Below are 57671 nucleotides of genomic sequence, written 5' to 3'. Positions count from 1 at the left end.
CTGAATAATTTGCAATTCCACAGGTTTTTCTGCTGGTTTTTGAATATTGTTTGCTAAACCTGACATCAGAATATAGGCAACAAGAAGATGCAGAAAAATAACTGCAGCAATACCAATTAGGCGTTTGGCAGATTTATTTTCTATGTCTGTAAAAGTCATGCCCATAGTTACTCCTGAAACTTGAGACAAACAATTCTTAAATTAATGTTTGACTAAGGGTGAGTATTCGGTCTGCAAACACGATGTCTAAAGTCGTGTTTGCAAAATAACCAATTAGAACTTGTATGTACCACGTAAATAGTATGTACGTCCTGTTGGGTCACTATACCGAGGGTCATATCCATATTGGAAATTATCTAAAACGTTTGAGGCAGATGGGTCTTCATCGAAAATATTTTTAATACCCGCTGTTAGCTCAAGATTTTTAAAGCCTTTATAGGTACCAGAAATATTGTAGAGGGTATAATCACTAACTTTGTGATAATCATATTGTTCTTCACCTATCTGATTTTGATCATCGTAACCACGTACAAACTGTTGTTCAAAAACTAGTCTCCAATTTTCATATGCCCAGTTAATATTAGCTGTGTGTTTCCATCGGACAACAGCAGGGTCTTCATATAGGCCAACCTGTCCTGTCCATGGCTCACTTTTTGAGTCGCGATAATCTAGTTTGGATACATAAGTCCCATCAATTCCAAAGCCAAAACGGCCAGTGGATGTCATTGGAGTTAAATAATTCAGACTAATATCAAAACCTTCTGTTTTCATACCACCAGAGTTGAATAAGTTGGTTTTTATATAGTCGATAGTACCATCAGCATTTCTTACAAAAAGAGCAGAGTATTTTTCAGGTTCTCCAAAGATTGTGGCTTCTCCCACCTGAGCAATCAGGTCGTTAATTTTAATATTGAAATAGTCAACCGTTAGTACAAGGTTTTTAATTGGCTCGAAAACAAAGCCGGCAGTAAATGATTTTGATTCTTCTGGTTGTAAATCTTTTGAGCCTCCCTGTAATTTCATAAATTGAGTATTACAAAAGTCATTTTTATTTTTCCCTTCTACGACCTCACCGCCTGGGCAGTAAAGTGGGTCATTATATTTTGCACCAGTATAAGTTTTGCTTTGAGCCGCATTAATCTCATATAGGCTTGGTGCACGGAAACCTGTGCTATATGAGGTACGGAACATGAGTTGTTTTAATGGCTCCCAACGGATCGCGAATTTAGGGTTAAAAGTATCCCCAAAGTCACTATAGTCATCGTAACGAGCTGCAAGTTGTGCTTCGATCGTTTTGGTTATAGGTATTTGTAATTCTGCAAATGCAGAGGTAATGTCTCGGTCGCCAGAATTATCAGGTTTACTAGGGTCTGTACCACTACTAGGAGCTTGACGGACTAAATCTGCATTAATATGTTGTTTCCAATCTTGATTAGTAAAGCTGCCTCCTAAAGCAAAACCAACCTCACCAGCAGGTAAAGTAAAAATAGGACGGCTAATACTGAAGTCAGCAGTAGTGGATTCTAAAGTTGCTTCATTATATTTTCCTTTAACTGATAAACTGTTCCAGATATTAGGATCACTACTTTCACCAAATGGGTTTAATGTTCCGTTATTTAAGGCATCTTGTAATTTAGTCTTATTTAATTGACCAGTAACGAAATTATCTGAGGCTTCACTTTTTGCATAGGTAATACCTGTGTTTAAATCCCATCCCCATACGTCACCTTCTAGACCAGCAAAAAGCCGATGTGATTCATTAATTGATTTAGCTATACGGTTCCCAGCATGTGATCGTAAATAGAGTTCAAGGGGAGCACCACTTAACCCTTTAACGCTAGGAACAATACCATTGCCTGGATAATATGGACTATCACTTGAAAGGGTGACGCGAGTTGACAGATTACTGCGGCTAAATGGGTCAGGGGCAACAGAAGTGATAACTTCACTACGTGAATAGATATATTCACCAATAGCATTTAAATTATCGTTAACTTTGAATGTACCACGTCCTAAAACAGAAACGTTTTCTACATCTGGTTTGATACCTATCAAAGCTTGAGTATTTGCATAACAGAATCCTTCTTCTGCTGACTCTGCGGGACCTAAACATTGACCATTTTGAGCATAGGGATTTCCTGAAACTCCAGATATAGGGTCATAAAAATTTGAGGTAAAGGCATTAGCAGAGCGTCCATCAAGACCGAGTTCTGGTAATACTCCTCCACGTTCAGAAATTCTTCGGTCTTTCGCCATAATGCCGTTAGTACGACGATAATCTACAACACCGAAAATATTAAAACCATCTTCATCTAAGTCGCCATAGCCACCAAAGATAGAAATATCTTGTTTGTCACCACCTTTGTGTTCTGGTTGTAACAAGCCTGCGCTAATACCCACACCTTGATATGTTTTTTTTGTAATGAAATTAATAACCCCTGCAACAGCATCGGCACCATAAACTGCTGAGGCACCATCACGTAAAACTTCAATACGATCAATCATTGCTAAAGGAATAATATTTAGGTTTACGGTGGAAGTACCAAAAGGGTTCGCTGCGAGGCGTCGTCCATTAAGTAAAACGAGTGTTTTATCGCTACCTAAACCCCGAAGGTTAGCGGTAGAACCATCGGTATTACTGGCACCCACATTCTGGTCAGTTGAAAAACCTGCCTGATTTGAACTTACACGGGTTAATGCTTCTTCAACTGTAGTAACGCCAGCATTTGCGAGATCTTCGCCTTTAATAATAGTAATGGGTGAGGCACTTTGAGCTGCAACCCCTTTAATTGATGAACCTGTTACAGCAACTTTTACGACTTTTGTTGGTTTTTCATCAGTACTTGATTGTTCAGTTTCTGCTGCCTGTGCCAGGGTAAGACACATCATACTTAAACTAAGGGTGCTTAATTTAAGAATTGTTTTGCCAATCTTGGGGGTTGCCTGAGATCGAACATTGTATTTTTTTTTCATTGTGGATTTGATCCCTTTTTGTTGTCGTTAGCGATATTGCTGGAAAGTTTTTAAGCAAAGCAAGTGCCAACTATATATTTTTCTTTTTTTAGTTTATGCAAAATATTGATATATATTGATTTTATTGTGGTTGAGCAGGAGGCTTTAGTATTTTTGAGATAAAAATAAATTTTCCATTTGGAAAAATTTTTGATAGTGGCGAAAAGTTTCAAATTTATTTGTATAAAAAATATACATTAATGGACTCTTCACATGCTTATTAAATAAAAATGTATCGTTTTAGAGCCTTTTAATATGTAATGTTATAATATCTATAGTTATGTGGCCTAACTATAATTTAATTATTAATCAATAAATTATTTAAAAATTATGTGTAAAGTAAGCTGGTTCTAATGTGGATCATAATTAATTTTTAATGTATTTTATTTGTGCATTTAAGGTGTGAGATGATTAACTTATATGAATATAATATTTGGCAAAAAGTTACTTTTATTTATATAGTTCAAACGTTTTTAAGTATCTAATAAAAATATGAATTTTTAATATTTTTAAATATTTTAAGATGGGTATTAATAAATGGCATGAAATTCGCTTTATATTCAATAGTTATAAAACTCTAGGTATTTGAGTTTATTTTTCCATTTGATCAAATAAAAAGATGATAAAGGAAAGTGAATTTTAAAACCTAAATAGGCCTATCTGTTGAAAAAGAACTTTTCTTATGCAGATTTAGATGTTACTCAAAAGAATAATATCTTTTAAAAAACTAATTACGTGGGTATGAACTTGAAATTAAAATTTTTTAAGCTCGCCATTTTAAGTCTGGCTATTACATCAATTCCTTGTGCTTACGCAATTACGCCAGCGCAACCAAATAAAATTTTGCATGTTGCCTATGAAGCTCCAGATGATGGCTTCGATATGGTTAAAACTACCAATTTCTATAGTGCTAATATTGCTGAGGCAATTTTTGAGCCTTTACTCAAATATGACTATCTGGCACGTCCATTACAGTTAGCTCCCTATACAGTAGAGAGTCTGCCTAAAGTGGAACAAGACGGTAAAGTTTATACTTTTAAAATTAAGCCAGGTATCTATTTTACCAATGATCCCGCTTTTAAAGGTAAACGCCGTGAGCTAGTAGCCGAAGACTACGTCTATACAATTAAACGTATTTTAGACCCGAAAAATAGAGCACCGTCTGTTTCATTCATTGATGGTAAGTTACTAGGTGCCGATGCGGTTGTAGCCCAAGCAAAGAAAACTGGAAAATTTGATTATGCTGCTCCAATTGCAGGAGTCAAAGCACTTGATCGATATACTTTACAATTTACCTTAACTCGCCAAGACTATAATTTCCCTTATATTCTTGCCTATATTACTTTTGGCGGAGTTGCTAAAGAGGTTGTCGATTATTACGGTGACCGTATTGGTATGCATCCCGTAGGTACAGGCCCTTACATGTTAAGTAAGTATGTACCAAGAAGTAAGGTCGAGTTAGTTGCCAATCCTGATTATCGTGGTTTTGTCTGGAACTTTAAGTCGACAGGAACACCTTGGGATAACCAGCTTGTTAAGGAAATGTCTGGAAAGAAAATGCCACAAATTGGAATGGTGGTAGTCAGTATTATTGAAGAAGAGCAGTCAAGATGGTTAGCTTTCCAGTCGGGTCAACTCGACTTTGACAAACTTACAGCGAGTGCAGTTCCTCAAGCTTTAGATGGAAATCAGCTTAAAGCTTCTTTTAAGAAGAGAGGAATTAAGCACTATACCAATAAAGAACCTGAGATTACCTATACCATGATGAACATGCGTGATCCAGTGATTGGTGGTTTTAGCCCAGAAAAGATCGCTCTTCGTAGAGCAATTACTTTGTCCTACAACCAAAAAGAAAGTATAAAACAGGCTTATAAAGGGCAAGCTGTTCGGGCTGAAATGTTTATACCTGAAGGTGTGAATGGCTATAATCCGAAATATAAAAGTAGCGTAGGATACAACCCGCTGCTAGCAAATAAATTACTTGATTATTATGGTTATAAAAAGGGGGCTGATGGTTATAGAACCCAGCCAAACGGTAAACCTTTAATTTTAAAAATCAATACAGAAAATAGCTCGGCATCAGTTATCCACTCAGAACTCTGGAAAAAGAATCTGGATGCGATTGGCATTCGAGCTGACTTTAAGGTGAGTAATTTTGCAGATAACTTAAAAGCCGCAACTCAATGTAAATATATGATTTGGAGTGGGGCATGGATTGCTGACTATCCTGAAGGAGATAATTTTGCACAGTTGCTTTATGGACCTAATGCTGGTCAGGGAAACCATGCTTGTTATCAGTCTAAAACATATGATGCTCTTTATACTCAGGCCATTCATTTACCACCGCAACAACGTCTACCATATTATGAAAAGCTCAATCGCCAGATTGAAGCTGATAACCCATGGATTGTTCATATAACTCGAATTCGTAACTGGTTAGTACGGCCACAAGTTCAGGGTTTTAAACCTCATCCTATGATGAATACAAACTGGCAATATCTTGATATTACTCCTATTAAAAAATAATTTTAGATAAAGATCATGATGACTGAAAATTTAAAACAAAAGCTCAAGCATTGTAGTATCAGCTTGCTATTCGCTAGTATGGCCTTAACGGGATCTACAAGTATTTTTGCGAAAAGCCCAGCCGATCCGAATAAAGTTTTACGTTATGTATTTCCAACAGCTGAGACAGGTTTCGACCCAGCTTATATCCATGATTTATATTCGGCGCATGTAACCACATCGATATTTGAAACTTTATATACCTATGATTATTTAGCAAGGCCGGCAAAGCTTATTCCGCAAATAGCAACCGCTATGCCAGAAGTCAGTGCCGATGGTCTGACCTATACCATTCGCATTAAAAAGGGAATTTATTTTACGCCAGACCCTGTTTTTAAAGGCAAACCTAGAGAATTAACAGCCAATGATTATGCGTATTCTTTTAAGCGTTTATTGGACCCGAATCTGCGCTCTCCAAATAGCTGGCTATTAGAAAACAAAATTGAAGGTATGGATGCGTTAGTCAAAGCAGCCAATAAGTCCGGAAAATTTAACTATGATCAAAAGGTAAGTGGTTTACAAACACCTGATAAATACACTTTGGTGATTCGTTTAGTTAAACCAGACTATAATTTTCCTTTATTACTGGCCCATGATCCGACAGGTGCTGTGGCACGCGAAGTTATCGAAAAGTATAAAGACAAAGCCGGTTATGTTATGGGCCATCCTGTAGGTACAGGTCCTTATGTGCTGAGCAAGTGGGTACCAGCATCGCGTATTGTTTTAAAAGCGAATCCTGATTATCGCGGCTTTACTTGGAACTTTACTGCCAGCAGCCCTGAAGATCAGGCAATTGTGAAGCGACTTAAAGGTAAAAAAATGCCTCAAATAGGCACAATTGATATTCAGGTGATGGAAGAAAACCAATCGCGGTGGCTAGCATTTCAGCGTGGTGAGGTTGATATATTTCAGCTTGAAGGCCAACTGGTCGCAAAAGCGGTTAAAGACGGTAAATTAAGACCTGAACTTGCTAAAGAAGGTGTGCAGTTATCTCGCATTGTTGACCCCGAAATTAGCTATATTTATTGGAATCTTAAAAATCCAGTTGTTGGGGGAATGAGTAAAGAAAAAATTGCTTTACGCCGTGCGATTGCGATGTCTCGTTCAATAGATCAAGAAATTAAACTAGTAAGAAATGATGATGCACAGCGTCTACATTTTCCAATTCCACCAGGTGTAGTGGGTAATGACCCTCAATACAGAACCAGTACCCCATATTCTGTGAAAGCAGCAAATTTACTATTAGATCGATATCACTATAAAAAGGATGCCTCAGGTTGGCGTACACAACCAGACGGAAAACCACTTGTCATTGAATATATGGCGCGTAGTGACAGTATTGGACAGCAAAGCGCTGAACTCTGGAAGAAAAATTTTGATAGTTTGAATATCCGTATGGTCTTTAAACCCATGCTCTTTGCAGATCTTATTCGTGCGCAAAAACAATGCGACGGTATGTTCGGGTCTTCTGCATGGATAGCCGATTATCCAGATGGGGATAATTTTATGCAGAATTTTTATGGACCTAATACACATATGACGAACTGGTCTTGTGGCTCTATTCCAGAGTTTGATCAGTTGTATCGCCAAACGCAACAAATGCAAGCAGGTGCTGAGAGAGATGCACTTTATCGAAAAATGACACGGTTGTTAGAAGTGTATATGCCTGTCCAAATCTCATATGCACGCTACCGGAATATGCTGGCTCAACCCAAAATCATTGGATATAAGAAGCATCCAATTTTACATGCAGAGTGGATGTATTTCGATATTGATACAAATACTAAATCTAATCATTAAATGAAAAAAATTGGAGATATGATGAAAAATAATACACTGAAAATGACAACCTTATGTATGTTGACCATGGGTATAAGTCAATTTGCAACGGCAGAGACAACACATCCTACTTTGCCATTAGTTAAAGCACAACAACTTCCAGCATGGTGTGATGCGAATTTAACAAAGATTCAGAAAGAGATTTTAAATTTTGAAAAAACGCCTGTTAAAGATAATGCAGCAGCGGCACCTATATTGGCAAAGTGGGATAAAATTTTTGCGCATTTTGAAGATTTCTCAGGTCCGATAAGTCTATACAGTAACGTAGACCCAGATGCAAAGTTACGTAAGGCAGCAGAAGACTGTGAAATCAAAATTAATCAGTTTCATACTGATATATTCCAAAATTCAAAATTATATAATGTCATTAAGAATACAAATGCTACTGATCCGATAGATCAAAAATACCGTCAAGATATTCTAGATCAGTTTGAAGACACAGGGGTTCAATTAGAACCAGCAAAACGTGCAAGAATGAAGGCCATTCTGGATGAGCTGACTAAACTAGAACAAGAATATGCCCGTAACGTCCGTGATAATCCAGAGAAACTTGAGTTTACTCCTGAAGAGATGAAAGGCTTACCTCAAAGTTATATTTCAGCATTAAAGAAAAATGCTAAAGGCAACTATTTATTAGGTTTTGAATATCCGGAATATCGTCCTTTTATGGAGTTGGCAGATAATGATGATGCCCGAAAAAGATATCAAATTGCCTTTACGCGACGGGGTACTGAACAAAATTTAAAACTACTTAAACAGGCAATTGATTTGCGTTATGAGCTTGCACAGTTATTTGGAAAAGCAAGTTATGCAGATTGGGTTTTAAAAGACCGTATGGCTAAAACGCCTGAGGCTGTAAATCAATTTTTAGCAGAAGTACAAAAAACCGTAGCACCACTAGAGCGTAAAGAAGTAGAAGAACTCCGAGCATTTAAAGCGCAAACATTAAAAACACCACTAGATAAAACCGAGATCACACGTTGGAGTGAAGCTTACTGGAGTGAAAAGCTTCGTAAGAATAAATATCAGATTGATCAGGAAAAACTTCGTGATTATTTCCCCACTTTAGCTGCTCAAAAATGGTTGTTTGCTATTTCATCTGATCTTTATGGTATTGATTTTAAACCTGTCAAAGTTAAAGCATGGCAGGATGAAGTTGAATATTACGATGTGGTTGACAAAAAAACAGGAAAGCTTCTTGGTGGCTTATATATGGATAAATTCCCTCGTGAAGGGAAGTATGGCCATGCCGCCGTTTGGGGAGTATATGGTGGAAGTACATTAACCAACCGCTTACCAGTTTCAGCCCTAGTCACTAACTTTAATCGTAAAGGGTTAAATAGTGATGAGCTTGAAACTTTTGTTCATGAGTTTGGTCACGCTTTACATGGCATTTTATCAAATACACGTTATGCCAGTCAGTCTGGAACTTCTGTAGAGCGTGATTTCGTAGAGGCACCATCTCAAATGTATGAAGAGTGGGCACGCCGTAAAGAAACTTTATCTAAAGTGGCTGATTACTGTGACCCAGCCTGCCCACGTGTTGATGACGAACTAATTGCTCGTTTAAAAGCAGTACATAATTATGGTCGTGGCTTACGTTATGCGCGTCAAACCCTTTATGCACAATATGACATGTCACTGCACACTTCTGATGCTTTAAAAGTGAAACCTTTAGAAAATTGGCAAAAAATGGAAGCTGCTACTGCTTTAGGTTATGTGCCAACAACAGAGTTTCCTGGGCAGTTTGGGCATTTGATGGGCGGTTACCAAGCAGGTTATTACGGCTATATGTGGTCTGAGGTTTTAGCTTTAGACATGCTTTCTGCCTATGGGGACAACCTTAATAACCCACAAGTAGGGCAACGTTACCGTCAAACCATTTTGTCACAAGGTAGCCAAAAACCGGCAGCTGAACTAGTTAAAGATTTCCTTGGCCGTGAACCTGATAACAAAGCGTTCTTTAATGAAATTACCGGACAACGGGTTAAATAAGGAATTATCACTATGCTGGCATATGTTATTCGGCGTTTATGGCAGATGATTCCAACTATGTTGGGGGTAGTCTTACTTATTTTTATTCTTTTTAACTGGGTAGGTGGCGATCCTGCTTATATTTTAGCGGGCAAGATGTCTAATCCTGAGCAGATTGAAAACATTCGTAAGCAGTTAGGTGTAGATCAGCCTTATTACGTTCAGCTCTGGATTTTTATTAAGCAGATTCTCACTTTTGACTATGGGGCGAGTTGGAGTACTGGCGAACCTGTTTCTCAAATTATTTTAACCCGATTGGGACCCTCGCTCACGCTTCTAATCCCACTAACTATTTTACAGACGGTTATTTCAATTATTTTGGCATTGGCTGTTGCAGCGGTACGTGGTTCTCTAACCGACCGTATGGTCATGATGCTATGTACTATTGGCATGTCGATCAGCATCTTAGTTTACATTATCGTTTTTCAATATGTTCTGGCTTATCAGCTAAGTTGGTTTCCTGTGCAAGGCTGGAGCGACACTTTTACTGATAACTTATTTAAGTTTGCCTTACTGCCAATTCTAATCATGCTGGTGGTGAGTATTGCACCGACTTTACGGTTATATCGTAGTTTCGTGCTTGATGAAATTAATCAAGACTATGTTCGAACAGCACGGGCTAAAGGTGTGGGTGAAAGCCGAATCTTAGGTGTACATGTACTACGTAATGCTTCAATTCCGATTATTACCGACGTGATGTCAACTTTACCTGCATTGCTCATAGGCGCATTTTTAATTGAACGTTTTTTTGGTATTCCCGGGATTGGTCGAGAGGTGATTATTGCAGTTGAGCGGAGTGATTTTCCTGTTATTAAAGCAATTACAGTTTACATCGCAGCTGCAACTATGATTTTTAACCTGATTGCCGATTTGGTCTACAAAGTGGTTGATCCACGTGTACAGTTGAAGTAGGTGGGCTATGCTGAGCGTTTTATCAAAAAGAAAACAACAAACAAAAGCCGAAGCTCATTCATCTGGCCTGTGGAAACTTGCCATGCGTCGTCTTCGGGCCGACAAGATCGCAATGTCATCGCTAGTGATTGTATTGCTTTATTTTATTATCTTGGTTCTATCAATGACGGGCGTGATTGCATCTGACTGGAATAAAGAAGTTGCTGTGAGTTATGCGCCACCCACATTTATAGGGGCAGACAAGACAACAGAAGCTGGACAAAATGCAGCAGCAATTGGGGAGGAATTACCAGAAAATCCAGTTGATCCTTTAAAAGATGTAATTAACAAGCTTAAGGCTGAAATTAAACAAGAAAAGAGCTCTGGAAGTGCAATTGATTATTATGGTGTAGTTGACCCATTAGCGGATGATATGAAAGCGATCGATCAGCAACTTGGAGGACATTTACTTGATCAACAAGCAGAACTGAAAAGTACCCTTGTGTTTGGAGCTGATAAATGGGGACAGGACGTTTTAAAGAAAACTATTAAAGGTGCTGAAACTTCAATTATTGTTGGGGTGATATCGGCTTTACTCGCAGTAGGGATTGGTACACTTTTAGGCGCAATTTCTGGATATTTCGGTGGTTGGGTTGATGATATTCTCAACTGGTTTTATAACATTTTTACCTCAATTCCATATTTATTATTAGTTCTCGCGATTGCTGCAGTACTTCAACAAAAAGGTATTTTGTCTATTGTTCTGATTTTAGGTTTAACGGGCTGGACGGGTGTTTATCGATTAATACGTGCTGAATATATGAAACACACGGCACGTGAATACGTTCTTGCTGCCAAAGCAATTGGTGTTGGTCACTTCCGCCGTATGTTCATTCATATTTTCCCAAATGTCAGCCATATCGCTTTAGTCCAAATGTCAATTTTGGTGGTTTCTTTTATTAAATCTGAAGTTATTTTGAGTTTCTTGGGCTTTGGTGTGCCAGTAGGCGTAGTGTCTTGGGGGAGCATGTTAAATGAAGCACAAAGTGAACTACTTTTAGGTAAGTGGTGGCAGCTTGTCGCAGCTTCTGTCGCAATGGCTGTTTTGGTAACGGCATTTTCAATGTTTACTGATGCGCTCCGTGATGCATTAGATCCAAAACTAAAATAAGAGGAAGATCAAAATGATCGAACAAGAAAATAAGAATGCGCCGTTATTGCACGTTAAAAATTTACGAGTAAGTTTTAAAGGTCAAGATAAGCAATATATTGAAACCGTAAAAGGAATTACTTTTGATATTCCTACAAATACTACGGTTGCTTTAGTAGGTGAGTCGGGTAGTGGTAAATCGGTTACTTCTTTGGCAACTATGGGATTGCTGCCTGTAGGTCAGAGTAAAATTGATGAGCAAAGTAAAATTATATTTGAAGGCAAAGATTTACTAAGCTTATCTCGTAAAGATATGCGCAAAATCTGTGGTAAAGACATAGCCATGATTTTTCAGGAGCCGATGTCATCATTAAATCCAGTTTTTACGGTTGGCAATCAAATTGCAGAAGTGTTGTGTTTGCATATGGGATTGAGCCGTAAACAGGCCCGACAACGCGTTTTAGAGTTGCTTAAAGAAGTAGGTATTCCGTCACCTGAAACTAAAATTGATGCCTATCCAAACCAACTTTCGGGTGGTCAACAACAACGTGTCATGATTGCTATGGCGATTGCATGTGAGCCTAAACTGCTCATTGCCGATGAACCGACTACGGCCCTTGATGTCACGATTCAAAAGCAAATTCTTGATTTACTCGAGTCATTGCGTAAGCGCCGTCAAATGTCGATGCTTTTTATTACCCACGATTTAGCATTGGTCGGTGAAATTGCAGATAGAGTCATTGTAATGCGTCATGGCGAGATTAGAGAGCAAGGTGCTGCTGAACAGGTTCTTGAACAGCCTAAAGATGTATATACGAGAGCTTTGTTATATTGCCGCCCGCAAATGTCACAAAGACCTTATCGTTTACCAGTGACCAGCGATTTTATGCGTCAAGAAGACGATGTATTGGTCGAGCAAAGTTTTGATGCTTCAGAAATTCCCGAGCGCAAACGTGGCTTAAATGGTGATGAACAAATCATTTTAGAAGTAAAAGACCTGAAAAAAAGCTTTTATAGCCGTAAAGGTCTATTTGGCAAAGAAGAGTTTCAGGCCGTAAAAGGTGTTTCTTTTAAGCTGGCTAAAGGAAAAACCTTAGGATTAGTTGGTGAGTCAGGTTCAGGTAAAACGACTGTTGGGCTATTACTCATGCGCTTACATCAGGCATCTGGTGGGCAGGCTTTCATCGAAGGTAAAGATATTCTTTCATTAACTGAAAAAGAGTTTGCTAAATATCAACGGAAAATCCAGATCATCTTTCAAAATCCGTATGCGTCTCTTAATCCGCGCTTTACCATCGGGCAGATTTTATTAGAGCCTATGCAAATTCATGGTATTGGTAAAGATGATGCTGAGCGCAAGCAAATTGCTCTCAGACTGCTTGAGCGAGTCAATTTACCTGAACAAGCTTACTACCGATATCCGCATGAGTTTTCAGGTGGACAACGTCAACGTATTGCCATTGCACGCTGTTTAACGCTAAAGCCTGAAATCTTAATTTGTGATGAATCTGTTTCTGCGCTCGATGTTTCAGTTCAGGCACAAGTACTTAATTTATTGCAAGACTTACAAGATGAGTTTGGACTAAGTTATATCTTTATTTCACATGATTTATCGGTCGTGAAATATATCTCTGATCAGGTCATGGTCATGAATCATGGCGAGGTTGTAGAAATAGCCAATTCAGATGAACTCTATGCACATCCTCAACATGATTATACTAAACGACTATTAAAGGCGATTCCTCAAGGGATTCAACACGTTTCATGAGCGTAAAGTTATGTCGTTAAGGGCACTTTCGAGTGCCTTTTTATTTGGTTTATGTGGTAAATGCTTATAAAATAAAAGAAGTAAATGTAGAGTATTTTATTCTTGTTATGTGCGCTAATTTTAAACCTTTAACGCTTGCCCAATTACAGCAACTTCAGTTGCCTGTGGTCGGCTTTAGCTATGCCGAAGAGGTTTATCCTGCAGGAACAATGCCACTATTATTTAAATCACCACAAGGGCTTGAGTGGCGTGAAGTGATGTTCGGATTGGTTCCAAAATGGGCTGAAGATACAAACATAGCAAAACATACCTACAATGCCCGCCATGAGACTATTTTCCAAAAACCGAGTTTTCAAGAAGCTGCACTTAAATGTAAATTTGGTGTGATTCCAGTGACCGAATTTTATGAAAGTAAGTATATAAATGATAAACCTGAGCGGTGGGGTGTTCGCCGTAAAGATGGGCAGGCTTTTTTCATCGCAGCAATCTACGAAATTTGCAAAATGAATGAAACGATTATTCGTTCTGCAAGTATGTTGACCATGGACGCTATAGACCATCCAATGATGAAAGACTTTCACGAGCCAGGCGATGTTAAACGATCAGTTATTGTGATTCCACACGACCGACTAGATGAATGGTTAAGTTTAGAAACACCAGATATTTCCAGCTTTATCGAAGGCTTTCCAGTTGAAGAGTTTGAATGTTCTCATGTCCCAAAAGAAAAAATTATAAAACCTACACCTCAGTTAAGTATGTTTGACTAATCTATCTAAGATTAAGATGAGGTTATTGATCTCAAATTTGAATCAATAACCTATATCACTTATTCAATATTTTTACTTAATGTTTGTACCTCAGAGTCTTCAGCTAAATAGCTCAATTCAATCGGTGAAATCACAAAAGTTGTATTATCTGAGGTCTGTTTAAATACAAAACCATATTCAAAAGATTGGCTATTTTTACTTGGTAACCAGAATAGATAAGGACAGCCTGTATAGCTACCATCCCAACCCATTTCTCTAGCGAGAGCCAACGCTGTATCAGATTTCGCTATGATTTCTTTGAGTGATTCTTTATCTCGTGTTGAGACATCACCATCATCATCTGCAAATGTTTGTAGAAACTCATTTAAGGGTTTAAGGTCTTCCCAGTTATGTTCTATTGTCGAGAAATGATATCCATATAGCATCATGTGCACTTTCTTCCATCTTGTTATTGTGTCCTTGAACATACCAAGAAATATATGAAAAGGAAATGGATAAATCTGATTTAAGTTGTTTATTTTTCATAACTTATAGATTGTTTTTTGTACGGAATAAAGGCTTTTATAAATAATATAATTATGCATATTAACTAAATAGTAGAGGCGGAAAGCAACGGCCTAATGATTAAGATAAATTACTATTTTAGTAAATCAAACTGTTGGCGAATATGGAATTGTTCATAATTCACCTATAATAGAAATGAAACTATGTAGAGCATATTTATGTTTATAACAACTACACGCCCACAAGATAATTTAATTAATCAACTTCTGCCGATTTTGGAACAGGCGAGCCAGATTTTACTAGAAGAATATCAAAACTATTCAGCGGGTTATGAGTTTACTATTCATGAAAAGAATGATGATTCACCTGTAACCCAAGCAGATCTAAAGGTAAATAGATTTTTATTAAAGCATCTTGCAGAGATTACTCCAGAGTTGCCTGTATTGTCTGAAGAAAGTGATTATAGTGCCCGTCATGAATGGTCTACTTGTTGGATGTTAGATCCACTCGATGGAACCAAAGAATTTATACATGAACGTGATGAATTTACGATCAATCTAAGCTTGATCAACGGCAAAGAAACAGTTTTCTCAGTTATTGCTGTGCCATGTGAACAAGTTGTGTACTTAGGATATCTACAAGATTTACCTTTTAAATATAGCTTTAGCCAACAACAATGGTATCAATATCAGGTTAGTTCAACTTCGCTAGATGTACCTATACAAATAGGACTTAGTCACGGTAGTAAAAATCCAAAATACCAAAAATTTATTCAACCTATAGAAAAAGAACATCGTATTATTCGACGAGAAGCTGGGAGTGCCTATAAGTTTTGCATGATGTTAGAAGGTGAAATAGATATTTACCCACGCTTTCATCCTACTTCTGAATGGGATACCAGTTCTGGTCAAGGTCTCTTAGAAAGTATAGGCGGTGGTTTACTTACTCTTGATGGAAAACCTTTTGAATATAACCAAAGAAGCACGGTTTTAAATAAGGGCTTTATCGCTTTTCGTGATCAGGAAAGCAAAAAAATAGCATTTGAAGCATTAACCCAATCAGGTGTTATAGATTGAGAGTTATGCCAGACATGTTATAGTGGCAAAGTATTGAAAAAAGATGACAAGATAAAAATGGCACTCGATTTATTGCCTAAAAGTATGTTTGAAGCAATTGATTTATTGCCCGATGCTTCAACTCCTGTAACCTTATTTACGCGCCATTCTTTAAGAGAACTTGTAGATGGGCAGGGCTTGGCTGGTTATGATCTCCAACTTACTCCTCAAGGACGTGAGCTTGCGCAGGCATGGGGTAATTACTTAATCAAAAATACAGATCGTGTTATTCAGCATTGTATTTCAAGTCCAATACAACGCTGTGTCGATACGGCGGCACTCATGATTGAAGGGGCTGACGATGTAAGTCCCCAATCAAATACTCATACGATTGAAATTATTGAGCAAGGGCTACTTGTTGAACCGGGTAGCTTTGTGTTGGATATACAACAAGCTGCTCCTTATTTTAAAAAGCAGGGTGCTTTAGGTTTTATTAATAGTTTTGTAAATAATGCATTACCTGGTATGAAACATCCCATTACAGGTGTTTTAGATGTACTAGAGCTTATTTACCGGACTCATCCAAAAACTAAAGGCGGTCTTAGTTTAGCCGTGAGTCATGACACGATTATTGCAGCAATTGTTGCTGTAATTTCTGGTGAGAATAAAATTAAGAAAGAAGACTGGCCGGAAATGATGGAAGGATTATTTGTATGGTTTGAAGGTGAAGAGTTTCCAAATTGTAAATTAAAGTGGATTTGGAGAGGAAAGGCCTATGAGCTGAATGTAGCTAAATTTCATAAAGTGCTATAAGCTCAAAAACAATAGATAATAAAAAAAGCCCTATTGGGCTTTTTTTACATGTTCAAATTAGTTAGCTAACGCTTTAACTTGAGCATTTAAACGGCTCTTATGACGAGCAGCTTTATTTTTGTGGATGATGCCTTTATCAGCCATGCGGTCGATTACAGGAACAGCTTTTTTGTAAGCTTCTGTAGCAACAGCATAATCACCACCAGCGATTGCACTTAAAGTACGTTTGATGTAGGTACGAACCATAGAACGCAAGCTTGCGTTGTGTTTACGCGCTGTAACGTTTTGACGCGCACGTTTTTTAGCTTGAGCAGAGTTTGCCACTCTTGCACTCCTTGAAAATAAGTTGGTCTGGGCGGGCTGTGGTCAATTCAGTAAACTGGTGTAACCATCACCAGCCCGTAAACAAGTGCCATATTGTGATGAATCAACACCGTGAAGTCAAGCCTTGCGAGCATTTTAAGCGGTTTTAGGGGCTGCTAAAACGGTAAGAAAAGGTTAAATTTGATACAAACTTAAAGAGGGTTGGATAAAAAATGACTATAAGTACTAAAAAAGCAATTGTGATAGGTGCTACGGGACTTGTGGGTTTAGCGCTTGTCGAACAGCTTGAGCAAACACCAGAATTTGAAGCGATTACTGTTGTGGTAAGAAAAGAATCACAACTACTTAATACATATAAAAAAGTTACTCAACTTGTTATAGAGGACTTTTTATTACTCAATGATGAAGATGTGAATGGCCATACCCATGCTTTTAGCTGTCTCGGAACAACATTAAAAATGGCTGGTTCAAAACAGGCTTTTTATGCCGTGGATTATGAAATCAATGCCCATTTAGCAGATCTAGTGCAAGATAAGCACATTCATTTACTGCTAGTGAGTGCCCTTGGAGCAAATGCAAACTCTCCAATTTTCTATAATAAAGTGAAAGGACAGTTAGAAGATTATATTGAGAGCTTAGAACTCGAAAAACTATCTATTTTTAGACCGTCTTTACTGATTGGTAAACGCAGCGATGTACGGTTTATTGAAGACTTAGGGCAGAGTCTATTTAAACTTATTGAGAATAAATTTCAAAAGCCATTCAAATATAAGCCAGTAACTGCCGAGCAATTGGCTCATACGATGGTCGTAGCGGCGCTAACGCAAATTGAAGCCTTTAAACGATATGATAATCTGAGCATACAACAAACTCGATAAGGGAGTATGAAAGTGTCGACAGTACCATTTGTAACATGTGATTTATTAGATGATAACCCTGAAAAAGGCTTACAGGTTGTAATCCCATCAATGGATGGCAAGTTCTTTCAAAGTTATGGAGCTCGTAAAACTTTTGGGGGACAGGTTGTAACAGTAAAGTGCTTTGAAGATAACTCACGTGTAAAAGAGTTATTGGCAACAGATGGTACAGGTAAAGTATTAGTTGTGGATGGTGGTGCATCTATGCGCTGTGCACTCATGGGTGATTTGATTGCTGAGTCAGCAGTTAAAAACAACTGGAATGGTGTAGTGATTTACGGTTGTGTAAGAGATGTTGATGCACTTGCGACCTTAGATTTGGGAGTACATGCATTGGCTGCAATTCCACAAAAAAGTAATCGTAAGGGCATTGGTGAAGTAGATATTAATTTGTATTTTGGTGGAGTCACAATTCAATCTGGTGATTTTATCTATGCTGATAATAATGGGATTGTGATAGCAAAAGAAAAATTAGTCTAATTCTCTAATATAAAGGAAGGCATGATGGTGATTCATCAAATTAAAGTACTTCAAGCAGTTGTATCTGCAATTGCTGAAGGTGGTAGAGGTGTTTCAGGAACAGCATTTCCACAACAACCTGTAAAGGCTTTGAAATTATATGAATTTGAAGGTTCACCATTTTGCCGTCGTGTTCGTGAAGTGATTACACTTTTGAATCTGGACGTTGAAATTTATCCATGTCCTAAAGGTGGAACAAAGTATCGTTCAGTTGTAAAAGAAAAAGGCGGTAAATTACAGTTTCCATTTTTAATTGATGAAAATACTGGCGATCAGCTATATGAATCACAGGATATTATTCATCATTTATTTAAACATTATGGTAAGACAGGGAAAACGCCGCAGAAATTTTCGAGTTACCCAAACATGCCTTATGCTGCAGTTGCTGGAACTCTATTAAATGGAGCTCGCGGAATATGGATAAATAAAAAAATTGTTAATAGAGCTGCACCTGAACAAAAACTTGAGTTATGGAGTTTTGAAGCAAGTCCGTATTCACGAATTGTAAGAAGTCTACTCTCTGAACTTGAGCTTCCATATATTTTGCATAATGTAGCAAAAGAGAGATGGCAAGATATGGGACCTGCTATTCTTCGCTTAAAACCAGGGAAATATATACCTTTAGAAGGTGGGAAAAGGGAAAAGCTGTTGCCTATTATGCAAGATAAAATGCAGGTGCCGTATTTGGTAGATCCAAATACGGGAGTGAAGATGTTTGAGTCGGCTCAAATCGTAAAGTATTTAAAAAAGCAATATGGACGTTGATTAAGGTTAATTTGAGTAAGGGTTTAAGGCGTTTTACTTAAACTCTTATCAACATCAGATTTCTTAACAGGTTGTATGAAAAAAATATGAGTATGCTAAATTAATAAACTTAAATACCTAAAAAGGCATATTTTATGGAATGTATGAGAATTCAACCTGTAACGAGTGCTCCTGGTGAAAATGCATTATTTATTGTATTGGGACTAGCTCAAGGTGATTCTGTAATAGAAAAAGTAAAAGATTTTGCTGCTAATTTTTCAGCACTAACCAGAAGTCTCTTTAATCGTTATCCAGATAGTAAATTTAATGCTACTTTAGGTTTTAGCTCTAATGCATGGGATATATTATTTCCAGAGCAATCCAAGCCTCAAGAGTTAGAGCCATTTCAAGAAATTAGAGGCCCGAAATACACAGCTGTCTCAACTCCGGGTGATTTATTTTTTCATATACGTGCTGATCGTCAGACTTTATGTTACGAGCTGGGCAATATAATTAATCAACAGCTTGGTAAAGTAACGTATCCAATTGATGAAGTTCATGGTTTTCGTTATTTTGACGGACGAGCAATTATTGGCTTTGTAGATGGAACGGAGAATCCGGAACCAGTTATTGCAGCGCAGTGGGCGTTAGTAGGCGATGAAGACCCTGACTTTATTGGGGGAAGTTATGCTTTTATCCAGAAATATACACATGATATGGACAAATGGCGTTCATTAACTGACGAAGAACAAGAAAAAGTGATTGGCCGAAAAAAGTTCAATGATGTTGAGCTCGGCGATGATGAAAAACCTTTAACTGCTCATAATGTCGTTAGTAAAGCTCATGATGCAGAAGGTAATGAACTTAAAATTATGCGAGCTAATATGCCTTTTTCAAATCCGTCTAGAAATGAATATGGCACATTCTTTATTGGCTACTCGCGTAAATTTAGTACAACCCGACAAATGCTTGAGAACATGTTTTTAGGTAACGAGCATGGTAATCTGGATCGGTTACTTGACTTTAGTACTGCTCAAACAGGTACTTTATTTTTTGTACCGACTGTAGATTTTCTTGATGATTTAGGCGATGAATAGTCGTTAGTTTAGAAGACTCAAATGATGGGAGTGACTAGATGACTTCCATTATTTAAATTGAAATAAATATGATGTGATGAGATGTTTAAAAAGATAACGCAGCTTTTTCAAGGCTCGAAAGAGACACCTGAACAAATTTACTTGCAAGAGAATCAATTAAAATTTGATTCTGAACGTGGGCCTATCATTAATGATGTAGTGATTAATCAAAAGTGGTCAGAGCATCTTGAATATTTTTCAAACCGTAAATTACAGAATTTTGATAATCTTCAAAAGTTATTTCAAATTACGCCACAAATTAATGAAAAGATTGATCTAGAAATCGCAACACAGCGCTATGTTGCAAGATTGGAAAATACTCAAGAAAAGCTACTCCAACTTAAAGCGATTATACAAATATTAAATCAATATTACGTTTTGTTTTTGCGTGATAAATAATCATAGTTGATTGATTAAAAAATATAAAAAAGTAGGGCCAACTAGTAGTTTGATTTTCAAAAAAATAACTCATTTCACTAAAAGCATCATGCTACTATTGAGCACATATCTTTTTAGCTGATAAAAGCCATATACATGTTTCAACAAGAAATCTCTCAATTGAATTTACAACAGCTCAAAGCCGGTGAAAAGCGTTGGGTAGGGTCGTTATTAGGTTCGTCTGCTGCATTATTATTCAAAGAAATTGCCGTTCAGCATTCATCTTTGCTCGTTGTAGTAGCTCGAAATAACCAACATGTTGCTCAGTTAGAAAGTGAACTTGAATTTTATGGCATAAAACCGACAATTTTCCCTGATTGGGAGATTTTGCCGTATGACCGCTTGTCACCTCATCAAGATATTGTTTCAGAGCGACTCGCGATTTTATCCAATATGCCGCAAAAAGGTGTATTGCTCATTTCAGCAAGCACTTTAGCTCAAAGAGTTGCACCATATTCTTGGGTTTTAGGGGAGCATTTTGATATACGTGTGGGGCAAAAATTTGATTTAGAACAACAGAAGCTACGTTTAGTACAAGCTGGGTATCATTTAGTAGATACGGTTTATGACCATGGTGAGTTTGCTGTACGTGGTAGCATTATGGATATTTTTGCATCTGGTCAGGATGCACCTATCCGTATTGACCTTTTTGATGATGAAATTGATACTTTAAAATTCTTTGATCCAGAAACGCAAAGAACAACAACTACTTTAAAAAGTTTTACCGTCTTACCAGCAAAAGAGTTCCCATTAAAAGAAGCTCGTTCAATTTTTAGAGACCGTTATTCTGAACTTTTTCCGACTGCAAATCCTAAGAAAAACCCAATTTACCAAGATGTTCTTGATGGAATTGCATCTCCAGGAATTGAGTTTTATTTACCGTTATTTTTTGATAAAACTTACATGCAATCTCAAAGTACACTTACAACGTACTTTCCAAAGAATTGCATTGTAATTACAAATAATGATGTGGATAGTGATTTAACCAGTTTTTGGAAAGAAGTTTTCCGTCGCTATGAAGATAGACGTCATAACGCAGACCAGCCAATTCTCCCACCTGATGAGTTATTTATTGCACCAAATAACTTACTAAGTGCTTTAAATCAGTTCCCACGTATGCTTGTGAGCGCTGAAGCAGTTGAAGAAAAAGCTGGGGCTCTAAATCTTAAGGTTGAGCAACCACCTAAGTTGCCTGTTGATCCGAAAAAAGACAAACCATTTGCCGTAGTTAAAAAATATATTGATGAAGCAAATCATCCTGTTTTATTGGTTGCAGAAAGTGCTGGTCGACGAGAAAGTTTAAGAGATGGTTTGCGTGCCAGTCTGGGAGATATTCCTAGTGTAGATAGTTTTGAGCAATTCCAGAAAAGTCAGTTTGCGATTGCTATTACGAATGCACCATTAGACCGTGGTTTGCTTTTAACCGATCAATTGTCTGTTATTTCAGAAAATCAGTTATATGAGCATCGGGTAGTCCAACGTCGTCGTAAACGTCAGCAAGAAGTTTCAGAAGAGTTCCTAATTCGTAGTTTGACCGAATTAAGCATTGGTGCTCCTGTTGTTCATATTGACCATGGTGTAGGGCGTTATGCTGGGTTAATTACTTTGGCAATTGAAGGGCAAGATTACGAGTTCTTGCAATTAGACTATGCTGAAGAGGCAAAAGTTTATGTGCCTGTGACGAATTTGCATCTTATTAGTCGTTACAGTGGTGGAGATCCGGACTTAGCACCATTACATAAAATAGGAACTGATGCGTGGAGTAAGGCAAAACGTAAAGCTTTAGAACAAATTCATGATGTCGCAGCAGAATTGTTACATATACAAGCACGTCGTCAGTCAAAACCTGGTTTTGGCTTTGAAGTCGATCAGTCGCTTTATATGCAATTTGCAAGCGGGTTTGCGTATGAAGAAACACTTGATCAAGCCAATGCTATTGAAGCGACGCTTTACGATATGCAACAAGCTAAACCGATGGATCGACTTGTTTGTGGAGACGTTGGTTTTGGTAAAACAGAAGTTGCAATGCGAGCAGCATTTGTTGCGGTGCAAAATGGTAAGCAGGTCGCTGTATTAGTACCGACGACATTACTTGCTCAACAGCATTATGAATCTTTTAAAGACCGCTTTGCCGACTGGCCTGTTCGTATTGAAGTATTATCACGTTTTGGTTCAAATAAAACGCATACGAAAAATATTGAAGATCTTGCTGAAGGTAAAGTCGATATTGTGGTGGGTACCCATAAACTTTTACAAGAAAATGTACAGTTTAAAGATCTAGGGTTAATGGTAGTCGACGAAGAACATCGTTTTGGTGTGCGGGATAAAGAGCGTATTAAAGCATTACGCGCAGATGTTGATATGTTAACGCTTACAGCTACACCAATTCCACGAACTTTAAATATGGCTTTTTCGGGAATGCGTGATTTATCTATCATTGCTACACCGCCAGCCCGTCGTTTAGCTGTTAAAACCTTTGTACAAGAACATACTGAAGCATCTATTAAAGAAGCGATCTTACGTGAATTACTACGCGGTGGCCAAGTGTATTTCTTACACAATGAAGTTGATACGATTGAAAGAGCAGCTGAAAATATTCGTGTGCTTGTACCTGAAGCTCGTGTAGCAGTGGCTCACGGACAAATGAGGGAAAGAGAACTTGAGCAAGTCATGCAACAGTTCTATCACAAAGAATACAATGTATTGGTATGCTCAACCATTATTGAAACCGGAATTGATGTTCCAAATGCCAACACCATTTTGATCGAAAGGGCCGACAAACTTGGTCTAGCTCAATTACATCAACTGCGTGGCCGTGTGGGGCGTTCACATCACCAAGCTTATGCTTATTTATTAGTTCCTTCGATAAAGCATCTAAAAGGTGATGCTGAAAAACGCCTTGATGCAATCCAACGTGCTTCAACTCTTGGTGCTGGTTTCATGCTGGCTACAGAAGATTTAGAAATTCGAGGCGCAGGTGAGCTTTTAGGTGAGCAGCAAAGTGGTTCAATGCAAGCAATTGGATATAGCCTATATATGGAAATGCTGGAAAAAGCTACTAAGGCGATTCAACAAGGGAAAACACCGAATTTTGATGCACCTTTATCATTAACAGCAGAAATTAATTTACACATTCCTGCACTGATTCCAGATGAGTATTTAGGTGATGTGCATCAGCGTTTATTATTCTATAAGCGTATTAGTAATACAGATACCCAAGAAAAGCTCGACAATATCCGTATGGAGCTGATTGACCGTTTTGGGGTTCCACCGCAATCAGTTAAACACTTATTTAGTGTTCACCAAATTCGACTGAAAGCTGAACAGTTAGGTATTACTAAAATCGATATTAATACTCAAGGTGGCAATATTGAATTCTCGCCTGATACACCTGTTCAGGCCATCAGTATTATTCAACTCATGCAAAAACATCCAACCTATTATCGTATGGAAGGTGGCCAACGTTTAAAAGTTATGGTTCAGCTTGAAGAACAGGAAAAACGAATCCAATTTATTAATGATTTGTTAGCGAAATTATTGAATGAATTACATGCTTAAATAGTGTTTTAAAGTGATTTCAACTCAACAAGAATCTTTTGTATGTTGATAACAGAATTTTATGCACGATTTCTTGGTCTATTCGGGGAATAAGTGCATAAAATCATTGTTATTTGTAATCAAACCAGACACTAGCAATACTCACATTAAAACTGATGTGATAGTATTAGCCATTATTGTTTATTGTCATTTATAAAAGATATGTTTAGTTTGCATCCACAACTTGCTCAAGATACTTTTTTTGTAGGCGATTTCCCGCTTTCAACATGTCGTTTAATGAATGATATGCAATTCCCTTGGCTGATTTTAATCCCTCGTGTGCCGGGAATCACAGAATTATATGAGTTGAGCCAAGCTGACCAAGAACAATTTTTACGTGAATCAAGTTGGTTATCTAGCCAGCTATCTCGTGTATTCCGTGCTGATAAAATGAATGTTGCAGCTTTGGGGAATATGGTGCCTCAATTGCATTTTCATCATGTTGTACGTTATCAGAATGATGTTGCATGGCCTAAACCAGTTTGGGGTACACCAGCTGTTCCATATACAAATGATGTGCTGGCTCATATGCGTCAAACCCTTATGCTTGCGCTACGTGGTCAAGGTGACATGCCTTTTGATTGGCGCATGGACTAAATCAATGCAATGCCACATTTATATGAATGTGGCTACATTGAGGTGTGGAGGATAGGGTGCAATTAGAGAGGTTTATCGATAGAGAGCCTAAGCAGTTTGCATATTTTCATCGTTTGATGGGATATTCAATTCTGTCATTAATTTTAGTGATCTATGCTTTTACCTCACCTAATACAAATTATCAGATCTATGTTCCACCTTTTTTCCTATTTCTGCTTTTTATTAGTTCGAAGTTAGAACATTGGCTTCAGTACCAATTCGATAAAAAAACTCAAAAAAGTGTTTTCTTTGCAATCGATGCAATTGTTGTAGCAGTTACATTGGCTGGTCTGCATCTTAATTTAGTGCCTACATTTATTGCACTTTTTGCCTTGTTTTATTCAGCAATTAATAGTCGTATTTCTTTCGCAGTCATTTGTTTGACGAGTTTGTTAGGCGCGATTATTTTTTATTTAAGTACTTTCTTCCTATTTGGTTTTTATACATATTTTGAGCCTACTAGCCAAGAGTTGACAGTAATAACTCTTCTTGGTTTGGTTATGTTTATTACCATTGGAAATTATTACCAACATCGCTGGGTTAAAAAAATCAGTCAGCAGCGTCAACATTACTATGACCAAATGACCCGCTATATTGCTTTTGCTAATCAGCTAAGCCGTTATGCGCCACTACAGTTGTGGCAGTCTATTATGCGCGGCGAGGCTGAAGCAAAGATTGAATATAAGCGAAAAAAAATGACGGTGTTTTTTTCTGATATTCAGGGTTTTACAGAGTTATCAGAAACTTTGATTCCAGATGATTTGGCATTTTTGCTTAATGATTATTTAAGCCATATGACTGAAATTGCTAAACAGTATGAGGCTACTGTCGATAAATTTATGGGGGATGCCATCCTCATATTTTTTGGTGATCCGAATTCACAAGGTGTAGAGCAAGATGCCAAAGCATGTGTAGAAATGGCAATCGCTATGCGTCAGCAAATGAAATTGCTACGTGAGCGCTGGAAAAAAATGGGTTACTCAGCATTACATATCCGAATGGGGATTAGTACAGGTTATTGTCACGTAGGGAATTATGGGGCAACACATCGCATGGCTTATACGATTGTTGGTCGTGATGTGAATTTAGCGGCTCGTTTACAATATGCTGCGGAAATAGATGAAATTTTAATTTCAGATGATACTTATCAATTAATTAAGAGCGATTTCCTTTGTGCTCCTAAAACACCAATTTACCTAAAAGGTATCCAAGGTGCAGTAAAAACATGGCAAGTAATGGAGAAATATACAGGGAATAAGTCAGATCATCAGCAATGGTTTGACTATGAATATAAAGGCTTCCACTTGGTACTTAACTTAGAAGAAGTCCAAAACTATGAATATCCTGAATTGGTAGAAGTGCTTGAGAAGATGATTCAACGAATTAAAGTTCAACAAACTTTAGTAAATACTCAAGGTATTGCACAGTTAAGAATTGAAGATGAAGTTAAACCTTTACAGATAGATCCACAAGACCAAGTTTAAAGTTTATAAAACATAAAAAAGCTGCTTTAAAAGCAGCTTTTTTAATAACTCGATTAATGATTTTCTGAAGCGTGGTTGATTGTATATTTAGGAATCTCAATTTCTAAATCTTCATCAACAATTTTTACTTGGCATGAGAGGCGAGAATCTGGTTCAAGGCCCCAAGCGCGATCTAAAAGATCTGCTTCAACATCATCCATTTCTTCTAGGCTATCAAAACCTTTACGAACTACTACGTGACAGGTAGTGCAAGCACATGACATGTCACATGCGTGTTCGATTTTAATTCCTCGATCAAGCAAACTTTGGCAAAGATTTGCATTTTGTTCAACTTCAAATTCTGCACCTTCAGGACAAAATTGAGCGTGAGGAAGTACTTTAATACGGGGCATATTGATCACCTATACCTTTAGTTTGAATTTGACCAATCTTCAAGTTTTGTACCTTTTAAGGCGTGGTCAATATGTCGATTCATACGTAGTGCAGCAAAACCATCACTATGTACTTTAAGTTGTTCTACAGCTTTTTCAATTGCTTGAATATCATTACTTTCAAGTTGTACTTTAAGCGAATTTTCAGCGGCTTTAAGTGCTTCGAGTTGCTCATTATTGAGTAAATCAGCATCTACTTTCAAAGCTTGTTCTAATGCTTCAAGTTCACGTTGGGCCTCAACTTTGGTTTCTTTTAAATGACGCAGATTTTTATCTTCTTCCGCGTGCTGGAAACCTTCAATTAATAAGCGTTCAGTGTCAGACTCTGATAAACCATAAGATGGTTTAATATCAATTTGGGCTTGTACACCTGAAGTTGTTTCACGAGCTGAAACTGTGAGTAAGCCATCTGCATCTACTTGAAAGGTAACTTCAATACGTGCTTGACCAGCAGTCATTGGAGGGATGCCATGAAGAACAAATCTTCCTAATGATCGACAATGCTCGACTAAATCTCGCTCACCTTGAACTACATGAATAAGCATGGCTGTTTGGCCATCTTGATAAGTAGTAAACTCTTGACGGCGGGCGACAGGAATAGCTGTGTTACGAGAAATAAGACGCTCCACTAATCCACCCATGGTTTCTAAACCAAGAGAAAGAGGAGTAACATCTAAAAGTAGTGAGCCGTCTTGACTGTTTCCAATTAATTGATTAGCTGTAATAGAAGCACCAATCGCTACTACTTCATCTGGATTAATCGTGCAAAGTGGTTCTTGGTTAAATACATTGCGAACTGCTTGCTGAACAGCATAAGAGCGAGTAGAACCACCTACCAAAACAACATTTTGAATATCTGATAATTCAAGTTTTGCATCACGCAGTACACGCTTACAAACACTAATCGTTTTGTCTAATGCTACTTGAATAATGCTTTCAAATGTAGAGCGATCTAGTGTGAGAGTTGCTTCGAGTAACTTTAATTCAACTGAATCTTGAGTTGATAATTGTTCTTTAGCTTGACGAGCAGCCACAATAAATACGGCATAGTTTTCATCGCTTAGCGTATCAATGTTTAGCTGTTTTTTAGCCCATTTAACAATAAGACGGTCTAAGTCATCACCACCTAAAGCAGTATGGCCACCAGTAGCTAATACTTCAAAGACACCTTGTGAGAAACGTAGGATTGATACGTCAAAAGTACCACCCCCTAAGTCATAAATCACATAGTTGTGATCTGTAGCTAAATTGGTTTCTTGGTCTAAACCATAAGCCACAGCAGCTGCCGTTGGTTCATTTAGAAGACGTAATACATTTAAACCAGCAAGCTGCGCAGCATCACGTGTCGCTTGGCGCTGAGCTTCATCAAAGTAAGCGGGAACAGTAATTACAGCTCCATTTACTGGATTTTGTAAGCTAGATTCAGCACGTTCTTTTAGTTGTTTTAAAATTTCAGCTGAAATTTCAACAGGCGTTTTGCGACCAGAACGTGTCTCGAAAGCTGGCATCTCATTTTCAGAACCCACTAAATCATAAGGGTGTTGAAATTTGATATCTGCTTTTGAACGTCCCATAAAACGTTTTACAGAAACGATTGTATTTTTTGGATCAGCAATAATGAAAGGCTTTGCTTCTTCACCATAGTGAGTGATATCACTTCCATAGTGCACAATAGAGGGAAGAAGTCTTCTTTCTTTTTCGTCGTTGAGGACTTTTGGTTTGCCTGATAACACTGTCGCAACTAGAGAATGTGTTGTTCCTAGGTCGATACCAATCGCAATGCGGTGTTGATGTGGGGCACTGGATTGACCCGGTTCAGCAATTTGCAAAAGTGCCATGAGTTAAATCCTTTGAATATAAATTGAAAAAAGCAAATTAAAAATCGTCATCTAAATCAAAGTTGTCTTCATCATCCAACAATTGATCTTCTGCTTTTTCAATATCGTTAAGAACGCGCTGAAAGAAACGTAATTTACGTACAGTATCTCGAGCTTCACCCCAGTCTTCATCTGAGTAATCAATTTTAAATTCGCGAACTAAACCATCAATCCACTGAAACACTTCTTGTTTAAGAGTGCTTAAATGCTCTTGTGAAGTTGCTTCATCAAGTTGTTCACGAAGTTCTAGAGCTGATTGCAGAAATTCAAAATCACTAATAGATTGATCGAGGTGATGGTCTTGCTTTTTTAATGCTAGAAGATAAGCAGCGCGGCTATCTACTTGCGACAGAACTTTAAAAGCTTGATTGATTTCACTTGATTTGATCAACGCCTGATCTTTATCTTCTGCTTTATCTGGATGATATTGCTGCTGCAAGCTTAAGAAGCTAGATTTTAAGCTCGCCAAATCGATATCGAGTTCTACGGGTAAATTGAACAACTCAAAATGATTCATTAGAAAGGAGGTCCACGTTAATTAAATACATTAAAACAGTGCTATAAAAAGACACTGTTTTAATGAAAAGGATGGAAGGAGAAGTGGGTTATACAGTGAAAGACTCACCGCAACCACATTCACCTTTCTTATTAGGATTGTTAAATTCGAACCCTTCATTAAGGCCGTTCTTAACGTAGTCCATTTCTAAGCCTTCTAAATAGACTAAGCTTTTTGGATCTACAACAACCTTAACGCCAAATTGTTCGAAAACTTGGTCATGTTCATCGATAGAATCAACAAATTCGAGAACATAAGCCAATCCAGAACAACCAGAAGTTTTCACACCCACGCGAATGCCTTCACCCTTACCTCGGTTTTTAAGGTAATTGTTAATATGAGTCGCAGCATTTTCAGTTAAATGAATCATGAAAACTCCAACGTTTACAATGGTAACAAATTAAGCTTTAGATTTTTTACTGCGGTAATCATCAATCGCAGCTTTAATTGCATCTTCAGCTAGTACAGAGCAGTGAACTTTTACTGGTGGAAGTGCAAGCTCAGTTGCGATATCAATATTTTTGATCGCTTGAGCTTCATCAAGAGTTTTACCTTTTAACCACTCAGTTACAAGGGAACTTGATGCAATTGCAGAACCACAGCCATAAGTTTTAAAGCGTGCTTCTTCAATCACGCCGCTATCGTTTACTTGAATTTGTAAACGCATCACGTCGCCACATGCAGGTGCACCCACCATTCCTGTACCTACATTTTCAGAGTTTTTATCTAAAACACCAACATTACGTGGATTTTCGTAATGATCAATTACCTTTTCGCTATAAGCCATTTCGCTTCTCCAAACCTCGGGGTCAGCCTAATATTAATATGAGGGTAAAAACACTAATTTCAATGAATTAGTGTTCAGCCCATTCAACTGTAGAAAGATCAATACCTTCTTTATACATATCCCAAAGCGGAGAAAGTTCACGTAATTTCTCAACAGCGGCTTTGGTAATTGTAAGCACGTGATCAATATCTTCTTCAGTTGTGTATTTACCAAAACTAAAGCGGATTGAACTGTGTGCTAACTCATCAGATAAACCTAATGCGCGAAGAACATATGAAGGCTCTAAGGTTGCAGAAGTACAAGCAGAACCACTTGATACCGCAGCATCTTTAAGAGACATCATTAAAGATTCACCTTCAACAAAGTTAAAGCTGACATTTAAATAGTTAGCAACGTTTTGAGTTGGGTGGCCGTTCAAGAAAACTTGTTCAAGATCTTGTAAACCATTCCAAAGCTTGTCGCGAAGCTTACGGATACGCTCTTGTTCTGCTTGCATTGTTTTGCCAGCAATTTCAAAAGCTTCACCCATACCTACAATTTGGTGAGTCGCTAAAGTACCAGAACGCATACCACGCTCATGACCACCGCCATGAATTTGTGCTTTTAAGCGCACACGTGGACTACGACGTACGTATAATGCACCGATACCTTTTGGACCATAAATTTTATGAGCAGAGAAACTCATAAGGTCAATTTTCATAGTAGATAAATCAATTTCGACTTTACCAGCCGCTTGTGCTGCATCTACATGAAAGAATGTTTTATTGGCACGTGTTAATTCACCAATCGCTGCTACGTCTGTAACTGTACCAATTTCATTGTTTACCATCATCAGTGAAACAAGAATAGTATCTGGGCGAAGGGCAGCATTAACCATTTCAGGAGTAATTAAACCTGTTTGTGGCTCTGGCTCTAAATAAGTAATTTCAAAACCTTGTTCTTCTAATTCACGACAAGGATCTAGAACAGCTTTATGTTCAATTTTACTTGTAATGATATGTTTGCCTTTAGATGCATAGAATTGAGCTACACCTTTAAGGGCAAGGTTGTCTGATTCAGTTGCACCAGAAGTCCAAACGATTTCACGTGGATCAGCTTTAATTAAATTTGCTACTTGCTCACGTGCATATTCAACTTTTTCTTCTGCCTGCCAGCCATAAGCGTGGGAACGAGACGCAGCATTACCAAAGGTACCGTCGAAAGTTAAACACTCCATCATACGTTCTGCAACTTGCGGATCTACTGGAGTGGTTGCTGCGTAATCAAGATAAATTGGACGTTTCATATCAAATACCTGTACCCGATAAAAGAGCTGAATCTGTGCCAGTCACATTTTGGCGTAATGCAACAGTTTGAACGTTGTCTCGGCTAATGAGATCGGCAAGAGAGATTTTTGCTAAATAGTCGGCAATATGATGAGAGAGTTCTTGCCATAAATCGTGAGTGAGACACATTGCACCATTCTGGCAGTTACCTTTATGGTCACAACGTGTTGCGTCAACGGTTTCATTTACGGCTTCAATAATTTCTAACACAGTAATTTCATCAGCATTTCGAGCCAAATGATAACCACCATTTGCACCACGAACACTAGAAACTAACCCATGACGCTTAAGTTTTGCGAATAACTGTTCTAAATAAGCAACTGAAATGGATTGGCGTGCGGCAATTTCGGCGAGCGTGATCGTTTGTTCAGTTGGCTGCAAAGCTAAATCAAGTAGAGCAGTCACTGCGTAGCGACCGCGAGTTGTAAGGCGCATGATTCGATACACATGTTAAGACTAGATAATAGGATTTTATGAATCCCGACTAAAATAGTCAAGTTTTTTTATTTTTAATTCAAGTATAGGAACAAAATGGAAAAATAAATTAAACAACCCACAAATTATATATGAAATAAGCAATAAATATTAGGCTAATTATACCAAAGGAGAGGTTAATGTTTCGTTGGCGTCGCTGTAAACGGGTAATTCGATTTTGATATTGTTTAATTTCCACATGAAGTGAATTGATTTCTGATCGTTGTTGATCAATTTTTTCAAGTAAAGGTGCAATTTTTTTATGCGAAGCAAGTGTTTCAGCTTCATCATCAACTGCATTGAACCATTGTTTCCAGTCTGCAAGTAACTTAGGTAATGTTAAGTGAGAAATTAAATCTAGAAGTTCCTTTTTAGTTTCCTCATCTCCATCAATACGCATATTGTTAAGACTACGCTGATTTGAAAAACCGAAAATTTTAATGAGGTCAACGAGAGTACTATTGATTTCAAGATCAATACGTCTGTCAAAAGAGTGGATGTCGAATAACAAGCCTTTCTCTGTAAATTGAACATAGAAGTCAAAAAAAGGCAGATAGCTGTTAATGCGAATTGTTGTTTTGTTTAAGATAAACTTTTTCGCTTGCAAGCGAAGAGCACCATCGTGGGTGAGAATAAATGAAAAGAAAGTTTCTAAAATAATTAGGACAATATTCAGCAACAGACGCGGATGTTTTTGTCTTTGTTGCGTTTCACTCATAAAAGTTTATCCTTACAAATAGCAATTAATTGAAGAATGGGACATCCTATCCCAAACTTAACACAATGTCGTGTTAAATATATTTACATGACTTAATTGCTTTGTAGAACAGTTTTGTAAATGGATCAAGTCTTTACTTTGATATTATAGAAATATTTTGTGGTCAAATCAGTCATCATTTCTCTCATCTGATTAGGAGTTTAGATTAATGGATAATGCAAATATAGATAACCAGACAGAAGAGTCAGAAGAAAAAAATAAATTAAAATCAAGAGGTTCAAGAAAATCTGCTTTAGATTTTAGAAAGTATACTAAGCAAATTTGGTTGGCGGGACTAGGGGCATTTTCACGTGCCGAAGAAGAGGGCAACAAACTCTTTGATTCCTTGGTCAAAGTTGGTGAAGAGTTAGAGTCAAAAACTGGGGACTTAGCCGATAATACTGTAGGTAAAGTTACAGAAAAAGCTAAAGAATCTGTATCTGAAACAAAAGATAAGGTAGAGAAGATTCTTGATACGAGTGTTAATCATTCTTTAAACCGAATAGGATTAGTCACTCCGAAGGATTTACAACACATTGAACAGCTGCTTGTACAACTGCATATTAAGGTGGATGCTTTAATAGAAGAAAACCAGCAGTTGAAAGCAAAATTGAATAAAAAGTAAAAAAATGTTGGGATTTAGCAAATATATAACAGTTTTTTAGCATTTATTTTTGCTAAAAGCCCTGCTCTAGTATTGCGTTTTCCCCTAAAGCATTGCTATAAAGGCGTCATGGCCTTTTAAACTATAGCCTTGGACCTTAAACAAACGATATTAAGAGGATGTTTTATTCATGAATAAATCAGAATTAATCGATGCAATTGCTGAAAAAGGGGGAGTATCTAAGACTGATGCAGGCAAGGCACTCGATGCGACAATTGCGTCAATTACTGAAGCACTTAAAAAAGGTGACACAGTAACTTTAGTTGGTTTTGGTACTTTCAGTGTTAAAGAACGTGCTGCACGTACTGGTCGTAACCCTAAAACTGGTGAAGAGCTTCAAATTAAAGCAACAAAAGTACCAAGCTTCAAAGCTGGTAAAGGTCTTAAAGATTCAGTAGCTTAATCTTTTAAGATGAATAAACGCGCCAATATAGGCGCGTTTTTTATTAAAAATCTGAATTGACCAATATTGCTCATTCATTGATTGTGGTTTTTCAGTTAAAATTCTCCTCGAAATAAAATATTGGAATACTTATGGAATCGTTTCGTACAGTCATTAAGGGTTGGCTCGGCAAAGTCCTTCTAATTTTGTTTTTGACCCCTTTAGCACTTGTAGGTATTGAAGGATATTTTAATAGGGGAAACAAGGCTGATGTTGCAAAGACAGTAAACGGCCAAGAAATATCTAAAAAAGACCTTGAAACTTTAACTCAGTCTTACAAACAACAATATTTAGCTGCTGTTAAAGGTGATGAGAGTTTACTTAATTTGCCTGTCATTCAGGCTAAGGCACTTGATATTTTAGTGTCGCGTAATTTGTTAATTCAGCAAGCGGAAAAATTAGGTATTTCTTTGAGTGATACTCAAATTGAGCAAATGTTAGCTCAACAGCCTAGTTTGCAAGAGAATGGTCAATTCTCACAAAAACTCTATGAAAATTATTTACGTTCTATCGGCATGACAAGCCAAGGTTTAATTTCAAGCCTACGTCAAGATCATGCTTTAAAAATGTTAACTTCTACATTTGCTGATTACTCTCTAGTAAGTAAAGTTGATCTTATGCAAATCGCGAATTTGCAAACTGAACAACGTACTTTACATTTAGCTAGTATTAAATTAGATAGTTATAAAACAGGCTTAACTGCGTCTAATCAAGAAGCTACAGATTATTACAACAAGCATCAAAATGAATTTAAGCAACAAGCTTCGGTTGATGTGGATTATGTTGTGTTATCTCCTTCAATGGTGGCTAAACCAGCTCCTGCAACTGAAGCTGAACTTCAGCAAGCCTATGCAAAGTTTGTTGAAACTCAGAAAAAAGATGCTAAACGAACTGTAAAGCATATTTTAATTACTACTGATGCTCGTGATGATGCAGCAGCTCAAAAGCTTGCAAAAGAAGTTTATGCGAAAATTCAAGGTGGTCTTTCATTTGCACAAGCTGCATCGCAGTTCTCTGAAGATCCTAGTTCAAAAGCAAAAGGCGGCTTAGTTGAAGCATATGCACCAGGTGTTTTCTCGGATGCATTTGATAAAACTGTTTTAAGTTTGAAAAATGGACAAGTTTCACAGCCAGTAAAAACACAATATGGTTATCATATTATTGAAGCAGAAACTCAAGCTAACCAAATCCCTTCATTTGAAGCTGAGAAGGCTCGTTTAACTGCTGAGGTTGAAAAGAATAAAGTTGCGACCGTTTATTCAGATACCGTAAATAGTTTGAATGAAACGATTGTTGGCAATGATTCTTTAGAAGCTGTTGTTCAAGAAGTAAAAGGTACAAAAGTTGAATCATTAAATGGTGTAACTTTAGCTACTCAAAATCCATATTTAAGCGATCCAAGTGTCAAAATTAAATTATTTAATGATGATGTGAAGAATGGTGACCGTAATACTTCCTCTAATATTCAGTTAGCGAATGGTGATACGGTATGGGTTAAAGTACGTGATTACCACGCAGCTGGTGTAAAACCATTAGCGCAAGCGATGAATGAAGCAAAAGCAAAAGTTATCGATGAAAAAGCGCGTAAGGCTGCTCAAGCAAAAATTGCTACTATGTTGACTGAGTTTAAAACTCAACCTGCAGACCAAGTGGTTGCTAAAAACAAAGTCGCATTTGAGTCAGCTGGTGTGTTTACTCGATCACAAGGTTTAAAACGCGAAATTGAACGTGCTGCATTTAGCTTAGCTACACCTAAACCAGGTATGTGGTCTGTTACAACAGCAAACTTACCAAATGAGCTTGTAGTAGTTGCAGTTTCAAATGTAAATTCATCAGCTGTAAATGCCATTCCTGCCGATCAGTTACAACAGTTAAAACAACTTTATCGCCAATCACGTGGTCAACAAATATTGGAAGATTACAGCCAATATTTAAAATCACATGCAAAAATTAAATAATAATTTGATCAAATAAAAAAAGCGCTTCGGCGCTTTTTTTATTTTCTATTAATCGAGATGATGTTCGATATATTGCTGTCGATATTGTTTAGGTGATAAATCAAAAATTCTTTTAAAGGCCTGACTAAAAGCAGTCTCGGATGAATAGCCGACTTTGTTTGATATTTGCTGAATTGAAAAATTACTTGTGCGTAAGTACTGACTTGCTAAACGAAAACGGTAATGTTGCAAATAAGTGAGAGGTGGTTCCCCAATAATACTATTAAATAGATTTGCAAATTTGGAACGTGACATACAGCATTGTTCTGCTAAAGACTCAACTGTCCAGGCAACTTCTGGTTGGCTGTGAATAGCAGATAGGGCATTACTCAATTCAGGGTGGGTTAATGCACTTAGCCAGTTTTGTTGATCTGTCATTTGTTGAATGTGATCACGGATGCACTCAATGAGAAGAATACTGACTAAATGATCAATAATTTTGTCATGTCCCGGCCTGATTTTTTGAGTTTCAATTGCTAAAAAATAAAGCCCAATTTGTAGCCATTCGGGTGGATTGGTTTGATTTTCATGTTGAATATGCATGATAGAAGGCAATGCATTAATCAAAGGACCTGCCATATGAGTATCGATCTGACAGCGTAAACATAGTAATAATGTTTTATCTGGAGAAGAAGTACCAAACTCGATCGCGTCTTGTCTATGGCCATTAAAAAGTGAAGTAATATCTAGAGAATCTACTAATTTAGTTGCTGTTGATTTTGAATCAGTGGCACTATGTGCTTTTCCAGAAGGAATTAAAATAATATCACCAGCTGTCGCAATTATTTTTTCTGACGCATTAAGTTGAATATATACTGAACCAGTTAAAACAATATAGGCAAGTAAAGCAGATTGATCTTGTGTTTTAAAAGCCCATTCTCCTTGTGCTTTTAAATAGATGTATTCAGACTTATTAAGGTGAATATCATCAAAAAATTTACTTAGTGCATCCATCTTTAAATGATCAATCATTATTTTAATAAAATTATAGTGAGCTATGAGAATAGATCAACATGTGTTTTTAGGACAAAAAAGTGGAAGAAAATGCCAAAGACTTTGAAATAGGTTTTTTGGACGGTTACTACTGTTAAGTAAGTACTATTTCTTTAACTATATAGATATATAGAAAAAGGAAATATGACTATGAATGCACCAGTAAATGTTCAGCAAGAACTTATGCCAGTGCCAGCGTCTATGCGTGAGATAGATCGTAAGCGCTATTTATGGATGATTAGTCCAGCTCTACCTGTAATTGGTTTAGGTATTTTAGCTGGTTACCATTTTGGTCCACGCCCATTAAAAAAAGTTTTCGCTTTAGGTGGTCCACTTTTATTACATATTGTGATCCCTGCAATTGATACTGTTATTGGGAAGGATGCACGTAATCCGACTGATGAAGAAATTAAGCTTTTAGAAAAAGATCCATATTATTCACGTCTTGTGAAAAGTTTTATTCCTTTGCAGTATGCTGCAAATGTTTATGCATGTTATTTAACAAGCCGTAAGACCACATCATTCATTGATAAAATTTTACTTGGTGTTTCGATGGGTGCAATTAATGGTATTGCGATTAATACAGCCCATGAATTAAGCCACAAGCATGATCGTATTGATCATATTTTATCTCACCTTGCTTTGGTTCCTACAGGTTATAACCATTTCCGTATCGAACATCCTTATGGTCATCATAAACGTGCAGCAACTCCTGAAGATCCTGCTTCTTCACGTATGGGCGAAACATTTTATGAGTTCTGGCCACGTACAGTTGTAGGTTCTTTTAAATCTGCAATTGAAATCGAGAAAAATCGTTTAAAACGTAAAGGAAAAGAGTTCTGGTCAGCAGATAATGAATTATTACAGGGCTGGGGAATGAGCGCTGCTTTCCATGCTTCTATGGTGGGAATTTTTGGTAAAAGCACAATTCCATATTTAGCGACACAAGCATTTTACGGCATTAGTCTTTTTGAAATTATTAACTATATTGAACATTATGGCTTACTACGTCAGAAAAAAGAAAATGGTCAATATGAACGTACAATGCCAGAGCATAGCTGGAACAACAATAACGTAGTAACAAATTTATTCTTGTACCAATTGCAGCGTCACTCAGATCATCATGCTTATCCGACTCGTCCATTCCAAGCTTTACGTCATTTTGATGAGGCGCCTGAATTACCAAGTGGGTATGCAAGTATGTTATTACCTGCGTTAATTCCTTCGTTGTGGTTCAAAATAATGGATAAGCGAGTTTTTGATCACTATAAAGGTGATTTAAACAAAGCAAATATTTCTTCAAAACGTCGCGCAAAAATCTTCAAAAAATTTGGTGTAGTAGATAAATCATTAGAAGCATAAAAATTGAAAAAATAATATATTCCTGAAATACCAAACCCTCTAATCATGTGATTAGAGGGTTTTATTTTTAGATAAATCTTAGCGTTATGACGCAAGAGAACTTAGATTCTCTTGCGTCTTTCTTATTTTAATTCACTAGAAGATTTACCAAGTTCACGACGTGCAATAATTAATTGTTGAATTTGCTGAGTACCTTCAAAAATATCAAGAATTTTTGAATCACGCGCCCATTTCTCAAGTAGTTCGTCTTCGTTATAGCCAACACTTGATGCTAATTCGACACATTTTAAAGTGATTTCGTTACCAACACGACCTGCTTTTGCTTTTGCAATAGAAGCTTCTTTAGAGTTTGGCTTTTTGTTATCTGCCATCCATGTTGCTTTTAACATGAGCAGACGAGCAGCTTCCCATTCAGCCTCCATGCGGTAGATTTGTGCTGCAAGGTTAGAAGCATGCAGATAGGGAGTCGAGTAGTTAGGATCAAGCTGATCTTTAAAAATTTCTTTAATACGCTCTAGTGATGCTTTCGCACAACCGATTGCCATTGCTGCAACTAACGGGCGAGTATTGTCAAAAGTTTCCATTACTCCAGCAAAGCCTTTCGCAACATCGACTTCGGCATTACCTAAAAGATTTTCGGCTGGTACGCGGCAGTCAATAAAACTAATCACGGCTGTATCTGAAGCTTTAATTCCCAATTTATGTTCGAGACGTTCGACCTTCATGCCAGGCGTACCTTTGGGTACTACAAATGATTTAATAGCTGCACGGCCAAGTTTGCGATCAAGTGTAGCCCAAACCACGACAGAGTCTGCTCGTTCACCTGAGGTCACAAAAATCTTTTCACCATTTAGAATATAGTCATTGCCATCTTTGGTTGCCGTGGTACGGATAGCGGCAGAGTCGGAGCCACAACCCGGTTCGGTGATGGCCATTGCTGCCCATGTTCCTTTGAACCTTTCTAATTGCTCATCATTTGCGACAGCAGCAATTGCCGAGTTTCCAAGACCCTGACGAGGCATACTCAGTAATAAGCCTGTATCGCCATAACACATCTCAATAATTCCAAGAGCGGTCGACATGTTGGTTCCGTTACGAACACCTTCATTGTCTGTATCACCACGTTTTCCAGCACCCGCAGCTCCAGCATTAATTCCTTCACCACCTTCATTCATGCCATCGATGAGAGAGGCGAGCATATCAAGTTCTTTTGGATATGCATGTTCAGCTTTATCATATTTACGAGAAATAGGGCGTAAAACATTGATCGCAACATCACGTGCTTGATCAATCATCATTTTGAATTTTTTAGGATTTTGTAAATTCATTAAAGTATCCTCTGATTGATCATTTAAGCATGTAAGCCAGATTGTAAAATTGCAGTAGCCCGTAAATCGCGGTACCAACGTTCAACTGGATGTTCTTTTGTGAAACCATGTCCACCAAGAATTTGCACTCCATCTGTACCGATTTTCATGGACTTTTCAGCACAAAGGAGATGGGCTAAGTAAGCTTCGCGGTGAAATGGTTTGCCTGACTCTGCAAGGCTTGCAGCATTTAAAATCAACATACGCATTGCATCAATTTCAATAGCCATATCTGCAATCATGAAAGCGACACTTTGGCGATGAGAAATTGGCTCGCCGAATGCAGTACGTTCATTGGCATATTTAATACAGTAAGCTTTTACAGCTTCACATGTACCTACAGCCATTGCACACCACATTAAGTTGCCTAAATCTAAAAAGGCGGTGTAATCAAAATCTGTTGTACCTAATCGTATAGCAGGTGTATGGCTGAATTTTAAAGTAGCTGTCTCTGTTGCTTTGAGACCCATAGCAGGGGTACTTTTAATGGAAATGGTATCGCCCGCTTGTACTACAAATACATCCGGCTTGCCATTAAAGTCTGCACTCACCAAGAACACATCAGCCAAATCACCTAAAATGACTAAGGTTTTTTCACCATTTATAAAATATTGATCATTTTTAAGTGATGCTTTTGTTTTTAAAGCATAAGGATTAAATGCTGGAGTTGCTTCTTGAACAGCAAAAGTTGCGGTAATGTCTGAGTCTTCTGCAAAACATGGTAAGTACATCGACTGAACTTCGGTAGAACCCCAACGTGTAATTGCATTAATAACGCTAAAGGTACTGAGTAATCCTGCTGTAAGGCTAAAATCACCTTCAGCTAATTTTTCAGCTATTAATAGATTACTAACAATATTTTGTTCAGTTGCTACACCACCTAATGCTTCTGGAAGTGCATAGTAATTGAGTCCTAAATCTTCCACATATTGCCAAAGACTTTCAGGAAACTGAGCTGTCTGATCAGCATCATGAGCCAATCCCAATAAGACTTCTTGAGCAAATTGGGACATTGCTTCAGAAGTCATTTGTTGTTCTTCGGTTAGACTTAAATCAAATAGATTTTTTTGTTGACGAGGCAAACGTTGTTGAGAGATTTGCTTGGGTTTAAATGCTTTTTGAGTCTGCGTTAATGCTCTAAAGCCAGCTTTTGAACCTTGATAAAGAGATTTTTCAACAAATTTACGCAATTTGAGTTGATCAAGTACATCGCTTCCAGCCAATCTGGTGATCAGCGATAAACCCAAACCCTGAGCTTTATTGATCATACTTGTCATGATTATGGTGTCCTAACACATTGTTATTGTTTTATGCTGACACGCCTCATAATAAAAAACTATGTCGTTACTGACATTCGAAAAATGAGTAGATAAAAGGTAAATAAAAATTAATTAATTTATAAGATGCTGATTTTATTTATTTAAATTAATTTTAAAATTTGATGAGGTGAGAGGTATTGACTAGAATGACATGGAATCATTCTAGTCATTCATTAAATTAAGCAAAGTTACGAATCATACGTCGCACATTGGTTTTTGAATCAATAACCGTCATAAATGTGTAGGCTCCAATGAATTTACGGCTAATAAACATAAACTCTTTTGGCGGAACCGAAAAATAACGTGATGCCATTGATTTACTCGCTTGCTGCATAACACGACTATGGAGCTGACTTTTCTTCCAGTCATAACGTTCGTGTTCATCCATAAGGCCAGCAGGCATATCTGGGTTATTTGCAGGAGTGCTGAATGCTTCTGTCGCAAGTAAAAAGACATCAGCCATACCTGGTTTAATACTTTCAGGCATTGCATCAAAGAACTCATAACCAGTCATGGCTTTCACCATAGCATCTTTATTATGCTGATAACCTGCTTGAATGAGTTGACGGGCAACTGTTAGCAAGTGTTCATCAAACTGACGAATGGCACCAAAATCTAATAATACAATTTTGTCCTGAACATCTTGTCCATTACCTAAACGAACCAGATAATTACCAAAGTTAGGGTCAGTTTGCATTTCACCCCATTCAAAAATTTCACGAACCGCAATTTCTAGCGAAGCTTCACCAAGTTGATTGCGACGTTCTTGAGGTAATGACAGCATAACCGGGCTGTTAATTGGCACACCACGTTCAAAAGTCATGCAGAGTACTTGATTGGTACAGTATTCATCTACAATTGTTGGAACAATATATCGCTCATCATCTTTTAAACGTTCACCAAAGCGACGGGTAGTAGCAGCTTCAACACCATAGTCAACTTCGCGATGCATCATTTCACGTACTTCATCAAACCACTGATCAAATTCACGGGTTTGTGGAACCATACGCGTCAGTTTAAGCATGTTTTTAAACAAGCTCATATCGGAGTCAATTGCATTTGCAACGCCCGGATATTGAATCTTTAAAACTAACTCTAAGCCATCTGACTTACGCGTTGCACGGTGTACTTGTGCGAGAGAGGCCGTGCCAATTGGCTCATGATCAATGGTTAAATCATTTAATTTAGCGCCTAGTTGCTCTTGAAGATGTGGCTTAATTGCAGGCCAATCTAATGCAACTGTTTGGTTATTTAAGGTATTTAACGCTTGTGTAATTTCTTCAGGTAAAAAATGTTCACCATAAAGGGCCATCATTTGGCCAATTTTAACAATAGAACCCTTAAGTTTACCTATTTCAGAAACCAGATAATTAGCTTGTTCGCTCATCGCTTTTTTGCGTTTCTTTTCTTTTTCCTCCTCATTAGAAAATATAGAAGAGGCACTTGCAGTTGCCCAACGTGTTCCTGCAAGTAAAGAAGCTTTCGCGATTGATAAGCGTCGATCCATGGAAGAAGTTTTTAAACTCTTAAGCTTATCTTTCTGATTTGACATGAAAATAGAATCCTATGCGCATCATGCAGCCAAACGCTGGTGATCTAAAATTGTAACGAATATTACATGTTTTGAGCGTATTAAAATAGTTCTCTCAAACTGAATGATCAGTCGAAATGGCTATCATTATTTCAATAATTTTAAAATAGCCTAAGCAATTTTAAAATTGAAGAAACTTTCAGCGTTCAGATAAGTAAAAATAGGGTAAACGGATCTTTTATAACCACTTAGATTACATTTTAAATTGAATCTTAAATTCAGATTTTTGCATTAAGTGAAGTCGATTAGTCTGAATATGCTGTAACAGCATTTGTTTGACAGTATCATGCATAAAACCAAGTGCATGAGCTTTTACAATAATAATACTAGGCAAGGTGTAGAAAAAATACTTAACATCGTCGAGTGTGGCGTTATTAAAAACACCTTGTTCAACTAACGTCTGCTGCAAAAACTGCTTTTCATTTAATACATAATCTGAAGATTCATCCCAAAAGCGGTGACGCATAGCCATCAGATTGTTGTGTTTATAACTCATAAAATTGTCAGCTCAGACTTCAACTCTAAATAAAATATATGGAGTCGCGCCCTGAATATCAAGTTGAGATTATTTTTTATTCAGTTGCTGTTTGATTTTTTATGTAATTCTTGTAAATAGCCTAAGCAAATTTAAAATTTTTTTTAAAAAAACTATAATCAAAACAATTTCATCTCTAACACTACTTATTATGACTCCTGCATGTAGACTGTTAAAAAGTAATAAAATTGAATTTTCAATTCATGAATATGAACATGATTCAAATACTAAAAGTTTTGGGTTAGAAGCCGCAGAAAAACTAAATTTAGATGTAAGGGAAGTATTCAAAACCTTAATGGTGAGCGACGATAAGAATTATTTTGTTGCTGTATTGCCCGTTAATCACCAATTAAATTTAAAAAAAGTCGCTACGGCATTTGGCTGTAAAAAATTGCAAATGGCCAATCCAAAAGACGCTGAACGTTTAACGGGATATTTAGTCGGAGGGATTAGTCCTTTAGGTCAAAAGAAGCGCTTAAAAACCGTTATTGATGCATCTGCACAAGAGTTCAGCAAAATCTATGTGAGTGGAGGGAAGCGGGGACTAGATATTGGCTTAAACCCTAAAGATCTAGCACAACTTTTAAATGCTCAATTTGTTGATGTACTTGATGAGTAAATAAAGGATTAGAGGAATACTCTAAGAACTCATCATTATTTTTTATCTTTATATAGATCTTTCTGTTTTCAAAAAAAATCATGAGCAAAAAAAATAAGAAAAAGCTTGAATTATTAATTGATAATGATTATCATTATCTATATTGAGAGTTAAGGAGGGTTCTAAAAAATTAATTATAGTGCGTACCACTCTAACGTTAAGTTTTTAGTCGATTTAAAGTTATACCAGCGACTCCAATAACAATAACAATAACAATAACAATAACGCTGAAAGATGAGTTGATTTCTGGTATGTGAGCGCCTGCAAGATATTATAAAAACAGGCAGGTTCATCTAGCGGTAAATGGAACTAATAAAAATAAACATTATCAGCGCAACAAAAAGAACTAATCAAAAGCAACAGGCGAGGATGGCCTGTTGTTTTTGTATCTAAACTCAATTTCATAATTATTGATCTATTTCAACTCTTTTCGTCTTTTAACTCTATTGAGTAACAGATGGATTATATTTTTGATTAAAAAATAACCACTAATGTTTCATTTATTAACATCCTGCCTTTTTAGGCATTTTTTTGTATACCCTGAATAAAACATGATCAAAAAAGAGGTAAAAACGTGCTTATTTTTCATGGAAAACCTGTTCATGGAGCTATCTTCGATATGGATGGGACAATGTTTGACACTGAGAGATTACGGTTTCAAACATTGCAACAGGCATCTCAAGAACTCATTGGGCAGGAGTTTTCTCACGAATATTTAATGCAATGTTTAGGTTTAAGTGCAACTACTGCTGAGCAATTAGCTCAACGGTTATATGGGGTAAATATTCCCTATAAAGAAATTAGAAAAAAAGCTGATGAGATGGAACTCGAACATATTCGAAAACACGGCGTGCCTATCAAAAAAGGTTTAGTTCAGGTTTTAGAACGTTTACGAAAATCGGGTTTAAGAATGGCCGTTGCGACTTCAAGCCGTAGGGCAATTGCCGAAGAATATTTAATTAATGCGAATGTTTATAAATTTTTTGATGTGATTACCTGTGGTGATGAAGTAGAGCAAGGAAAGCCGCATCCAGAAATTTTTTTAAAAGCTGCTAGTCAACTTCACTTGGACGCTGACCAGTGTCTTATGTTTGAAGATTCTGAAAATGGTTTAACTTCAGCTCACACTTCAAAAGGTTTAACGATTTTATTAAAAGATATTAAAGAACCAAATGACGAAATGTTGGAAAAAGCACATTTTTATTATGATCAGATGTATGACTTTTTAACCGATCTCGACCAATTTATCCCTGTTATGGATATGCCAGAGATACAAGAACCTTTTCCACAAAGCCTAAATCAACTGACAGTGGGAATACATGGTTTCGGCGCTATTGGCGGTGGTTATATAGCACAGATCTTGTCACATTGGGATGGCTACACAAAACCAAAACGTATTATTGCTTCTACACGAAATAGTCTTTTCCGCGAAGCAGTGAATGCATTTGGAACTTATAGTATTCGCTATGGGCAATTTTCTTATGATGAACGTATTGAGAATATGAGTATTGTTGATTCTGAAAATGAACAACAAATGTTGGAGATGTATACCCATTCATGTTTGATCGCACTTTGTTTACCCGAACAGGCCATCGAAGTTGAAGCAAAAATAATTGCAAAAGGGCTATATGCACGTTTTAACTCACCACATGAAGCATGCATTGAACCTCTAACTATTCTAATTATTTTAAATAAAGTCGGTGCGAAATATTTGGTTATGAAGCATCTTAGAGAAGCTCTACTAGAGTTAACCAATGATGAAGACGTAACTGAGCATATTTTAAAAGAACATTACTTTTGCGACACCGTTGTAAACCGTATGGTTTCAAAACTATCTAATCAAAATTTATATCGCCAACTTCGTATTAAGCATAATTTTCTTGAACAGCATTTAGAAGATGTGGAACACGAGGAACAAATCGAACTCGAAGATTGCAATAAACTGACTCAAGATCAGCAAAACCAGGCATCTTTATATGTTGATAACATGCGCCGTAATTTCCAACCAGGTCATATATTACAAAGCATGGACCTAATTCTGTTTCATAGCGAAACGGATATGCCAATTTATATTGAAAAAGGGAGCCCTTTACTCGAAAAGTTGCGTCAAGTTGTCTTGGTTAATCAGATTACTGATATCCAATTAATCAAAAACCGTCTATGGAACGGCGTACATGCCATGCTTGCTTGGTATGCATCTTTGCTGGGTTATGATTCTATTGGCGTCGCAATGGGAGATCATTCAGTTAAAGCATTTGCAGAGAATTTAATTAGGGAAGTAAAGCAAGGGCTTGCAATTGTATTACCTAACTATGCAAAAGATTTGGATCGCATGGCACAAAGCTTTCTAGACTCATGTGAATATGCATTTAAAGACCCTTGTCAACGAGTGGCGAGAGATCCACTACGAAAATTAACTCATAATGAAAGAGTAATTGCATCAATTGAGGTGAATATAGGTCATGATTTGCCTTATAAAAACCTATTAAAAGGCGCTGCTTTAGGTTATGCCTATGCGATTCAATTTTTAGAAATTGAAGAAGCTGATGCAATTAAACATTTACAACAGCAAATTCAGAAATTGGAAATGAGTATTGCCCAAAAAAGACAACTTGAAGTTGAATTAACGCAATTAGTTGAATATTTATTTTCTGAACAAGGTAAACAGCCTTTAAACATGAATACTACCAACTCAAAGAAAGCGCCTACTCAATATGCCTAAATTCTTTTAATTATGCTCTACAACTGAAAGGCAAACATGCTTTAATACAAAAATTGAATGATTTTGAATTAAAGCTGTGTTGCTAAAACCCTCGACGTTCATGATGCCAACATCTATACGGGATTATCCCGAATGGCATCTTGGACGGCAAAATTATGCATTGTGGTATTTAGAAATTAATGATCAAAAAATAGTTGATTATTTAGATGCCTTGCGCGCGCATTTTTCAGAATTCTTATTAGAACCTAATAGTCGTCAATATCATATCACGCTGTTTATATGTGGATTTTTAGACCACGAAACCAGAGTCTATAGTGATGACTTCAGTTTGAGTGAATTTGAGCAGCAAAGAGAAATCTTAAAAAAAGAAGATTTTGCTCCGTTTTATTTAAAAATTGGTTCAATCGATAGCTTTAGTAGTGCTCTATTTGTAGAAATAGGAGACACCGAAAATATCTTATTTCAGATACGCCAAAAGTTAGGTTTAGTTTCTAATGAAATTGCGGCTTTAGATTATTGCCCGCACATTACATTAGGTTTGTATAAGAAAGACTATAGTAGTAATTTGATTTTACGAAAAATTTCTCAATTACCTGTACAATATAAACAGGCTGAATTTGACCTTAAAGTTGAGCATTTAACGTTTGGTTATTATCAAGCTCAAATTTTACAAGGTCAGCTGTATCCGTATCAGCATTTGTTTTTAGGTGATTCATGTTGCAATTGATTTTAGGTGGTGCCCGTTCTGGCAAAAGCCGACTGGCTGAACAAACGGCAATAAATACGCAATTAGCTGTCACTTATGTTGCAACAGCGCAAGCGCTAGATTTTGAAATGCAAAGCAGAATAGCCCATCATCAAAATCAGCGTCCTTCTCACTGGTCTTTGGTTGAAGAACCTTTATATTTAGCAAAAACTCTGCAAAAAATTGATCGACCTAATCAAATTATTCTTGTGGATTGTTTAACACTTTGGCTAACCAATTTATTACTTTTAGAAGATCAAAGTGTTCAACAACTTGAGTGTGAGCAACTATTAAAAGTTTTACCCACGCTTCAGTCAGAAATTATTTTAGTAAGTAATGAAACGGGTTTAGGCGTTGTGCCACTTGGTGAAATTAGCCGCCGTTTTGTCGATGGAGCAGGAAGGCTACATCAAGCTTTAGGGCAAATTGCAGATAAGGTTGTGTTTTGTGTAGCTGGTTTTCCAATGATTTTAAAAGGTGAGAAATAAAATGAACTGGTGGTTAGAGTCTGTACAGCAGCCGAATTTGGATGCAAAACAACAAGCAGAGCAACATCAACTCCAACTCACCAAACCTACTGGTGCCTTAGGTGATTTAGAACTGATAGCAGTTAAACTTGCTAGTTTGCAATCAAATGCGCATCCACAAGTTAACCATCCATGGATTACAGTTTTTGCTGGCGACCATGGCGTGGTTGAAGAAAATATCTCTGCATATCCTCAAGCCGTAACTCGTCAAATGCTGCAAAACTTCACGACTGGTGGTGCAGCAATTAGTGTCATTGCCAAATATCATCAAGCTCATTTGCAGGTCATTGATTGCGGTACAGTCGGTGAAGCATACGAATACGCGGGCGTTGAACGTCATTGTATTCGTGCTGGTACAGCAAATTTTGCCAAACAAGCCGCAATGAATGCAGATGAATCTCGTGCCGCTTTAGAGTTAGGTAAAAACAGTGTAGATACTGCTAAAGTTGAAGGCGCTGATATTTATATTGCGGGTGAAATGGGGATTGGAAATACCTGTTCTGCCTCTGCTTTAGCATGTCTTTTATTAAATGATACTGCCGAGCAATTAACCGGAGTCGGTACAGGAATTGGTGCAGATCAGTTAAGACATAAAATTGAAGTAATTGAAAAGGCAATTGAACTTCATCATAAACATGTTATTGGCGATGCGTTCAAAACACTGTGTGCAGTTGGTGGATTGGAAATCGCGGCAATTACAGGTGCTTATATCCGCTGTGCGCAGGTGGGCTTACCTATCATTGTGGATGGTTTTATTAGTTCGGTCGCTGCTTTATGCGCAGTGCGGATGAACCCTAAAGTACGTGATTGGATGCTTTTTGGGCATCAATCGGCAGAATATGGCCACCAACGTATTTTACAAGAACTCAATGCTGAGCCAATTTTAAAAATGAATTTACGTTTAGGTGAAGGTAGTGGTGCTGGCGCTGCTTTGGCATTAGTTAAAATGGCATGTGTATTACACAACCAAATGGCTACCTTTGCTCAAGCTGCCGTAAGCGGGGATAAAATTGGGTAAATTTAGAATTGATTTACTTAGACATGGCGAAAGTCAATATAGCCATACTTTACGTGGTCATTTAGATGATGAGTTAACTGCTAAAGGTTGGCAGCAAATGCAGTCAACCATTGAGCAAGTGGCTAATCAGCCATGGGATGTCATTATAAGTTCACCATTAAAACGTTGCGCTTATTTTGCTGAGCAACTTGCTAAAACAACTGGACTCCCTTTACTTCTAAATCATGACTTAAAAGAAATGTATTTTGGTGATTGGGAAGGCGTCTCAACTCAGCAAATTTATGAAACCTCACCCGAATTACTGGCAAACTTTTGGCAAAAACCAACTCAATATTGTCCACCTCGCGCAGAAACATTAAACCAGTTTCAAACGAGGGTTCTTAAAGGTTTTCAGAATTTGCTGGAGCATAAGCAAAAACAAAATTTAGAGCATGCACTGGTTATAACTCATGGCGGTGTAATTAAGCTATTGGCTTGCTTAGCCAGACAACAGCCTTTAGACGATTTACTTAAAATGCCGGCAGAACTTGGGAAATTATATTCTCTTGAATTTTCTGAAGCAGATGGACAGTTAACTTTTATATTTAGATAGTAGTTTTATATTCTTATACACTTGTAAGTTATTATTTTTATAAAGATATTTAAGTCTATGTAATAGAACTGTCATTGCTAAAAACTAAGCTATTGGCATTTCTTATTAATCACACATCTGACTTATGAATATTTTATTTAAAACGACTGTGCTTGCAGCATCACTATTACTCGTTGCGTGTAACGATAATGATGATCAAGAAGCTCAAACTGCACCATCGACAAACTCATCAAAATATTATCAAACGAAAACACCTTATCAACCTCAACAAGAAATAAAAAATTATGAACAAGCACCAAATGGATTCCAGCCAGTTTTTACAGAGCTAGTGGCGCGTCACGGTTCGAGAGGTTTATCAAGTCTGAAATATGATTTGGCACTTTATAATTTATGGAAACAGGCAAAATCAGAAAATGCCTTAACACCTTTAGGTGAGCAATTAGGTGCTGATTTAGAAGCCATGATGAAGGCAAATATCTTATTAGGTTATGGCGTGGAAGGGATCCGCCAGTACGGTTATGGAAACGAAACCATGACTGGTATCTTAGAACACCGTGGCATTGCAGATCGTTTATTACAACGCTTACCAACTCTTTTAAATTCCCAAGCCTCTATATTGGTACAAAGTTCTGGGGTGGATCGTGCGGTAGATAGTGCTAAATTTTTCACTGCTGAACTTATAAAACAACAACCGCAACTGAAAGATAAAATTGTTCCATTGTCTTATACCAATTTATCAAGTGAAAGCGGGCCGAGTGTTGAAGATGGCGGCGTTGATCGTTTCAAACTCTATTTTCATAGTTTGAATGCAGACGAAGACTTAGCTCAACCCCTGAGTGCTAGCCAACAAAAAATTTATGATGCTAGTCAGGTCTATCAAGATTTTGAAGAAAATAATAAAGATTTAGCCCAAAAATTAGATGAGTTATCAAAAAATACTCAGGCTGAAAAAACAGCTCAAACAGTGCTCAGCCCGATTTTTAAAGTAGACTTTATTAAAAAACTGGGTACAACAGGTTATAGTTTTAGCAACACCGGATCTTTCACGGTAACCTCACCTAAAGGTGAGCAAATTACAGAAAAAGGTAAGGGTAAAAATACAATTGCCAGTTCAGTTGATGCGGCAGCTTATATTTATGAGCTCTATTCAATTTCTGGTGGCATGAAAGGTGAGTTAAAAGGTGTCGATTTTGATAAATATATGCCGTTAGATGCTGCGAAATTCTACGCTGAATTTAATGATGCAAACGATTTTTACGAAAAAGGTCCAAGTTTTACAGAGTCAAATCAAGTCACAAGTGAAATTGCTCAAGGACTTAAACAGGATCTGTTCCAACAAGTTGACGCCGTGGTGAATAAAGCTCAGCCTTACAAAGCAGTTTTACGGTTTGCCCATGCTGAAATTATTATTCCTCTGGCAACTAGCTTAGATTTACATAATATGATGCAGCCGTTACCACTACGCCAGACTTATAATTACTCAACAAGTGCATGGCGTGGTGAAGTAGTTTCACCTATGGCGGCAAATGTACAGTGGGATATTTACCAAAATAGCCAAGGCAATACTTTGGTAAAAATGCTTTATAACGAAAAAGAAACTTTGTTCAAATCTGCATGTAACTATGCACGTTATACACCAACTAGTTTTTACTACGACTACATCAAATTGAAACAGTGCTATCAAATGCAATAGTTTTTCAGTTTTTGACGTCTTTAATGGGAATAGGGATTGCTATTCCCATTTTTATTTCTTCATAATTCAATTTGTTTTTAAATATAGACCAGTTAGAGACTTGGATATGACACCTTTTTGGATTGCATTGCAATTTTTAACTGTTCTGCCTATTGAGCTAACGACAATGCCGACGGCGCAACAAAATGGTCGAGCTATTTTGTTCTATCCGCTGGTTGGGCTGATTATTGGCGGTATTCTTTTTCTTATCTCGTGTCTTTTAGTTAAATTACCCGTTCTTTTGCTTGCAGCTATCATACTCACTTTATGGATTTGGCTAACAGGTGGGCTGCATTTAGATGGACTAGCAGATACCGCCGATGCGTGGGTAGGTGGTTTTGGAGACAAACTACGTACTTTACAAATCATGAAGGATCCAAGTTGTGGCCCAATTGGAGTCCTCAGCTTAGTTATCATATGTTTGCTCAAATTTGCACTGATTTATGTGTTGATTGAACAGCATCAATCGTTATTTTTAGTCTTTATTCCTATCCTTGGACGTATTGTGCCATCTATTTTGTTTTTAACTACACCCTATGTCCGTGAAAAAGGTTTAGGGCGTTCGTTGACTGATCATTTACCCAAAACAGCCTCATGGATAATAGCTGGGTTAGTGCTGCTATTGGCTTTATATTGGGAATGGCAAGGACTTATTGCCATCATTAGTTTTTTAATCAGTCTTGTTTACTTAAGACATGTATTTATAAAAACAATTGGTGGTATTACAGGGGATACTGTCGGTGCAGCGATTGAGCTAAGTGAAACCGTGCTGCTTTTTGCTTTTGTTGTGAGTTATTTTTATTTAGTTTGATTTTGAATTTCACCCAAAAATAAAAAAGCCCTCAAGAATGAGAGCTTAATTTTCAATCTTAAAAAGATGAATTAGCGATTTGGTAAAACTTCTTTTAAAGCTTCATGCATTTCAAGCAATGTCTTCTCGGTAGTTTCCCAGTCAATACAGCCATCAGTTACTGATTTACCATATTCTAAATCACAAAGATTTTCAGGAATATCTTGGCGACCACCTTTTAAGTGACTTTCAACCATAATACCGACGATTGACTTATTACCATCTAAAATTTGTTCAGTAATATTTTTAAGAACAAGCGGTTGTAAGTATGGGTCTTTATTTGAGTTGGCATGACTCGCATCGATCATGATTTTGTTGCTAACTTTAGCTTTTGCTAAAGCATTTTCTGCTTCAGCAACTGAGCCTGCGTCATAGTTTGGTTTGCCATTACCACCACGTAATACAACGTGTGCATAAGGGTTACCACTGGTATTGATAATTGAAACTTGGCCATCTTCATTTAGGCCTAAGAAACTATGGCCATATTTAACAGACTGCATCGCATTGGTTGCAACAGTTAAACCACCATCTGTACCATTTTTAAAACCGACTGGTGAAGATAGACCAGAAGACATTTCACGGTGAGTTTGACTTTCGGTTGTACGTGCACCAATCGCAGACCATGAAATTAAGTCTTGATAGTACTGTGGTGAGTTAGGGTCGAGTGCTTCAGTTGCGCATGGTAAACCTTTTTCATTTAATTCAAGCAACAGCTTACGACCAATACGTAAACCTTTTTCGATGTTAAATGAGTCATTCATATCTGGGTCATTAATTAGACCTTTCCAACCAATTGTCGTACGTGGTTTTTCAAAATAAACACGCATAACTAGATATAGAGTATCTTTAACCTTTTCGCTTAGCGCTTTTAAGCGATCAGCATATTCGTGAGCAGCTTTTGGATCATGAATAGAGCAAGGACCGATAACGACAAACAGACGCTTATCTGAACCATCTAAAATATTACGAATAGTTTCGCGGCCTTTTAGAACAGTTTGTGAAGCAACATCAGATAAAGGAAGTTCTGACTTAAGCTCATTTGGAGTTACAAGAGTTTGAATGCTTTTAATATTAACGTCGTCGATATCTGGCTTTGAAACGGAATTTAAATGTGTAGTCATTGCTGTCACTGGTTCGATCATACTAAAGGTTGTTTTGTGTACTGAATATACCATGAAATAATTATGAAAATACTACATCGCATGGTATTTCAGTTTGGAAAAATCCTATTGATTTTACTATCTTTCAGTTGAGTTGCCTGTTTTTTCGGCAACTGCTGTTTGTTGTTGTATCACAGGTGCTTTCGGTTTTGCTTTGACTGGATGAACCATAAAGTTAACGCCGAGGGCAAATAGGGTAATCCCTAAAATTTTTCGGATTAAACGTTCAGGCATACGAGAGCTAATTAATGTGCCAATAATAATTGCCGGAATTGAACCCACCAATAACCACATAAGAAGGGTAAAGTCGACGTTACCAGCACTCATGTGTCCCAGGCCAGCCACTAAGGTAAGTAATACCGCATGTACGACATCCGATCCAATAATTCGGATCATTGGCAAGTTCGGGAACATGATGACGAGTGCCATGATGCCAAATGCACCCGCACCAACTGATGAAAGGGTTACGAATATACCTAAAATGATACCCATCACCACGATAAAGCTACGTTTCTTATGGATTGCCAACTGCTCATTTTCAGTTTGGGTGACTTCTTTAGTTCTGAATTTATTAAAGAATTTCTCAATACGCGTGCGGAAAATGATGGAAACACCAGTTAAGGTCAACATAAAGCCTAATACCATAGTTAATACAGCTTTATAGTGGGTTGACTGACTTAAATAGTGCTCAAGTACCCATGAAGTACCGAAAGATGCAGGAATACTACCTACAGCCAACCATAAAACAATTGGCCAGACAATATTGAGCTTTCGAGCGTGAACCATTGATCCACAAAATTTTGAGATTGCGGCATAAAGTAAATCGGTACCAATCGCGATATGTGGTTCAATTCTAAAAAGACTAATTAAAATTGGCGTCATTAATGATCCACCACCAACTCCTGTAATCCCTACACAGAAACCAACTAACATACCCGCTAAGATAAATTCAAAAGCACCAGACATCTTTATCGCCACTTATCACGAAACGCAGATATCTTATTCCTTTTAGAGATAAACAGTTGTCATGAATAATGATTTACTTATGCAAAAAAAAGCTAAGCAACGAAAATTTTGCTTAGCTTGTACTATTTTTCATCATTTTTTTTAGAAAATGATTATTTTGGTGACTTTAGTGGGTTAATTAAAAGTATAAAAAGAAAAGTTAATGGCGTTGCAAAGATCCACCAACTGACAAAACCAATTGAAAATTTATATTGTTGAATAAGAATAAATGCACATAAACCAAATAATATGAATGCAGCTATTTTAAAGTGTCGGTAATACTTTTGAGCCAACGATTTGAAACGACCTGTTGATTTCGATGACCTATATTTCTCGCTCGCCATAAATAGCAAATACATTCCTAATAGAATCAAGATGAAAGCTATAAAAATCATGAGCTCACCTCAGTATTTAATTTATTTAGTTTTTTTTGAATCTTTTCTATAGCTTTATGCTGAATAGGTTGAATTTTGAAGAATATAAAAATTGCTAAAGTTGCAAAGATCCACAAAAAGATATCTACACGTGCAAATGTCCAATAATCACTGAGGCTTTGGACATACTCATGTTTAAGTAAATAACTTAGGTTTAAGATGGGAAGTGCAATACTGAGCATAATAAAAACGCAAAGTTGAGTTCGCCACAAATGCTGTTTTTTAGTGATTAATGCAATGATTAAGCTGATGAGCCAAACCAAGAAAAAGCTATAAACTTCATAATTGATCGTGGTTGAAGTGACTTTAAATAACCGATTAGCGCTTAGGTAGGCTACAGTTGCACAAGGTAATCCAACAAACGCTGCAACATTCAATCGGTCAACTAAATAGTGCCCGAAATGAAACTTACTATTCTTATTTTGAATTTGACGTTTAAGACTCCAAAGTAACAAACCAGAGGCAATCATTACACAGCCTAAAATGCCTGAGAAAAAGAATCCTAAACGAAGCAAAGGCTGAGCAAATGTCGCCATATGTAACCCATAGACACCCGCATTTAACGTTGCAATAGGACTATTATTACGTGTATCTGCCAAGACTTTGCCAGTTGAAGCATTTAATGTAATTTGAGGCTGATTTCGAGTAATGGTGCGGTCTTCTTTTTGAATAAATGTAATTTGAGCTTGATTGGTATTTGGATTTTTTACACTCATTATTGATAAAGGTTGGTTACCCCAACTTTGTTGAACTTGGTTTAATAACTTATCAATAGCTAAGTTTTGAGCAGGCTGAATCGATTGATTCTCAAGTCCAGTCTTTGTGCGAATCTCAGTAAAATACTGATAAGGGTTTTGTGGGTAAATCTTTTGCATTCCCCAAGGCAGATATAAATAAAAGAAGATAGCTAAGCCTGTAAACGTAATGGTTAAAAAGAAGGGTAGTGCAACCACTGAAGAAATATTATGAAAGTCTAACCATGAACGCTGAGACTTAAATGTACGTAAAGTAAAAAAGTCGGTGAATATTTTTTTATGGGTAATAATGCCTGAAATCAAAGCAATCAGCATAATAAATGCGGCAAGGCATACGACTAATCGCCCAACTATTATTGGAATTCCAAAAAGTTGGTAATGGAAGCGATAAAAGAAGTCACCGCCTAAGGTCGCCGAAAGTTGAAGCTCTTTTCCCGTGGTAGTATCAAGTGTGGCATTGCCATAACCGCCGTCAGCTTTTTCCCAATACATGATGTTGACGGGACTTTCTGGTGTAGCCACAGTTAAATACCAAGATTTGGCGTCTGGAGCGTTTTCTTGTAAATATTGATATGCTGTTTTAATAGCAATATCTTGCTTTACCTCATATTGCGCAAGTGCTGGTTGCATCCATAAATTAATTTCATGACGGTAATAAGATAGGCTACCCATTAAGAAAATGGCAAACACGAGCCATCCAAAAATTAAGCCAGTCCATGAGTGGAGCCATGCCATAGATTGACGTATACCTTTATGCATAACCCACCATACGTGTCACAAAAAAGAAAAGGGCGCACAAAACAATTGATAGCCCAGTGAGTTTCAAAAGTGATTGAACGCAGAAACCAACAATCACAAAGATGACGTAAAATAGAATTGCTATAAATGCTGAAAGATAGATAGCCTCAGCTTTGTCCAGATTCAAAAGGAAAATTCCAGTGAGTCCAAGACTTAAATACGCCATACAGGCAAAGCCCATACCGAAAACTAGCAAAAATCGATAGAAAACTTTTATACGATATGACATAGGGAGATTTACAGTTTTGGGCATCTTGACTGACACATACACAAAGAATAATAAGTAAAGCCAATCCCTAAATTGGGATTGGCTACGATATTAATATTTAAACTTTACAGCAACTGTATAGTTGGCTGGAGCTCCATAGTAACCTTGACCACCAGATAAGCCTGTCAAATATTTTTCATTAGTTAGATTGTTTCCATTCACTTGGAACAGTACATGTTCATTTAAATCATAACTGGCCATAACGTTAAGCAATGCATACGCATCCTGTTTTACAGTTGAGTAAGAGGTATCATGTATATCATCTTGCCACTTAATGCTTGCACCAACTTTTAACTTTGGAATCTGTGGAACAGTATAAGATGCCAAAACGTTAAGCGTTTGAGTCGGGATATTAGGTCTACCTCTTTCACCCGTTTCCATATTTTTTAGACTAAATGTTGAAAAACCAAAAACCAAATCTAAGTTATCAGTTAATTTTCCAGTTAATCCTACCTCAACACCTTGCGATCTAATCGTTCCGATTGGAGATGAGTATTTGTTATAAAGCGGATCCCATAATGGGTTTAGTGCAAAATTATCTTCATCTGTTCTAAAGATGGCGATATTTCCTGTTAAAGCCCCATCTAACCAAGCGCTTTTTACACCTAATTCATAGCTTTCACCCTCTACTGGTACAGCTGTTTGTTTAGTAGAAAGATCAATAACAGTTTGTGGTCTAAAAATAGAGGTATAACTCATATAACCTGTATATTCAGGAGTAAAGTTATATGTAATACCTGCATATGGAGAAACTTTATTCTTTTTATATTCTAAAGTGTCGATTTCAGTGTAGTTGGCACCTAAGATAAATTTAAGATCCTCACCTAAATGAAGACGAGTCGCACCGTAAACGGACTTCATGGTTCTTTCTTCTGGGTCTGCATAGGTAAAGTCTCCCCAAGTCGGTTCTTCAGGAGTCCAGCTTGGTAAGTCTGTGGTAATAACACCTAAACTACTGCCATACGAATAAACACTTTGAGCACTATATTTTGACCAGTTATAACCAATATTTGCTTCGTGTTGCTGTCCTAATAAATTAAAAGTACCTTGAATGTCTGCATTAGCAGTAGTTTCTTTAAATTTCTGATTATAAATTTCTGGATATAGTGAAATACCAGACGTATTGTCAGTAGCAGAAGGAAAACCACTGAGATAAAGCATTTTATCTTTAACATCTGATTTCTTAAGGTTATAGCCTAATCTTAACTTCCAGTCTCCCCATAATTTTTGTTCAATATTGGCGAAATAATTATCTATTTCCCAATCGTAGTATGTCCATGATGGTGCATAATTATAGTTACGAGAATAACTTAGTGGTTCACCTTTGGAGTTAACCAAGGGTAGAGCACCCCATTGAGAACCATTAGCGTATTGACGAGTTTTCGAATATCCTGCTGAAACATTTGTAGTGTCTGTAACGTCAGCTTCTAAAATTCCTTGAAATCCATTTTTTTCTTCTGAATAGCGGTCTAGATAAGAATCTCCTACTTTCTCATAACCTACAAGACGTCCTCGTACTCGTCCATCTTGTGTAAGAGAACCAGAGATATCCGCTTCATAACGTTGTGTATCCCATGAACCATAGCTCACCCCAGCATTTGCTTGAAATTCTTTGGTAGGACGTTTACGGATATAGTTAATTGTAGCACCAGGATCTCCCAGAGCATTTGTTAAGGCATCAGCACCTTTGACAATTTCAACACGATCATAGAAATAACTGTCTGCATCACTATTGTT

Annotated in this window: 52 protein-coding genes and 1 pseudogene (2 of these 53 only partly in view); 30 read left to right on the top strand and 23 right to left on the bottom strand. The window is 37.2% G+C overall.

Translation table 11 applies throughout. The annotated features are described in order from the left end of the window. Positions 1-165: the start of an energy transducer TonB gene (locus SOI76_RS09835; protein WP_104079553.1), read on the bottom strand. The gene continues 549 nt to the left of window position 1, outside the view; only the first 165 of its 714 coding nucleotides appear in the window; its start codon is at positions 163-165; the stop codon falls past the left edge of the window. Positions 166-273: 108 nt separating this feature from the next. Continuing rightward, positions 274-2973, bottom strand: coding sequence for a TonB-dependent receptor (locus tag SOI76_RS09830; RefSeq protein WP_104079554.1), 2700 nt, complete (start codon positions 2971-2973; stop codon positions 274-276). A gap of 774 nt (positions 2974-3747) precedes the next feature. Between SOI76_RS09830 and hbpA the strand changes: the two genes are divergently transcribed. The 7 genes from hbpA to SOI76_RS09795 all read left to right on the top strand — a co-directional run bounded on the left by hbpA (position 3748) and on the right by SOI76_RS09795 (position 14026). After that, complete coding sequence (gene hbpA, locus SOI76_RS09825; RefSeq protein WP_104079555.1) at positions 3748-5538, top strand: ABC transporter substrate-binding protein; 1791 nt, start codon at positions 3748-3750, stop codon at positions 5536-5538. A gap of 15 nt (positions 5539-5553) precedes the next feature. Then, on the top strand, positions 5554-7377 hold the full coding sequence (oppA, locus tag SOI76_RS09820) for an ABC transporter substrate-binding protein (RefSeq protein WP_081309899.1): 1824 nt from the start codon (positions 5554-5556) through the stop codon (positions 7375-7377). Next, positions 7378-9411 (top strand): M3 family metallopeptidase, encoded by a 2034-nt coding sequence (locus SOI76_RS09815; RefSeq protein WP_104079556.1) that lies wholly within the window; start codon positions 7378-7380, stop codon positions 9409-9411. Between the two features lie 12 nt (positions 9412-9423). After that, positions 9424-10362, top strand: a complete 939-nt coding sequence (gsiC, locus tag SOI76_RS09810; RefSeq protein ID WP_000881922.1) for an ABC transporter permease — start codon at positions 9424-9426, stop codon at positions 10360-10362. Positions 10363-10369: 7 nt separating this feature from the next. Beyond that, a complete protein-coding gene (gene appC, locus SOI76_RS09805) occupies positions 10370-11512 on the top strand; it encodes an ABC transporter permease (RefSeq protein ID WP_104079557.1) in 1143 nt (380 codons plus the stop codon). A 13-nt stretch (positions 11513-11525) separates the two neighbouring features. Then, positions 11526-13259 carry an ABC transporter ATP-binding protein gene (gsiA, locus tag SOI76_RS09800; protein WP_104079558.1) on the top strand — a complete coding sequence of 578 codons (1734 nt, stop codon included), beginning with the start codon at positions 11526-11528 and terminating at the stop codon, positions 13257-13259. A gap of 107 nt (positions 13260-13366) precedes the next feature. Continuing rightward, positions 13367-14026 carry an SOS response-associated peptidase family protein gene (locus SOI76_RS09795; protein WP_205668416.1) on the top strand — a complete coding sequence of 220 codons (660 nt, stop codon included), beginning with the start codon at positions 13367-13369 and terminating at the stop codon, positions 14024-14026. A gap of 59 nt (positions 14027-14085) precedes the next feature. On the opposite strand, the gene SOI76_RS09790 is transcribed toward SOI76_RS09795, so the two are convergent. Then, positions 14086-14454: a hypothetical protein gene (locus SOI76_RS09790; protein WP_005069482.1), complete on the bottom strand. Its 369-nt coding sequence runs from the start codon at positions 14452-14454 to the stop codon at positions 14086-14088. 294 nt (positions 14455-14748) lie between these two features. On the opposite strand from SOI76_RS09790, the gene cysQ reads away from it, so the two are divergent. Together cysQ and SOI76_RS09780 are read left to right on the top strand one after the other, a co-directional pair. After that, positions 14749-15606 (top strand): 3'(2'),5'-bisphosphate nucleotidase CysQ, encoded by an 858-nt coding sequence (gene cysQ, locus SOI76_RS09785; protein ID WP_104079560.1) that lies wholly within the window; start codon positions 14749-14751, stop codon positions 15604-15606. A 57-nt stretch (positions 15607-15663) separates the two neighbouring features. Next, on the top strand, positions 15664-16398 hold the full coding sequence (locus tag SOI76_RS09780; RefSeq protein ID WP_002117975.1) for a histidine phosphatase family protein: 735 nt from the start codon (positions 15664-15666) through the stop codon (positions 16396-16398). A 57-nt stretch (positions 16399-16455) separates the two neighbouring features. On the opposite strand, the gene rpsT is transcribed toward SOI76_RS09780, so the two are convergent. After that, on the bottom strand, positions 16456-16722 hold the full coding sequence (gene rpsT, locus SOI76_RS09775) for a 30S ribosomal protein S20 (RefSeq protein WP_002117906.1): 267 nt from the start codon (positions 16720-16722) through the stop codon (positions 16456-16458). A gap of 212 nt (positions 16723-16934) precedes the next feature. On the opposite strand from rpsT, the gene yraR reads away from it, so the two are divergent. The 8 genes from yraR (at position 16935) to cyaA (ending at position 26193) form a co-directional block, all read left to right on the top strand. Beyond that, positions 16935-17600, top strand: a complete 666-nt coding sequence (gene yraR / locus SOI76_RS09770; RefSeq protein ID WP_017399521.1) for an NAD(P)H-binding protein — start codon at positions 16935-16937, stop codon at positions 17598-17600. A gap of 12 nt (positions 17601-17612) precedes the next feature. Beyond that, entirely contained in the window at positions 17613-18119 is a 507-nt protein-coding gene (gene rraA, locus SOI76_RS09765; RefSeq protein ID WP_005076226.1) for a ribonuclease E activity regulator RraA, read from the top strand. Between the two features lie 21 nt (positions 18120-18140). Then, positions 18141-18923: a glutathione S-transferase N-terminal domain-containing protein gene (locus SOI76_RS09760; RefSeq protein ID WP_080612997.1), complete on the top strand. Its 783-nt coding sequence runs from the start codon at positions 18141-18143 to the stop codon at positions 18921-18923. A gap of 143 nt (positions 18924-19066) precedes the next feature. Beyond that, positions 19067-19999, top strand: coding sequence for a Dyp-type peroxidase (locus SOI76_RS09755; RefSeq protein WP_014206621.1), 933 nt, complete (start codon positions 19067-19069; stop codon positions 19997-19999). Positions 20000-20080: 81 nt separating this feature from the next. Continuing rightward, a complete protein-coding gene (locus SOI76_RS09750) occupies positions 20081-20437 on the top strand; it encodes a hypothetical protein (RefSeq protein WP_032003546.1) in 357 nt (118 codons plus the stop codon). A gap of 135 nt (positions 20438-20572) precedes the next feature. Continuing rightward, positions 20573-24034, top strand: coding sequence for a transcription-repair coupling factor (gene mfd, locus SOI76_RS09745; protein WP_104079561.1), 3462 nt, complete (start codon positions 20573-20575; stop codon positions 24032-24034). 201 nt (positions 24035-24235) lie between these two features. Further along, positions 24236-24670 (top strand): HIT domain-containing protein, encoded by a 435-nt coding sequence (locus SOI76_RS09740; RefSeq protein ID WP_002117900.1) that lies wholly within the window; start codon positions 24236-24238, stop codon positions 24668-24670. Between the two features lie 56 nt (positions 24671-24726). After that, positions 24727-26193, top strand: a complete 1467-nt coding sequence (gene cyaA, locus SOI76_RS09735; protein WP_104079562.1) for an adenylate/guanylate cyclase domain-containing protein — start codon at positions 24727-24729, stop codon at positions 26191-26193. Positions 26194-26246: 53 nt separating this feature from the next. Here cyaA and fdx read toward each other — a convergent pair whose 3' ends face one another. The 8 genes from fdx to SOI76_RS09695 form a co-directional block, all read right to left on the bottom strand. Beyond that, complete coding sequence (gene fdx / locus SOI76_RS09730; RefSeq protein ID WP_009387062.1) at positions 26247-26585, bottom strand: ISC system 2Fe-2S type ferredoxin; 339 nt, start codon at positions 26583-26585, stop codon at positions 26247-26249. 17 nt (positions 26586-26602) lie between these two features. Continuing rightward, positions 26603-28462 (bottom strand): Fe-S protein assembly chaperone HscA, encoded by a 1860-nt coding sequence (gene hscA, locus SOI76_RS09725; RefSeq protein WP_104079563.1) that lies wholly within the window; start codon positions 28460-28462, stop codon positions 26603-26605. 37 nt (positions 28463-28499) lie between these two features. Further along, complete coding sequence (hscB, locus tag SOI76_RS09720) at positions 28500-29018, bottom strand: Fe-S protein assembly co-chaperone HscB (protein WP_002117921.1); 519 nt, start codon at positions 29016-29018, stop codon at positions 28500-28502. Positions 29019-29106: 88 nt separating this feature from the next. Further along, on the bottom strand, positions 29107-29427 hold the full coding sequence (gene iscA, locus SOI76_RS09715) for an iron-sulfur cluster assembly protein IscA (protein WP_104079564.1): 321 nt from the start codon (positions 29425-29427) through the stop codon (positions 29107-29109). 30 nt (positions 29428-29457) lie between these two features. Further along, positions 29458-29844, bottom strand: a complete 387-nt coding sequence (gene iscU / locus SOI76_RS09710) for a Fe-S cluster assembly scaffold IscU (RefSeq protein WP_002117907.1) — start codon at positions 29842-29844, stop codon at positions 29458-29460. Positions 29845-29911: 67 nt separating this feature from the next. After that, the gene (iscS, locus tag SOI76_RS09705; protein WP_104079565.1) at positions 29912-31129 is read right to left on the bottom strand and encodes an IscS subfamily cysteine desulfurase; all 1218 of its coding nucleotides are present in this window, start codon (positions 31127-31129) and stop codon (positions 29912-29914) included. Position 31130: 1 nt separating this feature from the next. Continuing rightward, complete coding sequence (locus SOI76_RS09700; protein WP_002117915.1) at positions 31131-31604, bottom strand: Rrf2 family transcriptional regulator; 474 nt, start codon at positions 31602-31604, stop codon at positions 31131-31133. A 109-nt stretch (positions 31605-31713) separates the two neighbouring features. Beyond that, positions 31714-32361 carry a hypothetical protein gene (locus tag SOI76_RS09695; RefSeq protein ID WP_104079566.1) on the bottom strand — a complete coding sequence of 216 codons (648 nt, stop codon included), beginning with the start codon at positions 32359-32361 and terminating at the stop codon, positions 31714-31716. 208 nt (positions 32362-32569) lie between these two features. Between SOI76_RS09695 and SOI76_RS09690 the strand changes: the two genes are divergently transcribed. The 3 genes from SOI76_RS09690 (at position 32570) to ppiD (ending at position 35464) form a co-directional block, all read left to right on the top strand. Continuing rightward, positions 32570-33025, top strand: a complete 456-nt coding sequence (locus tag SOI76_RS09690; protein ID WP_032055023.1) for a phasin family protein — start codon at positions 32570-32572, stop codon at positions 33023-33025. Positions 33026-33194: 169 nt separating this feature from the next. Beyond that, complete coding sequence (gene hup, locus SOI76_RS09685; protein WP_001043034.1) at positions 33195-33467, top strand: HU family DNA-binding protein; 273 nt, start codon at positions 33195-33197, stop codon at positions 33465-33467. A 131-nt stretch (positions 33468-33598) separates the two neighbouring features. Beyond that, positions 33599-35464, top strand: a complete 1866-nt coding sequence (gene ppiD / locus SOI76_RS09680; protein ID WP_104079567.1) for a SurA N-terminal domain-containing protein — start codon at positions 33599-33601, stop codon at positions 35462-35464. A 48-nt stretch (positions 35465-35512) separates the two neighbouring features. On the opposite strand, the gene araC is transcribed toward ppiD, so the two are convergent. After that, entirely contained in the window at positions 35513-36457 is a 945-nt protein-coding gene (gene araC, locus SOI76_RS09675; protein WP_414017392.1) for an AraC family transcriptional regulator, read from the bottom strand. Between the two features lie 189 nt (positions 36458-36646). On the opposite strand from araC, the gene alkM reads away from it, so the two are divergent. After that, the gene (gene alkM, locus SOI76_RS09670) at positions 36647-37858 is read left to right on the top strand and encodes an alkane 1-monooxygenase (RefSeq protein WP_104079569.1); all 1212 of its coding nucleotides are present in this window, start codon (positions 36647-36649) and stop codon (positions 37856-37858) included. A 122-nt stretch (positions 37859-37980) separates the two neighbouring features. Here the strand turns inward: alkM and acadM are convergent, their stop codons facing one another. From acadM to SOI76_RS09650, 4 genes are all read right to left on the bottom strand, one after another. Further along, positions 37981-39186, bottom strand: a complete 1206-nt coding sequence (gene acadM / locus SOI76_RS09665) for an acyl-CoA dehydrogenase family protein (RefSeq protein WP_104079570.1) — start codon at positions 39184-39186, stop codon at positions 37981-37983. A gap of 23 nt (positions 39187-39209) precedes the next feature. Then, a complete protein-coding gene (gene acdA / locus SOI76_RS09660) occupies positions 39210-40493 on the bottom strand; it encodes an acyl-CoA dehydrogenase family protein (protein WP_104079672.1) in 1284 nt (427 codons plus the stop codon). A 229-nt stretch (positions 40494-40722) separates the two neighbouring features. Beyond that, complete coding sequence (locus SOI76_RS09655; RefSeq protein ID WP_104079571.1) at positions 40723-42096, bottom strand: ABC1 kinase family protein; 1374 nt, start codon at positions 42094-42096, stop codon at positions 40723-40725. Between the two features lie 232 nt (positions 42097-42328). Next, positions 42329-42631 carry a hypothetical protein gene (locus tag SOI76_RS09650; RefSeq protein ID WP_205668408.1) on the bottom strand — a complete coding sequence of 101 codons (303 nt, stop codon included), beginning with the start codon at positions 42629-42631 and terminating at the stop codon, positions 42329-42331. Positions 42632-42821: 190 nt separating this feature from the next. On the opposite strand from SOI76_RS09650, the gene ybaK reads away from it, so the two are divergent. The 8 genes from ybaK (at position 42822) to cobS (ending at position 51475) form a co-directional block, all read left to right on the top strand. After that, positions 42822-43289 carry a Cys-tRNA(Pro) deacylase gene (ybaK, locus tag SOI76_RS09645; protein ID WP_104079673.1) on the top strand — a complete coding sequence of 156 codons (468 nt, stop codon included), beginning with the start codon at positions 42822-42824 and terminating at the stop codon, positions 43287-43289. A gap of 613 nt (positions 43290-43902) precedes the next feature. Beyond that, on the top strand, positions 43903-46050 hold the full coding sequence (mtlD, locus tag SOI76_RS09640; RefSeq protein ID WP_205668409.1) for a bifunctional mannitol-1-phosphate dehydrogenase/phosphatase: 2148 nt from the start codon (positions 43903-43905) through the stop codon (positions 46048-46050). Positions 46051-46150: 100 nt separating this feature from the next. Further along, positions 46151-46777: a 2'-5' RNA ligase family protein gene (locus SOI76_RS09635; protein ID WP_104079574.1), complete on the top strand. Its 627-nt coding sequence runs from the start codon at positions 46151-46153 to the stop codon at positions 46775-46777. Then, positions 46765-47283 (top strand): bifunctional adenosylcobinamide kinase/adenosylcobinamide-phosphate guanylyltransferase, encoded by a 519-nt coding sequence (gene cobU / locus SOI76_RS09630; RefSeq protein WP_104079575.1) that lies wholly within the window; start codon positions 46765-46767, stop codon positions 47281-47283. The genes SOI76_RS09635 and cobU overlap by 13 nt, the downstream gene beginning before the upstream one ends. A 1-nt stretch (position 47284) precedes the next feature. Continuing rightward, entirely contained in the window at positions 47285-48340 is a 1056-nt protein-coding gene (gene cobT / locus SOI76_RS09625) for a nicotinate-nucleotide--dimethylbenzimidazole phosphoribosyltransferase (RefSeq protein ID WP_104079576.1), read from the top strand. Continuing rightward, positions 48333-48932 carry a histidine phosphatase family protein gene (cobC, locus tag SOI76_RS09620; RefSeq protein ID WP_104079577.1) on the top strand — a complete coding sequence of 200 codons (600 nt, stop codon included), beginning with the start codon at positions 48333-48335 and terminating at the stop codon, positions 48930-48932. The genes cobT and cobC overlap by 8 nt, the downstream gene beginning before the upstream one ends. Positions 48933-49056: 124 nt before the next feature. After that, positions 49057-50625 (top strand): histidine-type phosphatase, encoded by a 1569-nt coding sequence (locus SOI76_RS09615; protein ID WP_104079578.1) that lies wholly within the window; start codon positions 49057-49059, stop codon positions 50623-50625. A 106-nt stretch (positions 50626-50731) separates the two neighbouring features. After that, entirely contained in the window at positions 50732-51475 is a 744-nt protein-coding gene (gene cobS / locus SOI76_RS09610) for an adenosylcobinamide-GDP ribazoletransferase (RefSeq protein ID WP_104079579.1), read from the top strand. A gap of 71 nt (positions 51476-51546) precedes the next feature. Here the strand turns inward: cobS and SOI76_RS09605 are convergent, their stop codons facing one another. Both SOI76_RS09605 and SOI76_RS09600 read right to left on the bottom strand, forming a co-directional pair. After that, complete coding sequence (locus SOI76_RS09605) at positions 51547-52656, bottom strand: 3-deoxy-7-phosphoheptulonate synthase (RefSeq protein ID WP_025470309.1); 1110 nt, start codon at positions 52654-52656, stop codon at positions 51547-51549. 96 nt (positions 52657-52752) lie between these two features. Further along, complete coding sequence (locus SOI76_RS09600; RefSeq protein ID WP_104079580.1) at positions 52753-53640, bottom strand: sulfite exporter TauE/SafE family protein; 888 nt, start codon at positions 53638-53640, stop codon at positions 52753-52755. A 61-nt stretch (positions 53641-53701) separates the two neighbouring features. Between SOI76_RS09600 and SOI76_RS09595 the strand changes: the two are divergent. Next, a pseudogene (locus SOI76_RS09595) lies at positions 53702-53782 on the top strand (hypothetical protein); the annotation flags it as partial. Between the two features lie 10 nt (positions 53783-53792). On the opposite strand, the gene SOI76_RS09590 reads toward SOI76_RS09595, so the two are convergent. The 4 genes from SOI76_RS09590 to SOI76_RS09575 form a co-directional block, all read right to left on the bottom strand. Next, positions 53793-54074 carry a DUF1634 domain-containing protein gene (locus tag SOI76_RS09590; protein ID WP_104079582.1) on the bottom strand — a complete coding sequence of 94 codons (282 nt, stop codon included), beginning with the start codon at positions 54072-54074 and terminating at the stop codon, positions 53793-53795. Then, on the bottom strand, positions 54071-55627 hold the full coding sequence (locus tag SOI76_RS09585) for a PepSY-associated TM helix domain-containing protein (protein ID WP_205668410.1): 1557 nt from the start codon (positions 55625-55627) through the stop codon (positions 54071-54073). The genes SOI76_RS09590 and SOI76_RS09585 overlap by 4 nt, the downstream gene beginning before the upstream one ends. After that, complete coding sequence (locus SOI76_RS09580; protein ID WP_205668411.1) at positions 55620-55919, bottom strand: hypothetical protein; 300 nt, start codon at positions 55917-55919, stop codon at positions 55620-55622. Before SOI76_RS09580 ends, SOI76_RS09585 begins: the two co-directional genes overlap by 8 nt. A 66-nt stretch (positions 55920-55985) precedes the next feature. Next, positions 55986-57671 carry the 3' portion of a TonB-dependent siderophore receptor gene (locus SOI76_RS09575; protein ID WP_104079583.1) on the bottom strand. It continues 414 nt past the right edge of the window, so 1686 of the gene's 2100 nt are visible here — the last part of the coding sequence; its start codon lies beyond the right edge, outside the window; its stop codon occupies positions 55986-55988.

The organism is Acinetobacter pittii (assembly GCF_034064985.1).
Classification (GTDB): domain Bacteria; phylum Pseudomonadota; class Gammaproteobacteria; order Pseudomonadales; family Moraxellaceae; genus Acinetobacter; species Acinetobacter pittii_H.
Note: the sequence above shows the minus strand (reverse complement) of the source record. Positions and strands in the feature narration are given on the sequence as shown.

Coding starts and splice junctions, on each gene's coding strand:
- SOI76_RS09830 (WP_104079554.1), bottom strand. CDS start 2,973: ATGAAAAAAAAATACAATGTTCGATCTCAGGCAACCCCCAAGATTGGC.
- oppA (WP_081309899.1), top strand. CDS start 5,554: ATGATGACTGAAAATTTAAAACAAAAGCTCAAGCATTGTAGTATCAGC.
- SOI76_RS09815 (WP_104079556.1), top strand. CDS start 7,378: ATGAAAAAAATTGGAGATATGATGAAAAATAATACACTGAAAATGACA.
- gsiC (WP_000881922.1), top strand. CDS start 9,424: ATGCTGGCATATGTTATTCGGCGTTTATGGCAGATGATTCCAACTATG.
- appC (WP_104079557.1), top strand. CDS start 10,370: ATGCTGAGCGTTTTATCAAAAAGAAAACAACAAACAAAAGCCGAAGCT.
- gsiA (WP_104079558.1), top strand. CDS start 11,526: ATGATCGAACAAGAAAATAAGAATGCGCCGTTATTGCACGTTAAAAAT.
- SOI76_RS09795 (WP_205668416.1), top strand. CDS start 13,367: ATGTGCGCTAATTTTAAACCTTTAACGCTTGCCCAATTACAGCAACTT.
- SOI76_RS09790 (WP_005069482.1), bottom strand. CDS start 14,454: ATGATGCTATATGGATATCATTTCTCGACAATAGAACATAACTGGGAA.
- cysQ (WP_104079560.1), top strand. CDS start 14,749: ATGTTTATAACAACTACACGCCCACAAGATAATTTAATTAATCAACTT.
- SOI76_RS09780 (WP_002117975.1), top strand. CDS start 15,664: ATGGCACTCGATTTATTGCCTAAAAGTATGTTTGAAGCAATTGATTTA.
- yraR (WP_017399521.1), top strand. CDS start 16,935: ATGACTATAAGTACTAAAAAAGCAATTGTGATAGGTGCTACGGGACTT.
- SOI76_RS09760 (WP_080612997.1), top strand. CDS start 18,141: ATGATGGTGATTCATCAAATTAAAGTACTTCAAGCAGTTGTATCTGCA.
- SOI76_RS09755 (WP_014206621.1), top strand. CDS start 19,067: ATGAGAATTCAACCTGTAACGAGTGCTCCTGGTGAAAATGCATTATTT.
- SOI76_RS09750 (WP_032003546.1), top strand. CDS start 20,081: ATGTTTAAAAAGATAACGCAGCTTTTTCAAGGCTCGAAAGAGACACCT.
- mfd (WP_104079561.1), top strand. CDS start 20,573: ATGTTTCAACAAGAAATCTCTCAATTGAATTTACAACAGCTCAAAGCC.
- SOI76_RS09740 (WP_002117900.1), top strand. CDS start 24,236: ATGTTTAGTTTGCATCCACAACTTGCTCAAGATACTTTTTTTGTAGGC.
- fdx (WP_009387062.1), bottom strand. CDS start 26,585: ATGCCCCGTATTAAAGTACTTCCTCACGCTCAATTTTGTCCTGAAGGT.
- hscA (WP_104079563.1), bottom strand. CDS start 28,462: ATGGCACTTTTGCAAATTGCTGAACCGGGTCAATCCAGTGCCCCACAT.
- hscB (WP_002117921.1), bottom strand. CDS start 29,018: ATGAATCATTTTGAGTTGTTCAATTTACCCGTAGAACTCGATATCGAT.
- iscA (WP_104079564.1), bottom strand. CDS start 29,427: ATGATTCATTTAACTGAAAATGCTGCGACTCATATTAACAATTACCTT.
- iscU (WP_002117907.1), bottom strand. CDS start 29,844: ATGGCTTATAGCGAAAAGGTAATTGATCATTACGAAAATCCACGTAAT.
- iscS (WP_104079565.1), bottom strand. CDS start 31,129: ATGAAACGTCCAATTTATCTTGATTACGCAGCAACCACTCCAGTAGAT.
- SOI76_RS09700 (WP_002117915.1), bottom strand. CDS start 31,604: ATGCGCCTTACAACTCGCGGTCGCTACGCAGTGACTGCTCTACTTGAT.
- SOI76_RS09695 (WP_104079566.1), bottom strand. CDS start 32,361: ATGAGTGAAACGCAACAAAGACAAAAACATCCGCGTCTGTTGCTGAAT.
- SOI76_RS09690 (WP_032055023.1), top strand. CDS start 32,570: ATGGATAATGCAAATATAGATAACCAGACAGAAGAGTCAGAAGAAAAA.
- hup (WP_001043034.1), top strand. CDS start 33,195: ATGAATAAATCAGAATTAATCGATGCAATTGCTGAAAAAGGGGGAGTA.
- ppiD (WP_104079567.1), top strand. CDS start 33,599: ATGGAATCGTTTCGTACAGTCATTAAGGGTTGGCTCGGCAAAGTCCTT.
- araC (WP_414017392.1), bottom strand. CDS start 36,457: ATGGATGCACTAAGTAAATTTTTTGATGATATTCACCTTAATAAGTCT.
- alkM (WP_104079569.1), top strand. CDS start 36,647: ATGAATGCACCAGTAAATGTTCAGCAAGAACTTATGCCAGTGCCAGCG.
- acadM (WP_104079570.1), bottom strand. CDS start 39,186: ATGAATTTACAAAATCCTAAAAAATTCAAAATGATGATTGATCAAGCA.
- acdA (WP_104079672.1), bottom strand. CDS start 40,493: ATGATCAATAAAGCTCAGGGTTTGGGTTTATCGCTGATCACCAGATTG.
- SOI76_RS09655 (WP_104079571.1), bottom strand. CDS start 42,096: ATGTCAAATCAGAAAGATAAGCTTAAGAGTTTAAAAACTTCTTCCATG.
- SOI76_RS09650 (WP_205668408.1), bottom strand. CDS start 42,631: ATGAGTTATAAACACAACAATCTGATGGCTATGCGTCACCGCTTTTGG.
- ybaK (WP_104079673.1), top strand. CDS start 42,822: ATGACTCCTGCATGTAGACTGTTAAAAAGTAATAAAATTGAATTTTCA.
- SOI76_RS09635 (WP_104079574.1), top strand. CDS start 46,151: ATGATGCCAACATCTATACGGGATTATCCCGAATGGCATCTTGGACGG.
- cobU (WP_104079575.1), top strand. CDS start 46,765: ATGTTGCAATTGATTTTAGGTGGTGCCCGTTCTGGCAAAAGCCGACTG.
- cobT (WP_104079576.1), top strand. CDS start 47,285: ATGAACTGGTGGTTAGAGTCTGTACAGCAGCCGAATTTGGATGCAAAA.
- SOI76_RS09615 (WP_104079578.1), top strand. CDS start 49,057: ATGAATATTTTATTTAAAACGACTGTGCTTGCAGCATCACTATTACTC.
- cobS (WP_104079579.1), top strand. CDS start 50,732: ATGACACCTTTTTGGATTGCATTGCAATTTTTAACTGTTCTGCCTATT.
- SOI76_RS09605 (WP_025470309.1), bottom strand. CDS start 52,656: ATGATCGAACCAGTGACAGCAATGACTACACATTTAAATTCCGTTTCA.
- SOI76_RS09600 (WP_104079580.1), bottom strand. CDS start 53,640: ATGTCTGGTGCTTTTGAATTTATCTTAGCGGGTATGTTAGTTGGTTTC.
- SOI76_RS09590 (WP_104079582.1), bottom strand. CDS start 54,074: ATGATTTTTATAGCTTTCATCTTGATTCTATTAGGAATGTATTTGCTA.
- SOI76_RS09585 (WP_205668410.1), bottom strand. CDS start 55,627: ATGCATAAAGGTATACGTCAATCTATGGCATGGCTCCACTCATGGACT.
- SOI76_RS09580 (WP_205668411.1), bottom strand. CDS start 55,919: ATGCCCAAAACTGTAAATCTCCCTATGTCATATCGTATAAAAGTTTTC.